Consider the following 57671-nt stretch of genomic DNA (forward strand, 5'->3'; position numbering starts at 1 on the left):
TCATACTCTGCGTATTTTTCTGCGCCAGCGTTTTGGTATTGATGTTCTTACTTTTGAACAGCATCCTGTGGCTTAATTCACATAAGGCGTATAATTAACAGATAGCTAAATAGCAAGCCTATTTTATTTTTAATAATTGAAAGCCCCAGATACCCGACTTCTCTAATAAGTCGGGTATCTTGTTTTTCCCGGTTATGAATATGGATTTAGTCTAATTATAAACTTGACGTTTTGCCAGTTTCTGCTTGTGTTGCGATCGGCTTGACATCGGTGTAACCCACTTCACCAGCTATTGTCCGAAACACCGACATTTGTTCTTCAAATTCTAATCCTTCAATTTGGGAAACCAAATCATTAATTTCTTTAGCTGGCTGGTAGCTGCTTGGCAAATCAACTACCGTATCTCCCATAGCTACCGCCCAAGCATACCAAACTAACAGTTGATTGTTTTCTTTTATCGCCCCATAAGCACGAGAATATTCTGTATCTTTGCGGTTAACTATATCCCGCATGATATCTAGTTGCTGCTCATCTGATAACTCAAAATAGTCTCCTAGCAGAAGTGGTGCTAAGTCTGGTTCAGCAGCAGCAGGAGCAGCTGGGGTGATCGAGTCACCCATTTTTTTATAAACCAAATAGAACCAGGCTAATTTTGCATCGGTATCTAAGGCATTAAACGCATCCATCAAGTTTTGAGTTTCATTGCTCTGGGCTTGAGAAATATTTTTATCGTAACTTGCAGTCATAAATTTGTTTCCAAAGAAATTTTACCCGCCAAACTAAGGCTTACCAAAGTTTGAACATCAAATTCTACTACCTATAGAAAGAGTTAAAATAATTCAAAATTGCAGCTTTAATCTACCTTTTAATAGAGGTAAAAGTCTCCCGCAAGAAGCAAGAAAGCAGCACACTACTTTGCTACAATCGCTACAGCAATAAAAAATTTACCTAAGGTTTTAATTATGCCTGATGAAGAAGTGAAGCCCAATTTAAATGAAGCTTCCACCCAGGATGCACAATTAGCTGCCGAAAGTATAGCTAGTGGTGAAGAAAAAGCGCCAACGGTGGATTTTGATAAAGATTATGCAACTGCACAACAATTCAGCGTTAGTGATGTAGATCGCACAGGTAAAGGTGCAGCAGCGGCCGAAGCAGCGACTGCACCTGAATATCAAACCTCTAAACCACAAGAGACAACGACTAAAGCGCAGTCAACTGGTAATCCTGATGATTTTCTAGAGTTAGCAAAGGAAATTGGAAATTCTCCGACTGAGAGTGTAAGCAATGTTAGTGATGATTTAGTAAAACAAGCTTTGGAAAAGGGTGAACGGAAAAATTAAGTTTTCCTGATATCTTGCTATTTTGTTGGGTGGGCAATGTCACAAATATTAAAATGTAAGTTTTCGGCATTGGTAGATATTGCCCTCTTTACTGTTTTGGTCAATCGCCAATAGTTAAGATTTTTACTATCGACTTTTGATTATTGATTAATTAGCGACTATTCATGACTTCGAGTAGTTCGCCAGGTCGCTGAATTAAATAATCTGGATTTTGCTTAGCTAGTATTTCCGGTGAGTTAAAACCCCAAGTCACTGCAATCACTTGGATATTTGCTTTTCTTGATGCTTCTATATCTCTGGTTTCATCTCCGACATAAATAACTTCTTCAGGTTTGAGTTGATTTTGCCTCAATACATTATTGATTATAGTTGTTTTGCCAAAAATTGTAATTCCTGAGTAGATAAAATCAAAGAGGTGATTTAAATCATTAATTGTCAGGAATTGCGTAACATTCTCTTTAGAATTAGAAGTTATAATGCCTAGTTTATATCCTTGATTTTTAAGTTCCATTAATGCTTCTTTAATTCCCGGAATGGGCTTTAATTCTGGGATTTTGTTTTTTAATTCCCCTTTAACTTTTTTAACTAGAAAAGGAATCTTAAATAGAGAAACTCCTGAGTACTTAATAATTTCCCTAGATGTTAAGTTTTTAAGGAGGGCTAATTGCTCTGGACTTATGTGTCTATAACCAAAGTCTATAGCTAGACGATTAGCAATACTAACAAGAGCATCTACCGTATCAGCAATAGTGCCATCAAAATCAAAAATAATTACTTTCGGGGTCATTCTTTCGCCTGGATGCGTCAAGATTAGCTAGGGCGTTGCGTCGTAACATTTCTGGCTTAATCCGCCGCAAGGCAGATGCTGGAAATCGTTTATCCCACTCATGATCTGAGATTTGGGCTAATTCTAGCAGTTGGGGAGCAATATTCCCAGGATAAGGCTGAAAGTCTTCAATATCAGTTGTGCTGGCAAAACGTTGATTCCAAGGACAAACATCTTGACAAATATCACAACCAGCAACCCAGCCTTGCAAATGAGGTGTGAGTGTCTGTGGCAATTCCTCTGCCCGATTTTCAATCGTATGATAAGCAATGCAGCGATTAGCATCCACGACAAAAGGCTGAGTAATTGCACCCGTAGGACAAGCCTGAAGACAACGAGTACAGCTACCGCAGTGTTCTGTATGCGGGCGATCGCTCTCTAATTCCAAATTTGTCAACACTTCTCCCAAAAATACCCAAGAGCCAAATTCCGGTGTAATCACATTACCATTTTTGGCAATCCAACCAATTCCGGCAAGTTGAGCCAACACTTTCTCTTGCACCGGGCCAGTGTCTGCATAATAACGAGTTCGTACACCTTGATCAAGTGATTCTAGCCACGTAGATAGCCGCTTGAGTTTTTTATGCATCACCTTGTGATAATCCCTTCCCCAACCATAACGGGAAATTTTGGCGTATTCCTCGCCTTCTCCTGACGGAGACGCTACGTGAACGGGACGTTGATGTGGTGTATAGTAATTCAGCGCCACACACACTAGTGATCGCGCTTCTGGCATGACTAAGCGGATATCCTGACGTTTTGGGTTAGCCATCCATTCCATATCGGCGTGATAACCCAATTCAATCCATGCTTGTAACCTCTGCGCTTCTGTGGCATCTACTCTATCTACAGCAGCAATTCCAACTTTGTGAAAGCCCAACTCGCTGGCTTTCCCTTTTACTACACTGCTGCTTGTTAGGGAATACTGATTCATTTTTTTATTTGGATTTTGCCTAATTAAAGGCATATAAATGATACATTACGTAGTCAGTACCTTTATATTAAGATTTGTTGCTTTATCTACACATAAATTTTATTATATCCTGGTAACTAATTATTCAAAAGATGCTATTTGAGATTTGTCTGAGCAAAACTTCTATCGTGAGAAAGATTTGTATATATTTGTATATATGGCAATCTATCTCAATAGCGGCTTTCTTTTTACCGATTTTTGTATTGAAATTAACATTTAGCTAGGATAATACAGGTAATTCTATGACCTCTGCTGAATCTATATCGCCAGCGCAGTTGAAAGAAGAATTCCAGATTGAGGGAATTACAGAAACAAGTGTACTGCGTTATTTTGAAACGTTAAATGCAGGAGAATTTGAGGCAACTGCTGCCTTATTTGCGGTAGATGGTGTGATGCGTCCACCATTTGAATCTGATATTGTGGGGACAGATGCGATCGCAGCCTATTTAAAGCAAGAAGGCCAAAACATTAAAGCTTATCCCAATACAGGAATAGTTGAGACTTTAGAAAATGGTGATATCCAAGTTCAAATAACAGGCAAAGCACAAACCTCATGGTGTAGTGTAAATGTCTTGTGGCTATTTATCCTCAATCAACAACGGCAAATTTTCTACACTAGAATCAAACTTTTAGCTTCTCCCCAAGAGTTACTTTCTTTACGTCGTGAGAATTAAAAACAAGTATAATTACTTGATAAAGTGTGCTTATACGCAAAACAAAATCTCGGCATTGAAAATTGGTAGAAATCAGATTACTTGAAAAATAGTAAGTTTTGTCTATTGGACTAATTCGGGTAAAGTAGCTTCTAACTTGAGACAGTTGGCACCATTAATCTGCAACTGATAATCTACTTTATCCATGAGACGATTCATAATTAGCCAACCATAACCACCTTCTTGTTTTTCCATAGGGTTTGGAGCGTAGTAGGTAGACATATCAAAGCCTTCGCCGTAGTCCCAAATTTCTAGGGCAAGATCCCGATCTTTGACTTCCAAACGCAATAAAATCGGTAAATTTGGTTTCTCCTTGTGGGCATGACGGACTGCATTTGAGTAGGCTTCCACCAAAGCCAGTCTCAAACGACTTGATTGCCGGGACCAATCCACAGAATCTCCTAACTGGATTTTCAAACATCCCAGCAACCAGTTTTCGACAATATTCAGAAAATTCAAGTCACTTGGTACATGAAGCTCACTTTTCATTACTTACAAAATCTCCAGCGAAAGTATAGTTTGATCGTCTTCTTGAACGTGGTTATCTGCCTGGATGCGAGCTAGTAAATGGTTAAGAGAAAGTGGTTGTTGCTCTTGTTGTAACAGTTGCCAAAGACCATCTTGATTCAGCATAGAACGATTAATTGACTCAACGCCAGACCCAGTTTCTACTGCTAAATCAAAATTATTTGATACCATTGCTTCTGTAATTCCATCGCTGGCTAGTAACAATGTGTCTCCAGCAGCGAGAACCAAGCGACCAGACTGTGCCTGCCACTTGGGCAAGATCCCTAAAGGAACACTGCGGACTTTGAGGTAATTGGGATTGTCGGCTAAAGCGCCTTGGCGTGACCATAACAGTGGATAGATATGACCGGCATTAGTGTAAACGAGTTCCTTAGTGGTAGGGGTATAACACGCTAACACAAGAGTGATGAAATAATTGTTGCTAATTAAATCTTCACTGAGAGCGTGGTTCAGGTTTTGCATAACCACATTCGGCTCGGCTGGTGCTTCTTGAGATAATTCACGGCGCAAAACTGAAATAATACTAGCCATAAATAAAGCAGCCGGAACGCCCTTGCCAGAGACATCACCCACTGCTAACCACAAATCACCTTTGGGATGAACAAAAACTTCAAAAAAATCGCCTCCTACTTCTCGCGCCGGGTAACAGCAAGCTTGCACCTTCACACCTTTGATGTCAGGTAAACTTTGACGTAGCAAGTTGTATTGAATTTTGCGAGCTACTTCCAACTCATTATGAATCTGCTGTTGCTTTTCTTGGAGACGCTGGTAGAGTTTTGCTTGAGAGAGGGCTAAGGCTGCTTGTTCGGCAACACCTGCAATCAGTTGGATGTCTTCGTCTTGCCAAAGGCGATCGCCTCCACATTGGTGGAGGGCCAGCACAGCCAACAAATGCTGCTGGTAACTAAGTGGCACAACCAGGTGGTGACACGGGTTGCCGTCGTATATTTCTTGAGCAAGTTGATAATGACGGGTTTCCAGTACTTTTTCAATTAAAGGACTGGGATCGAAGAAGGAATCTGATACACGGGATTGAGGATCGCGGTATAAGAACTGGTCTTGTGTCAGGCGATCGCCCTCTACTGGTCTGAGCAAGCAACTAGTAGCTTCAAATCTTTGTCCAATAGTTGCTACAATCTTTTGCAGCATACTGTCGTAGTCTAAAGATTCCCGAATTGCCGTTGTTACTGCATTAAACAAAGATTCTCGCCGTAGGGCCCGACGCAACTTTTGCGTGCGCTTCTTAACTAGGCGATATGTATCAGCGGCTTGCTCAACTAATGCCCTGAGTTTATCTGGATTCCAGGGTTTGGTAATGTACTTGAAGACCTGACCAGAGTTAATCGCATCCACCAAATCTTCGACATCAGTAAAACCAGTTAATAAAATCCGAATCGTGTCCGGAAAGTGCTCTACAGTGCGACTAAAAAATTCCGTACCACTCATTTCTGGCATTCTTTGGTCAGAAATAATCACCGCCATTTCGCCAAATTGATCCAAGATTTCCAGAGCACCAAAGGCATGATTGGCTTTATATACTTGATAATCTCGTCTAAAAGTGCGGTAGAGTAAATCTAAGTTATCTGGCTCATCATCTACCACCATGAGCTTAAGTTTGTCCAACCCGATCTCAGCCATATTTGACTTTAGTTTTCACATATTTGAATAGCGAGATAGTGTGATGTTTATCCCACCTGATAAATAACAGAAAATCAGAGAAGCCATTCACTTTGAAATAACTTTCTCAAAGTTGTGAGTTTCTCTTGATCATCCTCAATTGTTCCACACCAAAGTTAACTTTATCCAACTAACCCAGAACGCAAGGCGCGGACTGCTGCTTGGGTACGGTCATCGGCACATAGCTTATTCAAAATATTGCGAACGTGAGTTTTAACAGTCCCAACAGTGATGTAAAGTCTTTCCGCAATTACTGCATTACTACAACCTTCGACAATCAACTGTAACACTTCCAACTCCCTTTCTGTCAGGCTATAAGGTTGAATTCCTTCCAGATTCTCGACATCATCAGGGTTAGAGGCAATAGTTTTGATATTTACAAAAGCCGATTCCAACTTTTGAGGATTTTGCTGCGCTTGTTGTAATACAATCCGAGCGATCGCTGGATCGATCCAGGCGTTGCCATTGCAAGTTACTCGTATTGCTTCCAGCAAATTATCGAATTTGATATCTTTCATACAGTAAGAGTCTGCACCAGCTGCAAAAGCTGCCAACACAGCTTCTTTGTTATCCCGCAGTGTCAAAATTAACACCTTTGTGACTAGCTGCTGCCCATTAGCAGTAGATTTTACCTCCCGTGTCAGCTCAATGCCATCCTTATCTGGTAAACCAATATCTACAATGGCAATATCTGGTTGTACCATTTTTAACATTTTTAGTCCTTCAGCAGCATTGGCAGCTTCACCTACAACTTCAATTTCATCCTTTTGCAGTAATGCTGTCCGAATACCCACACGAGTTAGATCATGATCTTCAATCAGAACGATACGAATTTTACTCATAGCCAACTTCAGCCCGTTACACTACCTTAACCGTAAAGTCGAGTTTCGTGACATACTCCCACACTAACTGCAAGCAGTATAGTGGGGGCTTCTGTTCCCGGAACCAGAGTTGCGAGTTGAGCGTTTTATACTGAGTGAATGTTACACCTTAACAATAAAATTTGGACTGGTTCAGCCCAACTACAAGCGCCCAAAACTAATTAGTTTAATTATGCTTTCTATTGTTGCAGGGCAAGGGGGAATCTCTCCTGCCTAAGTTCTAATATAAAAAAATTTGATAAACTTAACATTCAAGGAAATCTGGTGTGAGAATTACTCAAGAATAGGCTATGTCTAACGGCAATCAAGTATTTTCAGTGTTGGGAATACCAGTTTATGTGATGGCTAACTATCCAGGCTGGTTGTTAGAATGCCTGCACGCAGGCAGAGGAACTCATGTAGTAACGCTCAATGCAGAAATGATTATGCAGGCAGAGCGAAATCATTTCTTAGCTCAAGTGATTAAAAATGCTGAATTAGTGATTCCAGATGGAGCCGGGGTTGTTCTGTATTTGCGGTGGCTGTTATGGCAAAAAGTGCAGCGTTTTCCAGGGATTGAACTAGCAGAAAAACTTTTGCAAGAACTTGGGCAACAAAAGACAGGGGCAAAGGTATTTTTCTATGGAGCAGCGCCTGGACTGGCCTCAATTGCGGCAGATTTTTGGCAGCAGCAAATTCCAGATTTGAGTATAGTAGGCACTCACTCAGGCTACCATTCCCCAGAAGAAGAAGCACAATTGCAACAAACTCTTGCTCAATTGCAGCCACAAATGATTTTTGTCGGTTTGGGAGTGCCACGTCAAGAGTTATGGATTGCCGAAAACCGCCATTTGTGTCCTCAAGCAATTTGGATTGGCGTCGGTGGCAGTTTTGATATTTGGTCGGGAACTAAAACTCGTGCTCCCGCCTGGTTAGGAAATAATAATTTGGAATGGTTGTATCGGCTTTATCAAGAACCTTGGCGCTGGCGGCGGATGTTGGCTTTGCCAGCGTTTGCTGTGAAAGCGTTTGTTTATCGTTTGACAGCAAGGGGTGCAATTAGTTGAGAGTGGTGAGTGTTATTACTTAGTTAATATTAAAGTCTTTAAAAAATTTAAAATTTTCTTTGTTGAATTTTAAATTCCCAGGCGAAACCTGGGAATCCTTATTTTGAGAGGAATGTCACATCTAAGCCGACGAACTGTTTGGTTGTGGGTATGAGGAAAATTTAACAATGCCAGTATTAACAACTCAAGTTAAAACACACAAATCCGTTCATAGAGAGGACAGTGAAACTCAACAGCACGGTAGTAATACTACTGCAAAGGTACAATTGCAATCTGTAACCAAGACTTATACTAACGGCACTCACGCCTTGTTGAATGCGAACCTTGAGGTAAAAAAGGGAGAATTTCTGTTTATCACCGGACCAAGTGGTTCAGGTAAATCAACGCTCTTGAAACTACTGTATGGCCAGGAGTTGCCCACACAGGGAGAAGTAATTGTTGACAAATGTAATGTAGCAGGTTTACGGGGCGATCGCTTGTCATTATTGCGGCGACGGATTGGCATTGTGTTTCAAGATTACAAATTGATTACCCAACGAACAGTCGCGGAAAATGTAACTTTTGTGCTGCAAGCTCAAGGGTATACCCGTAAAGAAATTCAACGACGCCTAGAACCAACCTTGAAGCTGGTGGGTTTACTGAATAAAGCTGACTGCTTTCCAGATCAACTGTCTGGGGGAGAGCAACAGCGGGTGAGTATTGCCCGTGCGATCGTTGGTACACCACCGCTGCTGTTGGCGGATGAGCCTACTGGAAATCTCGATCCAGATAATTCCTGGCAAGTGATCCAGATTCTCCAGAAGTTAAATTCCTTTGGGGCTACAGTAATTGTTACCACCCACGATGAACAGTTGGTGCGGCGATGCAATCATCGGGTAGTGCAAGTTCGCAATGGACGGCTGTCTCGAAAATAAGGATTGGGTATGGGACATTGGGCAAATAACTAATAAACGTGGTGCTTGACTTTTGCTGATACGGGTACGAAAGTTTTTGCTGTTTTGGGTGCTAGGACTTGTAGGCGATGGTCTCCGACCGACTGGAGGCGATCGCAGGCTTGTAAACTCTTAAAAGCTGCCTCTCGGATCACAACTTCCTCCTCTCGACTGAGTAGGAGTTGCAAGCATTCGACAACATCTTGCTGCACTGAAGAATAAACTCGCTTATGGCTGATGATTTTAGTTAGTTGACGTAGGGCAATCAACCGCTTCAATGGATCTTTTTCTGTTAAATTGACCAACAACTGATCGAGGTGGTCTTCTTCTCGATTTTCATAGAAGTTGACAATTTGCCATACCAATAAAATTAAAGTTAACAGGGTTCCCACGCCTTGCACAATCGCACCAGCAGCAATCCAGGGACTGTGAGAGTCAACCCAAATTGCAGCTGCCATGTAAGTGCTGACAGTAGCAAGACCACCACTGACGACTGCTAAGACTAACCGACGATTTGAACTGTTTAAGAACTTACGGATTTTAGACCAGTGCAATTGCCAGTCCCAATCCTGCATTGAGTAAACCAATACCATTATCCCAATGCCGATTAAGAGAGCCAATAGCAGTTTCCAGTTCCATAACAACATGGCAACGACGATTGTCAGAAACCCAAGAAAGCCCCCAGGCCCAGAGAAGCGCTTAAATGTTTGCTGCTTTGTAGCTCCTTTTGTCTTGAACTTTGTCAGCGACCAGTTCCATCTGGGGATCTGGTTGATCAATTGCTGCCAAGAAGACGAAGCCTGTGCCACAGTGTTTACCTACTTGATTACAAAATTACCTATTGTATAAGTTTTACTAGAGATGAAGAAAGGGTGAAGCCCCAAACTACAAGATGCCCGGTTTTCATGGACGGATAGTAGACTAGTACAGGACGGCGGAAATCAAGATAACATTTTAAATGCCTCAAAGCAAGGGCGTAAAGGCTTTTTAAATTTTGAATGCGTGAATTTTGCGAATTTAAAGACAAAAACGAAAGTTCTCAAGAGTGAATTGACCATCAAAAGCACAGAAGGTAACGCTGTAGATGTTATTCACAGTTATGGATAATCAGGTATTGGGGGAAATTGCCGAGTCTAAATTGGCAAGATTAGCGCTTGGTAGTGGAGTTTGATCGAGGAGTTGGCGAGCGCTCGTCGGCAAAAAGCACTAGTCGTTGCGAACTAGTGACAGCGTTAACCGACTTAAGGGAGTGACAAAAAATAAATTATCCAAAATTATTTGTACATTTGTAGAGGATTTTGCCCTTGCGCCCCAGAGATGGGATCTTTTTTTAACTGGAAGTCCTTAAGCAAACGCAAGAAAGTAGCTTCTAAAAATCCGCTTTTAGGCGCTCCCATTAAGACTGTTAACCCTGAATAGGTTGTAATATCAAGTTCGGGTGATTACTTATAATAAAATCTATCAATGTGGGTTGGGTTGTAGCAAGATCCCCGTAGGGGTACGCCAGTAAAACCCAACAAATTACTTCTTATTAATGTTGGTTACCCTGCGGGAAGCCCCTTTGGGTCTACGTTCCTCAAACGCCACTTGCTACCCTGCGGGAACGCCAAGGGCGAACAAGTCGGGAAACCGCAAGGGCGCAGTGGCTCCCCAACCTACAGATATTATATATGTTACTTATGCCAATAATCACTACATTCAACAAAAAATACTTATGTTCCAACCAATAGGATTTGAACAACGCTCCATAAATACCTCACTAGGTAGAATGGTATATTATACTGCCGCTGGGTCACCTTGGCAGGACAATGTAACTGCCAAAGATGATCGGGAAACTTTGGTGTTCCTGCACGGCTTTGGTGGTGGATCTTCTGCTTATGAGTGGTCAAAGGTTTATCCGGCTTTTGCCACTGAATATCGGATCATTGCGCCAGATTTGATCGGTTGGGGTAGGTCTGAGCATCCGGCACAGAGTTATAAAATTGAGAATTATTTGACCACAATTCGAGAGTTTTTCGAGCAGACTTGTACTGGACCAGTAACAGCGATCGCTTCTTCTTTGACCGCAGGATTTACAATTCGAGTAGCAGCAGCTCATCCGAATTTATTCAAGTCTTTAATTCTCACTACCCCCTCAGGACTTTCTGACTTTGGCGAAGACTACTCCAATAGTTTTTTTGCCCAGTTAGTCAGCGTTCCCCTTGTTGACCGTTTACTTTACAGCACTGGAATAGCCACCAGTGGGGGTATTCGCAGCTTCTTAGAGCAACGGCAATTCGCTCAGTCTAATCGAGTGTACCAAGAAATTGTAGATGCTTATTTACAATCCGCCCAACAACCTAATGCTGAGTATGCAGCACTGTCCTTTGTCCGTGGCGATTTATGCTTTGATTTATCCCTTTACATTCAACAGTTAATCACTCCCACCGCCATTATTTGGGGACAAAGGTCGGAATTTACAGGCCCCTCAATTGGTCGTCGCCTTGCCGAAATTAATCCCCAAGCGATCCGATTTTTTCAACAGTTGGAAGATGTGGGGTTAACACCGCAGTTAGAATTGCCAGCAGTGACAATTGGGTTAATTCGCAAATTTTTGCCTTTACTTAATTAGTGGTTTGTTCACTAGTCAAAGCCCCATCTAATTTACTAAATTTTGCCTTGTTTACTAATCTCAACCATAATTGTGTAGCTAGACTTTAGATTGTCGAGGCTTAAGAAATTAAATTAAGGGCGTTGCTGAATCATATTTTGATTTTGTAACGCCCTTAGTTTAGGCTTAAACTTACTTACAGCATATTTATGTATAATGCAAAAATATCTTACTAAAAATATAAATAATTCAGTTACTGTTAGTGCTAATAAACCAAGTCGTGGGTTATTAATTATCGGGTTATCCTAATTAGGCGATCGCACACAATAAAATCTCGGTTATCTATAATGCAACCGCGCCTGGAGGATAATCAAGTACTTAGTTAATCAAATATATTTTGTCTTAAAAAATACTACTTAAAAAGGCTTCTTGATTTTATTGTTTAATTGACCAGCTGCGATCGCTATAGCCAAGCCAATGCGTTGGGTAGCCAACACTGAACACGAGTGCGTCTTCCTTAGCAGAAGACGGGTTTCCCTTATCTGATAACTGGCGTCCGGTGCCGACTTAAAGCAACTGGCAGATGAATTCTATTCGCCAGGGCTGGGCATATTTTGACACTTATTGAGATGCTACCAGGTCAAGTTCAAGACGAATGGTTTCATTATAGTATTCAAAATCACTATACTATCCAACCTGACTTGATAAATTGCTAATTACACAAATAAATAAAATAAGGCATAGCAAACTTATACTAGCAGGTAGATTATCTGATGACTATTCCAGAGTCAATTAAAAAATTTATCACATGGATACAAGGTTTTGACCATCGAATTTTGCGAAATGAAAATGATGTAAAAGAAAAGTTAATTTTGCCAATGTTTTACTATCTCTGCTATCCAGATAAATGTCATCGTGAATACCCTTTGAAAACATCTAAGTCAGGAAAGTACAGCAAAAATCCAGAAATTGCTCATATTTATTATACAACAGATAATATTGAGCAACAAAATACAGATACCTCACTAATTTTTATTGAAGCAATAGAACCGTATAAAAATAAATTTTATGATGCTATTGAACAAGCCAAATTTTATAGTATTCATTTTAATTCACTGTTTTTTATAGTTACTAACGGATATCAAATAAAGGTTTTTAACCGTCTACGTTACCATAAGCAAGAGTCGATATTTGATATAAATATCGATATACTGAAAAATATTGATATTGCCTCAAACTTTTATAATCAACTCAATTTTGATTTTGTTAAAAATATCGATAAAAATACACCCAGTATTTTAACTTATACTAAATATAACTTAATAGAAAGATTTATCAGACGCTATCCAGATTTACAGGATGTTTTAGAACAATGTGATTTTGAGCCTTCCACTACGAGAGAAGGCTATCGCTTAATTGTTGTGAAAACAAAAGTAGCGATCGCATGTAATTTACCCAAAGCATTTGGAGAGGGTAATTGTGAAATAGAGTTCAGCAGCATCATTTTCAGAGGTTTAAAAATTTACTTAAATCATCAAGAGATTTTAGGTCAATTTATGACTGGATTGCACACCCAGCCAGATTGGGGATGCCGTCGGTTTTCTAAGCAGTTAGATAAAAATACTTTTGAGGTATATTTAGGTCAAACAACTCTAATTTTATCAGAGTTAGAAGCAGTAGATTTGTGTTTGTGTATTGATGGAGTTTGCCAAGAATATAAAAATTTAATAATTGAATTTGAAAATACTTTAGAAACATGGAATTTTGAATTCGTAAAATTTTCTGAAAATCGCGGTTTTATCCTTTTTTCTGTAAAACAAGAATTATGGGAGTTAATGCAGCAGTTTGCTGATGAATTTGATTATACTAAAGGTAAGTCAGAATGGCATCTATTTCATAGAGAATATATATCAATTCGAGTCAGTCGAGGAATTCGCGATCATACATTTATCTTACCCAAAATTGATAGAGATTTATCTTTATTGCCCAATAATCAAATTAACATAATCTATGAGCTAAATGATGTTAATTTACAATCTATTGAGACACGTAAATTAACCTTATGGCAGCAAGATATTGGAGTTTTGGGAACCTGGACAGCTAGATATACCAAACAGTGGTTATTAGAGAAATATATTCCAAAAGTTATTAATTATTACTCAGGAAAGTCTCAACTATCTGAAACTGAATTGTTAGCTAAAATAACAAATTACACAAGTGACCGTGCGCTTATTAAAGAAATTGATCATCTCAGAGATTTAGTACCTTATCTTCGCGACATCCAATCTTGGCTACATATATATGTAGAAAATATTCCTGCTTCGTTCTTGAAACCATATTACCAAGCCTATACAAATTTGGTACGTAATACTGATTCGTCTATAATAGGTATAGATTATATTATCGGAAATTTGCATAGGATTGAGTGGAAAAATACGCAAGAAGAAATTCCTCACAATTCCAGAGACTGGAAAAACTTAACTTTTAAATATGCTATGGATTACTTAGATCAGCAAGTAGCAAGAATAAATAATTGTAAATACGAGAATAGTTTAAAGGCAGATTTAATAACTCGGACATTTATTTGGATTATACAAAATGGAAAAATCTCTTTCTCGCAAGCTCAATTAAATGCTGCTAAACAGGCTTTGCTACCACTTTGGGAACAAAGTCGCTTTGAAATGCGCCATGTGTATCCTAATCGATAAAGCTACATAATCTGCTGTAAATGCAATACAAATCCAGGTAGCATATTTTCTCCTGATAAATTAGTAGGATTGTCTAATATCTCTACATCTTTACCTGGACGATAAATTTCTACTTGCTTGTTTTTCCGGTCAATTAACCAGCCTAATTGAGCGCCATTTTCGATATACTCCTGCATTTTATCCTGCAATTCTTTCAAGGAATCAGTACGAGAACGCAACTCTACTACAAAATCAGGACAAATCGGGGCAAATTTTTCTTGCTGTTCTGAGGTTAAAGCATTCCATCGCTCAATTTTCACCCAAGAAGCATCGGGAGAACGTTCAGCACCATTGGGTAGGGTGAAGCCGGTTGAAGAATCAAAAACTTCGCCTAAACTACTCTCTGAATTCCAAATATCTAATTCAGTAGTAATTTTAACATTACGTCTGCCAGTATCACTACCTGTAGGTGGCATAATTAATAATTCCCCTGATGCTGTACGCTCAAATCGATAATCGCGGTTTTTCTGACACATCTGGAAAAATTGATCATCAGTTAAGTCGATTTTCAATTTGAGTGTAGAAGGTAAAGTGGTTGTTGTGGCGTCCATAGGCTATTCTGAGCATCTTACTTCTAGTTTAGTGGTGTGTGGGGTGCGATCGCATGATCAGATGATGGCGATCGCCCTTTCCCAAAATCTCAAGTTGTGCTTCTACCCACACTTGCAAGAATCCTTCTTCCAGATAAAAGCGCTCAAAGATAGCTTCTAGACGACTCAGTTCAATATCTCGGGATGTATCTGCAATGGTAACTTTCAACGACGATCGCAGGACGAAGATACCAAAGAAGCCGTTATAAGTTTCTTTTGCTTAAGCGTGGCGAGGTGGCGATGTCTACGACACTTTTATTTTCATGTTTGGAAATAACCAGAAGACAAACTGCAATATGCCTTTTTGCTTGCCCAAAACACCAACATGAGTGCGCGATCTACCCAAATGAGAAAGCAATATGCCTTTTTGTTTGCTAAATCTACCGGAATCAGAAAGCAATCAGACATTTTAAGAAAGCAATATGTCTTTTTGCTTGCTAAATCTACCGAAATCAGAAAGCAATCAGGCATTTTGAGAAAGCAATATGCCTTTTTGCTTGCTAAATCTACCGAAATCAGAAAGCAATCAGGCATTTTGAGAAAGCATTTAGTTTAAATGCTTTCTCATTTGAGTATTTTGCTTATTGAATTCGACTTTATTTATTTTTTCGATGAAGTAACTAGTTATGGTGATCGGTTTGACGACAAGTCTGGAGTTTCGGAGTCTTCCGCTTTGCCTCTACGTCAAGCATTATGCTTCAATACTGCAAGCTAGCATCCTAAGTATTGTGGCTTTTTTGGTGCAATAGTGGCGATCGCCAAAAATGTGGCAATTAAAAGCAAGCTACGGGTTAGCAACGAAGCCAGAGATTAAAAAGATATGGGTAACGACAAAGGCTAAAGCCTGGGTGGAAATTAAGTGCAACCTCACTTCTAGTCCGTCTGCTAGCATTTGACTTGACAATGTGGCTAAAGTCACCCATTTAGGTGAAGACATACAGACATTTAATACCTATTATGAAGTAAGATTAAGCAACTATGAATCTAATTATGCGTCTAGTTGTTAGTTCACTAATTAAAGATTTAATCCAAAAATTTTAACAACTCCGCATTCCTGCACTTGTCCTTTAATTACAGGCTACTCCCATAAAGCAAGATTTATAGGCTTCTAAATATGGCTACGCACATACAAATTCCTGATTTTGGCAAACTTAAGTATCCATTCCGCTGGCTGATGGGGCTGATAGCAGGGAGTGCCTTGGTTGTTGGTATCACAACCTACACCCTGGTAAATCAAGGGACAAAAGAAGACATTGCTCAATTAACTGTGCCAGTGGCAGCGAAAAACGTCACCTTGAGGATTACAGCTAGTGGTAAAATCGTGCCAGTTCAGAGCGTAAATATTAGTCCGAAGAACCCTGGAGTGCTATCGCAATTATATGTACAACAAGGCGATCGCATTCAACAAGGGCAAATTCTCGCCCGCATGGATAGTGCCAGCATTGATGCCCAAAGAAGCCAGTACCGGGCTAACTTAGCCCAAAGTCAAGCACAACTAGCCGAAGCCGTTGCTGGTAGTCGTCCTCAAGAAATCGCTCAAGCAAAGGCGCGGTTAGCACAAGCTCAAGCCCAGCTAGCCGCAGCTCGGTCTGGTAATCGTCCCCAAGAAATTGCTCAATCTCAATCCCAAGTGGATGCGGCTCAAGCAAAAGCGAATTACACCAGTGGACAGGTAAAGCGTTATCAATACTTATACGAGCAGGGAGCAGAGAATAAACAATTACTCGATCAAGCCATCAGTGAAGACAAAAGTGCTAAAGCCAGTCTAGAAGAAGCTAAAAAACGATTCTCGTTAGTCCAAACTGGCACTCGAACTGAGGAAATCGACCAACGCCAAGCAGCTGTTACTGAAGCACGGGCAGCATTGGTACTATTGCAAGATGGCACCCGTCCTGAGGAAGTTGTCCAGCGCCAAGCAGCTGTTGCAGCTGCTGAGGCTCAATTGAAGGGTGTGCAAGTGCAGTTGGAAGATACAATTATTCGCGCTCCTCTTTCGGGAATTGTAACGCAAAAGTATTCCGATCCAGGTGCGTTTGTCACACCCACAACTTCTGCTTCTACTAGTGCGTCCGCAACTTCCAGTTCAATTGTCGCCGTAGCACGCGGTTTAGAAGTATTAGCTCAAGTTCCCGAAGCCGATCTTGGCAGAATTAAACAGGGACAGCAGGTGGAAATTGTCGCTGATGCTTATCCTGATCAAGTTTTTAAAGGTCATGTGCGCCTGATTGCTCCAGAAGCAGTGATAGAACAAGGTGTAACATCCTTCCAGGTGCGCGTTGCTCTCGATACTGGTATAGATAAACTGCGTTCTGGCTTAAATGTCGATCTGACTTTTGTAGGCGATCGCGTTAATAATGCCTTGGTATTACCAACGGTGTCAATCGTCACCGAAAAGGGTAAAACTGGCGTACTTGTACCAGATGCAAAAAAGAAACCCCAGTTCCGCGAAATTACAGTTGGGGCACAAATCCAAGACCAAACTCAGATTTTAGAGGGAGTTAAAGAAGGCGATCGCATTTTTGTCAACCCACCCAAAGATTACAAAATCGAAAAGGCCAAGGAACAAAATAATAAATAATTCCTTTAGCAAGAATATATTGTTTCAACAGGTTAAAGCATAGAAAACCTCTGATTACAAGATTTTTGAAATTTTAATTACAAATTAGTATGAACCCCTTAGAAAGCCTTAAGATGGCGGGTAAAACCCTGCTGTCAAATAAGCTGCGTAGTGCCCTCACCATGCTGGGTATAGTTATTGGCAACGCCTCAGTAATTGCCATGATTGGCATTGGCGAAGGTGGGCAAAAATACGTGAATAAACAGCTGGAGTCATTAGGGCCAAATGTGCTGTTTATCCTGCCAGGTAATCGAGAAACTCAGCGGATCTCCTTTGAAGTGCCAAAAACTCTGGTGTTGCAAGATGCCGAAGCGATCGCCTCTCAAGTACCAACAGTAGTAGGAGTTGCGCCTGAGTTAAACACAAGACAGGTAATTACATACCGCAACAGAAACACTGATGTCAACATTATTGGCACAACTTCCAGTTTTCTATCAGTGCGGGATTTTGAAACTGCTAAAGGTAGGTTTTTTAGCGAGGTAGACATCAAGCGAAGTAACCAAGTCGTTGTGCTAGGTGGAGACTTGGCAGAAAAACTATTCGGTAATAGTAACGCTATCGGTCAGCAATTGCGAGTTGGAAATACCAGCTTTCAAGTGATTGGGACGTTAATAGCTAAAGGTTCCAGCATCGGAGCAGATTATGATAATGCTGCGGTAATACCGATTACAACCTCAGCAAACCGACTTGTGGGAAAGAATTCTCCCTATGGTATTTCTTTAGATTACCTCGTCGCTGCCGCTCGTGATTCAGATAGCGTGGATGCAGCAGAATTTCAAATTACTAATTTGCTGCGCCTCCGACACAAAATTAATGGTGAAGATGACTTTACTCTTCGCTCTCAAAAAGATGCTTTGCAAACTGTCGGTCAAATCACAGGTGCATTGACAATTATGTTAGCAGCGATCGCAAGTATATCGCTGTTTGTCGGCGGCATTGGCATCATGAATATTATGCTTGTCTCCGTGACCGAACGTACTCAAGAAATCGGATTGAGAAAAGCGATCGGTGCAACTGAGCAAGATATTTTGCTACAGTTCATCATTGAGGCTGTAATAGTTTCAGCCGCTGGCGGTCTAGTTGGGACTGCGGTTGGTGTCAGTGGCATTCTATTAGTGGGAGCCTTAACTCCCTTAGAAGCAGCACTTTCTCCAACAGCGATTATTATGGCAGTTGGTGTTTCTGGTGGTATTGGTTTATTCTTTGGCGTTGTTCCTGCACGTCGCGCGGCTAAACTCGACCCGATTGTGGCGTTAAGAAGTGCTTAGTAATGGGGATTAGACATCTCCATAAATTAAGGATGCGTTACCTGAAACCCTTCTATAGACGTTACATGTAACGTTTCTACAAAAGTTTTCCCTCCTATGTCTAATGCGATCGCATTCCCCCATAACTAGCAACTTGGGTTACTAATGTAAACTAGTACATCGGAGCAAAAATTTTCCACCACAACTTCCTGTACTAGATTTTTAATCATGAAAACAAATTTCTCAAGGTCAAATGGTTTAAGTAAATATTCTTCAAACTCTACATCTGGAATTTGATCATGAGTACCTGTGGTAGATGTTGAAGTCACAATGATTGGGATATGGTTGCCATTGTCTGCTTTCATAGCATTCAACCTATTTAGCAATGTATAAATACTTTCACCGAAAAATCTAATTTCAGTTACAATGATGTTGGGCGTGAAGCAACTCAGAATTTTTAAAGCTTCTTTTACTGAACCAGCAGTAATCACATTTGCGCTCATATCTGTAAGTAATAACTCGTACAACTCTCTACTATCGCGATCGTTGTCTACAACGAGTACTTGTACACCTTTGAGTATCCCAGCTGTCAAGCAAAAGCCATTAATTAAATTCATAACAAGAACTGCAATTAGGGATTCAAGTGCAAAGTGGGCTAAAAAATCTTTAGTATTAGGTGTCAGCAGAAGGCTAGGCTCAGAGAAAACTACCAAAAGAAGGATTTTTGCAAGAAATTAACTGAAAAGTTCTCTTCTTCTAATATCACAAGGCGTTGTTTGATTTTCTGATTTATTTGATTGACTACGACACAAAACGTAACAGGAGACAAATGTGGCAACCCAACCCGATTTGAGGAATTAGCTAACTAGATTATTGCCATTCCCTGTCTTCAAGTTCCTTTATCGGCAACAATAAGGTGGCTTCAATTTCCTGTATGATAGCAGGCGTCACTTCACAATTGCTATGCAGGCAATCGAGTAGTAACTGATTGGCATCGTAGTATCGTTGCAGTACTTGCTGTTGTTCAGGGCTGAAATGCCATTGGTGGTTAATGTTGCGATAATTAATGATCGTTATGCTTAACTGTTTAGCCCAGGCTGAATAATTAGTCTGCCACCATAGCTCAAACCGTTCTTGACTTTGATAATAATTTGGAATTTGGTCAGAGAGTTGTTGCAGGGATTTATAGAGTCCAACATCCAGAACAATGCCCAGAATGACCGAGAGAGCATCTCCACAGGCGTAGATGTGGGCAAAGTCCTGGCTCCCATAAACTGCACACTCCACTAGTAGGTTATCTAAAGCCGCATCCAGAAACATCCCCTGGTCGAGGCTGGCGGCTAGGGCAAAGTGAGGAGCTACGTGAGGAGTGCGACTCAAGGCAAGGTGAAATGCTCTCACTGTTGCATCTTTTGGTTGAGTGGGAATAGTGCGGGATTTTTGGCTAGCCCACGTCAAAAACTCTTGTAAATAAGGGTCTTGGGCAACCAGTGCATCAATCTGTTGCTTCATCAACTGTACTAGAGAGTCTGCACTCCGGAGCATGGTAGCGGTTAACAAGAAGATTTCGCGCCAGTGCGGCTCGGTGATGTGACTGACTAGACCTTCCAGAGCTTGCTCTAATGCCTGTAGGTTATGGCTGGCAACGATTTTCCTCGCTGTGAAGTATTCGTGAAACGCCAGATAGGAGAAGGAAAAAATTCCCCGCGCCCGTTCTGCCAGTAGCCCATGTTGAGCCTCGATCGCTTTCAGTGCCGCTTCACTTTTTATTTGCAGTTCCTCTGCATCCATTGGCACGTTGGTCAAATTCTGAATATAGTCACTAATGTATTGCTCAACAGTGCGTTGCTCAAAAAAGTACTGACTTTTCTCAAATGTCGCTGCCGCAATATGACTCAATAACTTGAGCTTTTGTGGTAATAAAAACCCTCGGTAAACATCATCCCGTTCAATACCTCTAGCTTCATCCCATTTGCCCAATAGAAGGTCTAAACCTTGCTTATAAAAGTCAGTCCGCTTAGTCGGAAATTTTTTTTGACCGTGGAACACCCAGCAGGCAAGATGCAGAAATAGGGGTGTGATGACGAGTTGGCGAAATTGCCAGTTTTCAGGTAAGTCCAGCTTCTGAATAAACTCAACAGACTGCGCTTGACCATCTTGAGTGTTCGTCTTGCTAAAGGCCACAAACCATTTTTCAGCGAAGGCTCGGATTTTTTCTGAGGAAAATGGCGCAATCTCAACATCAGTAAAGCCTCGGAGTCTAAGTCTTTGATCTGCTGTTCGACAGGTTGCCACAAACTGATTTTTGTGATATTTATCTGAAAACCTACGAATTTCGCTTAAGACAGGATTGCTCTGTTGGTTAAGAACTTCATCTATGCCATCAAGCAACAGTAACACTCTGCCTGCATTAAGCAAGGTTTCGATGACTGACTGATCTGAAATTCCAGATGTGAGAAACTCCTGGTGGATGTATTTTAATAGGCTGAACTCGTTGGTGACTTTAGACTCTTGGGCAAAATTTATCAGTGTGATGAAGATTGGAACTTGGTTCACCACAAATGCGCCTTGGTTACACTGAATGGCGAGATGTTGCAAAAAGGTGGTTTTACCTACCCCAGGTTTGCCTAACACCCTGAGCTTGGGGTAGGTTTCCACTGCCCGTATGCCAGGTATTTGTTTTAGGTCAACCTTACCTAAGCCAAAGCGGTCAAATTCTTCTGGACTCAGGTTTTGTAGTTCTGAGATATCTAGCCACTGAAGGCTTTCAATTTCCTCCAAAATATTCACATCAATATATATGTCATCGATCGCAACGGGATGGCTGATATCCAATAACTGCAAAATACCACACTGGTCTTGAATTTTATCGAAGCGTTGCGATCGCACTTGTTGCACTAATGTATCAATATCCACGACAGAGGGCTGAGTGTATTCTTCTAGTTCCAACAATTCTGCCGACGGATTAATAGCAATCTCCCGCCAATTCAGTTCCAATACCAAAGAAATTTCAATAAAAGTATGACGTTCAACCGGACGACCACTAAAAAACCGCCAAATTGGTTGTCTAGTCTTAAGGTTGACTTCCGCTGCTAGATTGTCTTGTGTCCACCCCTTGCGGGCAAATGCTCTTTTAGCCTCTTCAATGCCGATGAGTGATGCTTGGAGCGAGCGTTTGACCATAGCACAAAACCTTGCTCGTCAAATTATCAACTTTAACTTTTACTAATATCTGGAATTTTAAGGATTTTGCTGTGAGCGTACCATTTTTACCCTTTAACATTATACAAAATACCAGCTTTACTCTAATTTGCTCCGCTTAACATGACAATTGAAATTTATACAAAAGGTCTACTATAAATAGTTTCTAATCCACACACCTTATTATACCAATTCTCTATAAGCTTGCACTAAATAATTACCTCTATCTTCCTTGGCGTTCTTGGCGTTCTTGGCGGTTCGTTTTTCAATATTAAATGCATCTTCATGGAGAATTGGTATTAGCTATCTATACGTTTGTTTACTCAGGAATCAATAATGATGTAGATGACACCGTTATCATCAGTAGCATCGGGTTTTGAGGCTGTGGGTCATAATCAACATTGAGATTATAGAAAGGGTCAATTTTTAAACTTGAACCTTCAATCGACTTTATGGGCATCACCTTGCTGGAAACAATGTGATACCTCAGGAGTTGCTGGAGCTGATCAATATTCTTAAGCAATGTCTCTACAGTACCTGCTAGAAGCTTTGCAAAAGCTTCATTTGTGGATGCAGAGGCGATAAACGAGTCAACACCTTTGAAACTGAACTGTATTGACGCTTATCTTGCAGCTTTTTAAATTCGATCAACCTCTCCCAAACTTGAACTAAAGTTTAAGTCTATCCCTCTTTGACAGGCGAGAGGGACAGTTTTCCGTAGTAAAACCTCTTAAAGGTCTTTTGATTAAGTTATTTCACTTTTTCAAAACTACATGGAAGGAATTTAAATATCCCGTAATGGTTTTAGCTAATGTCTTCTGCTGTTTTTTTGTAGTTATTGCCATTACTTGATATAGTCTTCCTTCGGCAACATACATTCTACTTTTAGTGATTTTCCCTCCAGAATTGATGTACTCAATTTCTTTGCCAGGATGATTATTGGAACTACGAATGTTTCGTTGACTAATTAAATTACTTTTCGTAGTCTTTAAAGCCATATCCCGTGCATTATTAAGTAGAGCTTGGGGGTCAGCCATTTGACCGTAACTATAAGGAAAATCATTATAAGTAACTATATATGCTACTTGCTGTTTTGGTGGTTGAGCGACAAATATTTCTAAGTTAATTTCCCCCATGTAAGTTTTTTGGGATTGGGTATTTCTGTTGGGGCTTCCCGGCATCAGAATAGAAAAGCGCCCATCTGGAGCGGTGAATAACTTCCATTGTAGCTGTGTGGGTTGAGAAACGGTTGGTTTGACAACACCCGCCAGAGATTTAAGTTGACGTGCTTCCACCAGAATAGACCCACCACAGACAAAAGTGGCGGCGATTAATGGCAACAGACTTTTAACTGTCATATTTTTGCCTTTCGAGATGCTGATATCACTGATGATGCTAGCTGTTATAACCCAGCAGCACGTAAAGCAGCACCAATTAGCCCCACTTGCGGGTTGAGAATAATATACACAGGTATCTCTTCAAGGAGACGGCGCATCCTGCCTTTTTGGGTGAAATTTAATAAGAAACTGCCGTCTTGCATTAAGGGCAGGATTTTGGGCGCAATTCCACCAGCGACGTATAAGCCACCGTAAGGTAAGAGTTTAAGGGCAAGATTTCCGGCTTCTGCACCATAAGCCTCTATAAATAATTGCAAAGTTTGCTCACAGAGGCGATCGCGTTTTTCTAGTGCAGCTGTACCAATGACAGCACCAGCATCGATTTTCTCTTCCTGTCCAGCTTGTTGTTCCCAAGTTCTGACGATTTGGGCGATGTCTGGTGATTCGTGGGCAATTTTGCGATCGCGCAAAAATTGGTAAATTGAGACAATTCCCATTCCCGAAACTACGCGTTCTACAGAAATGCGCTGGATATCATGTTTATTCAGCAGGTATTTCAACAATTGAAACTCCATCTCGTTTCGGGGAGCAAAATCAGTGTGTCCACCTTCTGAGGAAAAGACTTGATAGTAGCTTCCCTGCTTAATTAAAAATCCTTGCCCTAAGCCGGTACCAGCACCAATAATGGCAATGGGGGCTTCGGGTTGAGATTTGCCAACTTGCAATGTCAGCAAGTCTTGTTTTTGTAAACCTAAAATGCCATAGCCAACGGCAGCGAAGTCGTTAATCAAAGAAATTTGCGGGATACCCAATTCTTGTTCTAGACGTTCGGTATCCAAAAACCAGGCTAAATTGGTCAACTTGGCAGTATTTTTGACAATGGGGCCTGCGATCGCAAAACAAGCCTTTTGTGGTATAGGTGTGTTAGCTTTGACCAAAAACTTCTGCACTATAGGTACTAAATCGGGAAAATCGCCACTGTGGAAACTTTCCTGATAAATAGGATCTGAACTTGGTGAGTCTGATGTTTCAACCAATCGCAGAATAGTTTTCGTCCCGCCGATGTCTCCTGCTAGTAACAAAGTCATAGAATTTATTCGTGAATTAATTACTTTTTTTGTAGGATATACCCAACCTCGCAGAAGCCATGAACGCAAATCCCGATCAGAGATTTAAGCAAATCGAATAACTTCTTCTATGTGGGTTAAATGGGAAGTATCTCCCTTTAGTTCTAATAACCATTCTGGATCTTCGCGTACCACTTTTACCAGGGAACATAAAGAAGCTTTAACTTCTGTTATGGCAATTTCCCCCACTAGCCCCATTGCTCCCCCTAACACTGATGCACCATGTGCTATTAGCAGGATATTGTCTGGGAGGAATTCAGTAGCTAAACATCTAGCAGTTTGTCCAGAACGTTCTCGCACTTTTTCGCGAGTTTCAGGATAATTGGCGGCGATGCGCGAAGTATAGCCAACGTCTATTCTGGGGAATAACTCTGCTAATGCTGGAGTTGAGAGTCTTTCGGGTTCTTCTGTCATCCAAACTGGATTTAGCCATTCACTCAAGCCTGTTTCCAATTTGATCGGTAAGTTAAGCACTTCTGCAACCGCGTTTGCCGTTTGTACGGTTCGCAGGAAAGGAGAAGCGAAAATATGGGCAATATTTTCTCCTTTAAATCGTTTAGCTAACTGCTGTGCCTGCACCATACCATCATCAGACAAGGGTGGATCGTAGCGTCGTTCGGCGGTGAGAAACCAATCAGGGTTTACGAAGTCGAGGCGGTTAGCGTGTCTTGCTATCCAGACTATTTGACTCATGGGTTTAATTATTCCGGTGAATAGAATTCGCCGCTAAACAAATATAGATATCTGCAAGGAGGGCTATAAATATTAATATATGATAAAATTTGTAATATTTTGTAATGATATCAACTATTTGGAAAACTTATCAGTAGTGTCAGTGTAGCTTTAATTAAAGCCTTTTTAGCCAAGTCTCTAAAGCAATATCAACTAGCTCATTCAAAGTTTTTCGAGATTTAATAGCATTTTGATAATCTTGATGTCGTTTTTTGTCTTCGTTGATGTATTCCGTTTCACTCACTTCTTTGCTACCTATTTTGTACCTTATACCTCCTGAATGACTCCATAATATTTTCATTTTAACTCCCCTTTGACGCTGTTTTTCAGTTTGACTAATTGCTCTTGTACGAATTCCTTTTGGTACATGGCCTTCAATTAAAGTATGATTTTCCCAATCTGTCAAAAATTTCATCCTACCAATCTTTTTACCATCAGAATAGTTTAAAGGCAACCAGAGAAATAATACTGGCTGTCCCTTACTATCGGAACAAATTTCAGCACAAAAACAACTTGTTGCTTTTCCATATTTAATGCTTCCATGCACAGAAATTTCTTGCATACGTCTATCAAATATAAGAATTTTATGCCGGATATTTATTAACTGTTCTTGTTGCTGAGGATTACAAACAATCAAAATTTTATCAAGTACTTTTGGTTGCTGAGGAAGATCCTCAATAGAAATATTGTTTTCTTTTTTATAATGAATTTCTACCTCTGAAATTTTTTGATTATTAATATCTCTTAAATATAGATAAAATCTTTCATCATCTGTCAAAACTTCAAAACGTAAAAACTCAATTGAAAGACAGTTATACTTTCTATCTGTAAAATTATCTCTATGAAATCTGGCTGTAATCGCTATTAAACCAATGGGTTGTCCATAATCAACCTCTTCCTGAAAGGGTTTATTCTCAAGTAAAGCTTCATAATATCGAGTTAGTTGCTGAACAATATATCTGTCTTCACCGTTTTTCAATTCCAGGACTACTAACTGTCTCTTATCATTCAAGGCTAAAATATCGCAAATTTGATCTTTAACATAATATTGTCGCTTTAGCGGAATTAATTTGAAAAGTTCCTTTAAATTCGCCCAGACAAAATCTTCTAAATCAGCTTCAGTCGCAAATTTCCAACTATTACCCGTTTTTATTAAATTCACGAAATCCATTATCTCACTCTGACTTCAGTAAATTACTACCTTTAGTATTCCCAAAGCTAGATATGAATCTTATATTCTGAGCTAGGCTTTGTTTCTGGTAATTTCAAAAAATCTTCTAAAGTTAGGGGTTTAATTGGTGATTTTACCATACACTTGTACCTTACAATTTTTAATTTAATCACCCTAAATAAGCTTTTTTAACTCGTTCATCACTAATTAATTCTGATGCTGCGCCTGTTAAAGTGATAGAACCAGCTTCCAAAACGTAACCGCGATCGGCAATTTGTAGGGCAAGATTAGCGTTTTGTTCAACTAACAGAATAGTCACCCCTGTAGCCCGGAGATTTTCAATAATAGAGAAGATTTCCCGGACGATCGCAGGTGCTAAACCTAAGCTAGGCTCGTCTAAAAGTAAAAGTTGTGGTTTACTCATTACAGCCCGAGCGATCGCTAACATTTGTTGTTCACCACCGCTGAGGGTTCCTGCTAGTTGATCACGTCTTTGTGACAATCGCGGAAATAGCTCAAACTGGTGTTGAATATCTACTTTTATCTCTGTTTTATTAGAGCGAATATAAGCACCCAAAAGTAAGTTATCAAACACTGTTTGCCGTGCTAATACTCTGCGTCCTTCTGGACAGTGAGCAATACCAAGTTGTACAACTTCGTGAGTTTGTCGGCGGGTAATATTATGTCCATTATAGATAATCACACCACTCTTAGGATTAACTATTTTCGATATGGTGCGGAGTGTAGTAGTTTTCCCAGCACCATTAGCACCAATTAGAGTCACCACCTCACCCTTATTAATAATAAAATTAATCTTTTTTAGAGCTTGAATACCGCCATAATTAACATCAAGTTCTTGAACTTCTAAAATTGTATAATTAGGTCTAATATCGGTGTTCATTGGCGGTTTATATCCAGAAATGTTGATTCAAAACCTAACATACATTAATCATACATTTCCTAAAACAGGGCGACGCCGATAGCGAACGCAAGAGCGTCTCCAAAAGTTGCGTAAAGCCTGCGGCATAGCAACTCTTAGAGAGGCTGCGCTAACGCTTAGAGCGAGTCTTGTCTGCGACATGCTCTTGCGTTCGAGCATCATAGCCTGTTGTAGTCGGGAGCATCTCACCTTTGCAAATATACCTGGCGATTAGAAATCGCAGCTACACAAACTTTCGTCCGCTTACGCAAACTTAAGGAATTTGAAACCCATACAGGTAGGTAAAGTTTCATATAGCCAAGCCAGTGCGCCCTTGCGGTTCTCCGACCTGTACCCTTACAGAGAAGCAAGCTAGCAACGTCTTCCTTAGGAGAAGCAACTGGCTGGCGAATTCCATTCGCCAGGACAGGCGTGTTTTTCGACTCATTGAAATGCTCCCGTTACAGTCATTGCTTCAACTTAAAAAATAATGCCAGAATACTGCAATCATTGTGATATACCATTAATTATTGATAAGCATATCAAGCGTCCTGTGACAAAAGCAGCAGATATTGGTAGCAAGCGACTAATTAATTTAGCTCCTGATGCATGGGTACAGTGGGTGACACAGCGTCCTGAAGTTGTGGCAAAAGAAATTCTCGGTTCTGAATTTCAGTGGATTAACCGCGAAACAGATGTGTTGGTGAAGGCATACAGCACTACCCACGGGGATTTTTTAGTACTTAACGAACTACAATTACGTTACACAGCCCATATGCCTCTACGCATGAGAGCCTATGCGGCCTTAGCACAAGAGCGCTACCGACTACCAACTTACCCAGTACTGATCAACATTTTGCCGCCTCCATCCACCTTAACTATTGTCAATAGCTACGAGCAGGAATTTTTGGGATTACGTGCCATCCAAGATTATCACGTGATTAATTTGTGGGAAATCGATGTTGAGATAGTATTTCAGCAACCACTACCATCGTTGTTACCCTTCGTGCCAATTCTGCGAGGAGGAGGAGAGATATCAGTTGTGCAACGCGCACTACAGGTGCTACGAGCAGATGCACAGTTGAACCAGTTAGAATCCCTGCTGGCATTTTTTGCTAGCTTTGTGTTAGACACGCCTTTAGTGGAACAAATCATGAGGTGGGATATGGTAGAATTGCGAGAATCGCCTTGGTATCATGAAATTGAGCAAAGAGGTATTCGAGAGGGTGCGCGACGGCAGCTAATCCGGGTATTGCAACAACGCTTTGGCGAAATTCCCCATGAGGCGGAAGTAAGGCTTGAGGGCCAGAGCGCGGAAAAATTAGAAAATTTAATGGATAGTGCCATCGCTGTGAGTTCTTTAGAAGAATTTCTCACAATCATATCTGCCTAAATTATTCAAATTTTCAAGGGAATTGGACGTGCGATATTTCCGGTAAGCTGCGCTAACACTCAATCCAAAGACTGATTACCCTTTAGCGGGACTTAAAACTGTACTGAAACTGTTCCCAAAACTATAATAAGCATCTGCCGTCAACTGAAGCTGGGCAAACCAACCGGACTTCACGTTTGCGCGATCGCAAACCTGCTCTAATAAAATTACGTAGCCGTAATATACACTTGCTAACTGAATTTTTATTGAGTTTATGTTGCAATTACATAAAATTATGTTACATTACTTTACATGCAGTTATAACTGTTACAACATAAAAGCTCAGAGTGTTATTTATGGCAAACGTTAAGAAGACTACGCCTTCGGTTTCAGAAGATCCTAATGCTTTGCGCTGGGGCTTCACTCCTCAAAGCGAAAACTGGAACGGTCGTTTTGCAATGATTGGTTTTCTATCTGCCGTTTTACTTGAAGTGTTTTCTGGTCAAGGGATTTTACACTTCTGGGGCATTCTATAGATTTAAACGTTTTTGCCTTCATTAAATAATCAGGCAAGGCAGCGATTTGTAAAATCGTCTGCCTTTGCTTTATGAGAGAATTCTGTTACCGTGATGAGCGAAATATTACACGACCTGGGGATTCTTCCTGATTAATTCGCGCATATACTCGAAGACAAGTTAATACTTCGCCAGGAACACCGCCACAGTCTAGTTGTAAGTCATCCTTGGATGAAGCACAGACATCCGCATAAAGTCCCGATAATTGGCGAATCCGCACTTCATAACCTGCTTTAATTGTTTCATCAGCGACTTTCTTTAGGATGCGTCGTGATTCATGTTGTAGCTTTCCCCACCAAGAATAGCGTTCAGCTGGAGGTACAAATACTAGGGAATGTATGGCCTCGTCCACGTCAATCCAAGTACGGAGAATTGACAGGGGATCAGTGTTTTCCTCTGCTTTTTGGGTGCGTTGAAAGCGATCGCTTAAAGCATCAATATATTGATGGCGCTGTTCTGATTTAGAATGTAAGGAAATGACATCGAAGCTAAAAACGCTCTTTAAAGCATGATGTAAATCGGGGTCGATTTCGATAAAATTTATATATAAAAATAGGAATGCCGCTGGTAAATCAGATATATTACCTGGGGAAATTTTAGAGTTTAAAAGTATTTGTTGAGATAAGCCCAATCCCTGAGTCTGAACAGTACCACTAAGTCCAGGGTAGATAATTTCATCACGGATAAAGGGAAGTTGATAGAGATTAGAATTATCTGCGATCGCACCAACTTTTTGAGCTAAATCCAAGGTGCGCGATCGCCAAGTTGCAGCCAAATCCTCTGGGACTCGCAGCAGCTTGCGTTGAATTTCATTCCACAAATCAGAGTCCGTTGTACTTTGCAGTTGGGAATTACCCAGATAATAACTAAGTTCTGAGTCAGAATCGAAAGCTTCGCGGAGGTGACTTAGTTTTAAATCATCTGATTTTGGGGGTGTAGGTTGCAAGAGGTGATGAAGTTCTTGCAGCACTTCATCGCATATTTTTGATCCTGGATCTAGCGGAAATTCTGTGCGGGCCTGATTTAAACTAGCCTCTAGTCCATACAAACTAAACCGCAGTAACTGGGCTAATTCTGAGTTTTGGATCTCTAATAATTGACGCAAGTGCTGCATGAATATCACCTCCAAATATTTTTGTAGCGAATTAAATTTGGCAAAACTCTGCGTTCCTTTGCGTTTAAAAACATTAATTTTTAAACGCAAAGGAGCATAGAGGTTTAATGCATTTGCATGAGACTATCATTACTCCAGTTAAGGGATTTACCAGAAATAAATTATTCAAACAAACGAACGTAGACGCGTAGCGGGTTGCCACAGGCTACCACTCCAGACGCAGAGAATACACAGAGAGGATTTTTGCATCAGTTCTGGGATATTTGTATTATTTTGAAGTCCCTAATGTATACCGCAAAATGGATCGCGTTCTTTATCAACTTCATTGGGCTGCAATTCTAATTCAGCAAGATAAACACATCCTTCTTCCTTTAGACATTCCTGACTTTTTGATGTCCAGTAAGGCACTTCACCGGCGTGCATCCGCAGAATGCCTTGCTCATCGAGAGTTACACGATATTGGCAAGGATAATCTGTTGTCACATCTGGTTTGCTGAGTGCGCCAATTCGTATCCATTTTTTGCTGTTGGTTTGGGCGTCTGTTTGATAAACATAGAAAGTGTGCTGGCCAGTTTGTGGGAAGGGAGGTAAGGGATTACTAATTAACCCAATTCCTGGTTGCGTCACACCATCGCGCAGATAGTGAAATTTTTGGAACAATTTACTACCATCATTTCCTACTTCAAATACAAGATGATAGGCATCTGGTTGATCAACAGTTGCTGACTCAATAACATTGACGGCAATATCACCATCATTTAAATCTTTACTGAAGCGTTGGACAGCAATATTCCAGTTCAATTTTCCATCAGCAAATAGCGGCGAAGTTTCTGAAACTACCGATTCCAAATTAATGCCAGGAATATCAATTAAATAATGGGGATTTCCCTGACAAAGCAATACTCTAAATTCAAGGGTTTGGTCAATTTCAAACTGGATTTTAATTTTTTTCAGAAACTCTGCTTCTTGTATTCCCAGTTTATTCATGAGGTTTTTGCCGTCGAAGCTACCCCATAGTCGTAAATCTCCATCCTCGTAGTCTTGACGGTAGATAATGTTAGTTAATTGGATTCCTTGCCATGCAGTACGAACCTTGGCAACAGTTTCCCAAGGTGCAAGTTGATAGAGTTCTTGTCCAGCCTTGAATATCGTAAGCAAATCGTTACTTTGGGTTTTGCGTTTGAAGTTGCAGGGCAAATAATAAAACAAGTTTTTGACATCGATTTCTAATTGGTTGGCTCCCTTACACAGCAAGCTTTTAGACTCTTCTGGATCGAACCTTAATCTTCGCAGTTTCTCAGCATAGCAAGCACCAGCGGAGGTGGCTAATTTGGTAAATTCCAGCACAAAAGTAATTCGCTCTGGATTCCACACAAAATATGGAGACTTACTAAATTCTTGGTAGATTTGGCGCTGCACTATGTCTAAATTACAAGTTTTTCCAGACAGAATTAACCAATCAACTTTTTGGGAATTCCAAGAATCTTTAGTGATATCATCGGGACGCAAGCGACTTTCCATTAATCCTTTGGCAATGCCGATCGCTTCTTTAATTCCGGAAGTGGCGGCTCGTTCAAATTGTTGGTTATCTAGGGTGATACAGATGTTATTTGGATCATTGACTTGCAATTTAACGGCGCTTTGGGTAAGCAGTTCAGAAATTTGTTGTTCAGAAAGTGTGAAGGTCAATAGAGAATTATCTGTTAGTGGTTTTTGCCCAAGTTTAAGTTTAGCTGCTTCTGCATGATCCCAGAGAATATAAAAGGATTGTAGACGTTGGGGTGCTTGTTGCCAACGGGTGGGTAGTACTTTCTCGGCAGTATCTAGGGCATCTTTGTAAGCAAGATCACCTTCTGGATTCTCTTTATCTAGACATTTTAAAATACTGCCAGTTTTAAATTTCCCTTGTTCTAAGAAGCGCTCATTTAACTCAGAGTTAATTAAATCTTCTAGCTTTTCGCTTTCTAGATAACCTATTGTTACGGCTGTCAATAAAAAGTCTGCGATCGCAACTTTTAATAATCTAAAAATTCGCAGTGTAATTAATTCCCCACCTAACTGTAAATGACCGGATGAACCTAATAGTTTGGGGGTGAGTTTATAGTAACGTCCTCCTAAACCTCGGTCTTCATAATTGGCAAAAGTAGGAGTTTTATCTTCTAAAGTCAGTTCAATTAAAGCTAAGTCTGTAGTTCCCCCGCCGATATCCAAGACGAGAACATTTTGTGACCATTTGTTTCCTACTTGATGACAACGAGTTTTAAATGATTCAATCCCAATGTTGAGATTACCGCCAAATTCTCGCCACAAAAAGAATATTGCTACAGAAACAGCTTCATCATAAGCAGTTTGGACATCATCGATCCCCAACTGCTCAACTAATTCCTTAACTTCCTTGCGAACAACTGGTGGGGCGACAGTGGGGTAAGTAACAACTGCTGTCAAAAAAGTCCCTTCTGAAAATCTGCGTTGTGCGCGTTGGCGGTAATCTTCAGTTAACTCGATTAAATGCGCCCAAGCGGATTGGATCAGTTGGTTAGCGGTAATTATTTCTTCTTCACCATCCAAAATAACTGAAAATGATCGCTCCTGACCAAAATAGCGTTTGGGTGAATGGTGAAACCTGCTAATAATTTCCTTTAAAGAACTGCTTGTACCTTGGGCGATCGCTTTTTTGCGGTTATCTCTAGCTTCCCTACCCATCTGCAATTTTAAGTCCATTAACTGCGAAATTTCCGACTCGCTAGGAATTTCCGTGTCACGGCGATCAATATCCAGCACAACTGGGATCAGATTTTGCGACTCTAGGGTAGGAACGCGGAACACCTCATGATAGATTTGGTAAAGTTTTTTGCTGACAGCCCGACGGAATCTCTCGCTGTTTCCTAAAGAAAGTTCAATTTGGCGAATTGCTTCCAAAAATCGCTCTTTATTATCAGTTTCAAATACCTCACTCAACTTTCTTGGATCTATCTCCAGATTTTTGCTAATTTCTGTGATAAACTTTGCCCAATCATCATCGCTGACATCTGGTAAAGCCACTGAGGCGGGAGAACTCAGCCATTGTGATAAGCGATCGCGCAGCCGCACTTCTTGTTCTTTTGGTAGAATTTCTGCGATCGGCACTTCAATGGGATCGAAGAGTGTAACTGTAGAGTTCGACGTGCCAAAATCTAAAGCAAACCATCCTGGAAATCTTTTTTGTTGTTTCTCGCTTGGTTGTTGATCAGTATAGTTGTTCAATTGGAAAGGGTTCATTAGAGTATAACTTTCTGTTGTTTGTTTTATAGCTGGCTAAAAAGCTCTAAAGCAATAGTAAACTGCATCAAACTGATAGCATCACGTCTCACAAATACATCCTCAGATCCGTATCCGATCGCAATCAGTTATTTTATGAGTTAGCTCATCTCAAATCATCTAAGTGAGAAACAGCAGCTAGTTCTGAAATAATCTCCAACCAAGTAGGAATTTTTATCTCAGATGGCAATTCCCCGGCTGCCAAATATCTCAGCAAAGTTTCTTTTTTTGAAAGGTTTTGCAGACTAGGAATAATTTGATCCAAAATGCCTTCTAGTTCTGAATTAATTTGCTGATTAACTTCGCTAACATACTGCACAAGATGAAGGCTGGCACTAGCAGTGATTTCATCTCGCAGCCGCAGTACTAAAAGTTGGTGATTGCTCGATCTGGGTAAACCTTGGCTTTTCTCTGGTGCCCAGTCAAAGATTTGACCAACGTTATGTTTGTCGTCTTGACGCGCTAGAGGAAAAATGATTTCGGGTGCAACGGTTTTGTCTTTGCTACTAATTTCGGAGATGATTGCTTCTTTCCATTCATTAGGATCGCATCCTAGTAATAATTTGTAAAAGAGATCAGCATCTTCAAAACCAAATTGTTCTTCGATTTCTTGCTCCATTTTTTGATGGAAAATTGCCTGCAATTGTTCGCGTTCTGGGGCTACATAATTTGACAATTGGTTCAACAAATCTACCACTGCTTGATGAATGCGATCGCGGGCAAAATCTTCTACTTCCTTAACGGTTTTTTCAAATACTGGATAAAAATCATCGCTTTTGGTTGGAAGGGAACTATTTACACGGTTTCCTCGGTCAAATAATTTCCCGGCTGCACCTTTAGATTCTGCCAGAGTGATCGCTCCATTGTTGGCTTTGTTGAAGAGTAAAGTCCACTGGTTCCAATTGAGGATTCTAAAGGTGAGTTCGTCTTTCACTACATCGCTGACGACAACACCGCGCCGGTCTTTGAGTGGTTCTTTCCCTAAATCTTTTTGAAAATTTCTGTAGATTTTATCCAAGCTTTCGACCACAAAGCGCAACTCGATAAATGCCGGACTGTCTCCTGTAGGAATACCTTGCTCGTGAATTTCATCTATGATGTCCTTCAAGTGATCTTGTTGCTGACTCACTACATTAGCAGCTCTTTGAGTATCTTCATACAGTTGCTTCAAACCATGAGTCGCCACGTGGATTTGAATCAATTCCCGCAGCTTACCAAGACCCCCATCTTGACTAAAGTAACCTAGCTGTCTGCCTAAATAATTGCAGGGATCAGAGTCTAACAGCCGTTCACTTAAGTGCTGCCATTTGTCTTGTAGCCGTTTAGACCTATCTAAGTAATCAGGATAGTCCAAGTTAGCCAAAAAGTCTGTTGATCCTGCTTTGACTGTACTAGAACGTTTTGCTAATTCCGCTAGTCCCAACAGTGGCGATAGCAAAACGATCCGGTCTTTTTGGGTAGTAAACGCTTCTGCACCATCAATGGTAGTTTGCAGAACTTTGAGTTTTTGGAAAACGGTTTCCTCTTGTAAATGGCTATTGGCTGGGCTATCTTCAATCAGTTGGTCAAGTTCTCTTTCGCCACCCTCACTATCTAAAGGCAGTTGATCGAAGCGACCTACACCTACGAGAATTAAATCTTTCAGGTCTTGTCCCGGTCGCTGCTGCTGCATCATGGTAAAGATTTTATTGGCGCGATCGCTACCGGGAGATTTACCATTTAGCAGTACTAAAATTGTCTGTACTTCTGCTAATTCCCGCAGTGACAAAAAGGTATCCCTAGCCCCCGAATTAGCAGCCCCCAATCCCGGAAAGTCGATGAGAATAAATTTGGCTGCGTCTGCAAAATCCCAAATTTCCCGTGAGATTTTTACATCGATATTTACGCGGCGGATGAGTGGGAAACTGTTTTGCAATAACTTTGTTGGTAGCCTTTGAGGTGGACTCGGTAATCGGATATGCGCTGGAGGTAGATCCTCAAAGTTCAGAGTTTGGATTGCCATTGGCTGTTCGACCAGCTGTAGCCCCTCACGGGCAGTGATAGCATCAATCTGGTAGCGGCCACCACACATAACTTCCCCATAGGCTTGATAAGCCCGTAGGAATAACACTAACTCCCGGAGTAAATAACGTAGCTCTAAATTGTTACTACTATTCCATCCTTCTTCACACCAGCTAATAATATCTTTGCCAGAGTTGAGTTTCGATACTGGTATAGGAGGAAGCCCTGCTGCTGTTGTCCGTTTATTGGCTTCCCCTAACATGAAGCGTAGACACTCATGTACTCCTTCATGAGAAAGATACTCTACAGTAAAATTACTTACTTGAGTCGTCGCAAACTCTTCTTGCGGGATGATATGTATGGCAGTAACATTACCTGTAGTGGGGTTTTCACTGACTGGCAAAGCATCTGCATATCCAATCAGACCGCCTAAAAGTAAGGTTTTCCCACTACTGAATTCCCCCATCACCCCAATTTTGACAGGTGAAGTTGCAAGGTCTACAGTTTTCTGGGCAGCTGACCGCAGACGCAGGAGACAGTCATCAAGACTAGCTGGAACCCAATCTTCTTGTTTTGAAGGGTGTTGGGGCACAGAATCTATCTTTCGGACGATGAATTCGCCGTACTCCTTAAAACGGCCTAGTTTGTCTGGTTCCATAGAATAGTTTCCGCCTAACATTAATTTCTGTGAGCTTTATAACATATAAAATGCGATCGCTAGCCATTGTTGCAATGTCTTGATATCACATTTAGCATTTCTCTCATTTAATTTGCGATTTTGGTATTAGGCGTTTTGAACGGTAAAGACAATTTTGAAAAGTCGGGTTTCATTGAGAAAAATAAAAAACAATACATTTGTCAGAATATAGGATTTTGAATACAAAAGTGGGTTTTTATACTATATATTTCCTGGATACTGCTTAGGATAGATATGGGTATTAAACCCTTTTCTAGCGGTTCTTGCATGGGTAAAGTGCAGAAAAAACAATTAACCACAGATGAACACAGATACAAGGTAGCACACTGCATTGCTGTGTCCCTACCTGTGTACTTCATTCAAATGAGAATCGCTATATACCTCTTATTTTAAGCAAGCTACATCGATTAACCGGACTTTAATTCATGCTGAATTCTTCTTGATAAAAAATCAATATTTATTTGATATGAAATTCTTGATTATTGTGAATTTATTATAAAGACGTAAAAGGATGCTTGGAAAGTCAACAAGTATACTTGAAACCTCACTTCTATTTCTCTGTCCTGCTCTTGAGATGCTTTGAAACCCCTATTTTCACACTTCGTGCCGCAACTATTAGAGAATGTCTGAAAAGTGTACCAAAGGTATAATTTGTCATTCTGAGCATCACAAAGTGGAGCGAAGAATCGCAATTTCCTGTGTTGATGAGATGCAATCCACTCTACTGTTACTTAATTCCAATTAGCTGGAATTTACTGGAGTATGTCTAACAACAGGCACCTCTGCATCGGCGCGAGAAGAGGAGATTGGCAATATCTGGACTTATAGCGTCCATCCAGAAGATAAATATGTAAAAATATATACTTAAAAGCATTTACAACGCATGATTCCTTTTAGTGGCAATATCGTCTGCGTCGGGCTGATGGTGAATATCGCTGGATTTTAGATACAGCCGCGCCACGATTCTCAGTAGATGGCAACTTTGTCGGTTACATTAGTTATTGTGTGGATATAATAGAAGTGCGATATACTATGAGAGAAAGTTGCTCGACATCTACAAATTCCTCTTATTGTCTGCATGAAATTACAGAACAAAAACAGGCGGCAGAATTAACAAAGGCACTAGAGCAACTACAAGCCGAAACTGCAAAACGCCAAGCAGCTGAAGCACAATTACGCCAAAAAACATCAGAAATTGCAGCGATTTTGCAAGTGCTTCCTGATTTATACTTTCGTCTCGATGCTGATGGAAGTATTCTGGATTATAAGCAAGGATTGATGGAGAATCCGTATATTCCAACAGGAAATTGTCAGGGCAAGAGTTTGCGAGAATATCTACCAACTGCTGTAGGCGATCGCTTCGGTCAAGCAATAACTCAAGTACTTGAAACTCAATCTTCAGTCAGTTTTGAATATACCTTACTTCTACCGAAAGGGAACAAGAATTTTGAAGCTAAGTTATTACCATTACCAGACCAACAAATCATAGTTCTTGTCCGCGACACCAGCGACAACATCCAAGCAGCATTAATAGAAAGCAATGCCAAGTTTCGCAGCATGGTCGAAAACGCCCATGACATTATTTTTGCAGTGACCCTTGAAGGGATATTGTCTTACGTTTCTCCTAATTTGACTGATCTTTTAGGGTATGAAGTTGCAGAAATTGAAGGTAAATCTTTTATTCCCCTTATACATCCTGACGATGTGTCTATTTGTGCCGATTATTTCCAAAGACTTTTGACAACAAGCGACAAACAAGACGCAATTGAATATCGAGTAAAACACAAAAATGGTAGTTGGCGATGGCATACAAGCAACTCATCTGTTATTAAAGACGTTAATGGTAATTTTTTAAACTTCCTTGGTATTTGCTATGACACCACTGACCGAAAACTTGCAGAGGAAGCTCTAGCAGAGCGAGCGCGTTTAGCAAATTTTCGTGCTGATGTAGACGCGGCCCTTACTCAGAGTGACAGCTTACAGAAGATGATGCACCGCTGCACTGAGGCTCTAGTTGAACATCTTGATGCAGCCTTTGCTCGCATCTGGACGCTGAATAAAAAAGACAACGTATTGGAGTTGCAAGTCAGTTCTGGGATGTATACCCACATTAATGGAACCCATAAATATGTGCCAGTTGGTCAATTCAAAATTGGTTTGATTGCCGAAGAGGGCAAACCCCACCTAACTAACTCTGTGCAGACAGACCCCCGCGTGGCTAACAAAGAGTGGGCACAGCAAGAAGGTATGGTCGCTTTCGCTGGCTATCCCCTGATTATTGAAGATGAAACTGTAGGGGTGATAGCCATGTTTGCCCGCCAAACGGTGACAGAATCAACTTTCACAGCACTGGAATTTGCCGCCCAGGAGATTGCTATTGGCATCAAGCGCAAACAAGTAGAAGTTGCACTCAGAGAAAGCGTCCAGCGGGAAGCACTACTCAATCGTCTTTCTAACCAGATTCGAGCTTCTCTGGATCTTAATTACATTGTGGAAACCGCAGTGCAGGAGATTCGCAACTTATTCCAGATTGATCGCTGTGCCTTCTTTTGGTATAGGCAAGACGCTGAGGTTCCCTACTGGGAGAGTGTATATGAGGCAAAAAGTTCCTCTTTACCCTGTCTGATTGATGACCAAGCAACTAATGCAGAAATTGAACTAATCGCAGCTAAAACCTTGAATAGAGAAATTATCCGCATTGATGATATTAAGACTGTGGGTGATTCCATAGCACAGCTGTTTTTTCAGGATTTCGGTTTCACTGCCTTTATGTCGCTCCCCGTACACACCCAATCTGGCGAAATAGGTGCATTTAGCTGTGGTTCTTGTAGTGGCTTTCGACCTTGGCTAGACAATGAAGTAGAATTACTACAAGCAGTTACAGTTCAACTAGCGATCGCTATTGACCAAGCCAAACTTTACACCCAAAGTCGCATCGCTGCCCAAACTGCCCAAGACAAAGCCCAGCAACTAGAAGCGGCGCTATTAGAACTTCAACAAACCCAAGCGCAACTGATTCAAACTGAAAAAATGTCCAGTTTAGGACAGTTAGTTGCAGGTATTGCCCATGAAATTAATAATCCCGTCAATTTTATTTACGGCAATATTAGCCACGCCCGTGAATATACTAAGGATTTGCTGCACTTGATAGAACTTTACCAACAGAACGATTGCCCACCAACATCAGAGATTCACCAACAAATCTACGCCATTGATTTAGACTTTCTCAGGCAAGATTTGCCCAAAATCCTAGATTCTATGAACATGGGAGCCGAACGCATTCGGCAGATTGTCCTATCTTTACGCAATTTTTCTCGCCTTGATGAAGACGGCACTAAAGCAGTGGATATTCATGAAGGTATTGATAGCACCTTACTGCTGTTGCAAAATCGCCTGAAAGCCAAACCAGGACATCACGAAATCCAAGTAATCCGAGACTACGGCAACCTACCAGCGGTAGGGTGTCACGCTGGACAGATGAATCAAGTATTTATGAATCTGTTGACAAATGCGATCGATGCTTTAGAAGAGGGAATGGGGAGTAGGGAGTGGAGACTACGGGTACAGGGGAGGCAGGGAGAGAATGCTCAATGCCCAATGCCCACAATTCGCATTCGCACCCTCATCCAAGAAGACCGTCTAATCATTGGCATTGCTGACAATGGCCCAGGCATGACTGAGGAAGTACGTAAACGCCTATTTGACCCCTTCTTCACTACGAAACCCGTCGGTAAAGGTACGGGCATGGGTTTATCAATTGGCTACCAAATTATTGTTAAAGAACACGGTGGGCAAATCAAGTGTATTTCAGCACTAGGAGAAGGTGCCGAGTTTATCATTGCGATTCCACTACAGGAGCAACCCTCTACGTAGATATTACCAAGCTTAACCTAAGCTTAATTAAAAATTAACCTAGTGGTTGTTAACTAAGATTAATTCACTTTTTGCTGCAACATTTGAACCCCCCAATAACCTAAAATTTACAGGAATTGGGGGGATTATTTATCCCAGTATAGGGAATTAAGAGTAGAAATATTGCAGTTAAATTGATTCAAAAACGTTGTAATGGTAGTGGTATCTTTGCGACGCCGAATAGCCCAACCTAGGCAATGTCTAAGACGGGCTGTGACGCTCGTTCCGACGCTCGTTCCGACGCTCGTTCCTCGCTACCGCTGCGCTATCGCTACCGCTGCGCTATCGCTACCGCTGCGCTATCGGCGTCGCACCTTTGAAAAAAATCCCTGAGTACAAATAAAATAGAAGGCTGGGATGATACAACCCCAAAGTCAAAATAGTATCACCTACACACACGTTATCCACCTAAGTCATGTAATTGACATAGATATTCCCCAATGGTCTGGCGACCCTACAGTAGAATTTGAAACTGTGGCTGAACTGAATAATGATGGCTATTACCTGCGGCGTTTCGCCTTGGGAGAACATAGCGCTACCCATATTAACGCCCCTAACAGCTTTCATAGCTATAGTATGGGAATTGACCAATACCCCGCCCAATCTTTGGTTGTACCTGCGGTAGTCATAGATATTCGCCAAGCCACAGCGGTTAATTCTGATTATGCCCTAACTATTGCTGATGTTGTGGCTTGGGAAGAACAATACGGTGAAATTTCTGCTGGCTGCGTAGTTATACTGAATACTGGTTGGCAGAACAAGTGGTCGGATAAAAGTGCATTCCTAAATCATGATGCTCAAGGAATTGCCCACTTTCCGGGCTTTGGCAGTGATGCGACTCAATTTTTACTGAATGAACGGCAAATTGCAGGGGTAGGAATTGATACTCATGGTGTAGATCCTGGACAAGATAACAGTTTTGCTACCAATCGCCTGATTTTAGAACAACCGCGGATTGTGTTGGAGAATCTCACCAATTTGGATCAGTTGCCACCAAAAGGTACTACTCTAGCGATCGGGATTCTGAGGTTGCGTGGTGGTTCTGGTTCTCCTGTGGGTGTGTTGGCGTTAGTGCCTTAATTTTTATATCGATATTTCTATCTCACGCCAATTTTTCAGACTAGCGGATAACCTAGAAAGCAAGCAAACTTAATACACAAGTTCCAGTGGATCATCAGCCGGAGATTTTCAAGATGACAACTCCGCTATCTTGCCGCAATTACATAGACGGTCAATGGTTGAGTGCTGTAGGGGAAGCAACTTTAGAAAGTCGCAACCCTGCTGACAAAACCGAAGTCGTTGCCACATTCCCCCGTTCCCAAGTTAATGATGTAGATACAGCGGTAGCCGCCGCCCGGAAAGCCTACCACAGTTGGCGTAAAGTCCCGGCCCCAGCTAGGGCAGAATACATCTTTCGCGTTGGGGAAATATTACTCCAAAATAAAGAAGAACTTGCCCAGTTAATCAGTCGGGAAATGGGTAAACCCTTGACAGAAGCTAGGGGAGATGTGCAAGAAGGTATTGACTGTGCCTTTTACAGTGCTGGGGAAGGGCGGCGACTATTCGGGCAAACCACACCATCGGAAATGTCCAATAAATTCGCCATGACTGTGCGAATGCCCATAGGAGTTTGTGCCTTAATTACTCCCTGGAATTTCCCAGTGGCAATTCCTTGCTGGAAAGCTATGCCAGCCTTGGTATGTGGCAATACAGTCATCCTCAAACCTGCCGAGGATACCTCCGCCTGTGCAACTAAATTGATTGAAATTTTCCACCAAGCAGGTTTACCACCAGGAGTGATTAACTTGGTGCATGGTGTAGGAGAAGAGGCGGGGAAAGCTTTAGTTGAGCATCCCAATCTAGATTTGGTATCGTTTACTGGTTCTTCAGAAACGGGTGCCTTTGTTGGCGCTACTTGCGGACGCACTCACAAGCGTGTCTGTCTGGAAATGGGTGGTAAAAATGCCCAAGTAGTGATGGAAGATGCCGATTTGGAACTTGCTCTCGATGGTGCAGTGTGGGGTGCTTTTGGGACAACCGGTCAACGGTGTACGGCTACTAGTCGCCTGATTTTGCATCGTGATATCAAAGAAAAATTTACCGCTATGCTTTATGAGCGTACCAGTAAGTTACGCTTGGGTGCTGGCACTGACCCCAATACAGATATTGGCCCGATTGTCAATGAAAAGCAACTCCAACAGGTGAGCAAGTATTTGGATATAGCCCGTGAGGAAGGAGCAAAGGTTTTAATTGGTGGAGAAATTGCCAGTGAAGGCGAATTAAAAAACGGTTATTTCTTTCAACCAACTATTTTGGATGATGTAACTCCTGATATGCGAGTTGCCCGTGAAGAGATATTTGGGCCAGTAGTGGCATTAATCGAAGTTAGCTCCTTTGAGGAAGCGATCGCAATTCTCAACGATAGCAATTATGGTCTTTCTTCTTCAGTTTACACCCGCGATATCAACCGGGCTTTTACTGCCATGCGCGACATTGAAGCAGGTATCACCTATATTAACGGCCCTACTATTGGTGCAGAGGTACACTTGCCCTTTGGTGGTGTCAAACAAACCGGTAACGGACACCGCGAGGCTGGAACTACTGCAATGGATGTTTTCACAGAATGGAAAAGTGTTTATGTTGACTTTTCTGGAAGTTTGCAACGCGCTCAGATAGATAACCGCAGTTAATTTCGCAATAAGCGCGATTTTCAACTCAGTAGACTATTAAAAAAACCTAACAAGAACAGCCCCTTCCCTTGCAGGGAAGGGGAGTAAGCTCTCTTGTTTTAAAAAAGAGGATCTAATTGACACGCATTGAAATGCGAAATTTGTAGTATCCCCTTGACATTATGTAACTTTTGTAATATTTACGTAGTACGTAAATAAAAGCCTCCTCAAAAGGCAAAACTAAAACCTCTTATAACCTTGACAATTGTATAGATACCACTTTTTGGGGATTAGCTTAGTAACTTCCTTCGGCAGTGCCCACTTTTGGGGTCGCGATTGGTGTTCAACTGGTGCGAAACCAACAAACGGACGGGGTTGCAGGATTCGGGTACCCTTTGCTACGCAACGCTAGCGCGAACGGGAAGGCAAAGCCTACAATTCCCGACGGCTCCTATATGGTGAGAAGTACACATATCTAGGACTTAATTTTATATTATTAACTTTTTTTGTACCTATTAAAAAGAGTTGAAATAAATACAAAAATCTATAAAAAAGATGCTCTGGAGTTCTGGCATTTGGACTTTCAAAGGCAACCTGTATCTATTTTGTGCCGATTAGTTGCAGTGGCAATAGTTATATTTAGTCATGCATACCGAGTGCGATCGCCCAGATGAAGGATGCTTCCGTACCATTGCCCTTACGCATGGCAGGTGTAAATCAGCGTTCGCTGATCCAGTTGATAATTCAATCATCTTCATCTAGCTTTATCTCTTGTGTTGTAATCCGGAAAGTAGCAATTTATTGTAGTACATTGTATTATAATAATATCCTGCTTGCCCCAACTCGTGAAGCCTACATACTAGTACGAGAGGAACGGTAACACTGTCAATTACAGTGGGGTGTGTGAACGGGGAGTGCGAAGAACCTGGTAGGTAGGCTTAAAAGTAGCCATCCTTGAAAGAGTGTGTAACAACTCACCAGTGGAGTCCCTCTAGTAACTGAAAACACGCAATGCTCCACCAACTTGCACGCAGAATTATATTAATTTGTAATTCGTAATTCGTAATGAAGAAAGTCAAATTTTATCTAGATTTCTAGGGTTGCATCTGTAGCCTTGTTTTGAAAAATTGGTATTATTTATGGCTGATATCCGTAAGCTAATCAACCAAATTGCGATCGCAGAAGCACAGTTGTCTGCTACCCAATTCCTTGCACCTTGTGTTGAAGGTGGACGAGTTCGCACAAGGGTAGCCGGAATGGTTTACACTTTCACGCCAAAGCCTAGTAAATTTGAAGGTTGGGGTATTTTTCAGGCTGTGGATGAGAAGACAGCAACCGTTATAGAAGAAGCAGACTTCCCCCAAATTGCGGAATACCTGCAAAACTTTCCCCAAATACGGCTGCGGTTAGCACACCAACTCCGGAAACAAACTTGGTTGGCATACCCTGTAAATGAAGCACATGTGCGTCAACGCTTAAAGGTGGTTAAGCCGATCGCAGTGCATCTTTTGTAAATTGCGTAGACGCTCTTAGCGGCTTGTCGCAGACATAGCCCATCAGAATTTACGAAATTCTCAAGGTTTAAGTAAAGAGCAACTAACAAGCGGCAAGTTTTGTGGCCAGGTATAAATCTCCGTTACAAAACTTAATTACTCTCTTCTCTACGATACGCTACGCGCAGCGTCTCGTAGAGAGCGTGATTACGAATTATGAATTAACTAGCTAGATAGTTGTGTGTCTTATCCTTCTGTTTTCGTAGACTACCCAAAGCTTGTTGCTCTATCTGTCTTACTCGTTCTCGACTAATACCCATACGTTGACCAATCTCTGCCAAAGAAAGTTCCTTTTCATTTGTTAAACCAAAACGCAAAGTTAATATTTCTCGTTGCTGGGGAGTCAATGTTGACAATAAAATTTGAATATTTTGTTTGAGAAACTTTTGGTCAGTGTATAATTCTGGGGAGAGTCCATCATCCTCCAACACATCTTGTAATTCTGTATCTTTTTCTGAGCCAACTCGCAATTCTAAAGAAACAGGTTGACGTGCTAAGAGGAAATAATCTCGAATTTGTTTAGGATCTAAAGATAGTTCTTCGGCGATATCAACTGCGGTAGGAGTTCGACCTAATTTTTGAGTTAGTTCACGTTGAATACGCTTGATTTTGTTCAGTTTTTCTGTAATATGAATAGGCAAGCGGATAGTACGTCCTTGTTCGGCGATCGCTCGTGTAATTGCCTGACGAATCCACCAATAGCCATAAGTTGAAAACTTGTACCCTTTAGTAGGGTCAAATTTCTCAACTCCTCGCTCTAAACCTAAACTTCCTTCTTGAACTAAGTCGAGGAAATCTAGGTTATGTCTTTGATACTTCTTAGCAACAGACACCACAAGTCGCAGGTTAGCCTGAATCATTTTCTGCTTGGCTTGATGTCCCTGATGTAACTGTTGCAGCAATGATTTTTCACCGATATTTATATTTTCAACCCACTCTTGTTGTGTTGGTTGACGTTTTAATTGAATAGCTAATTTTTCTTTTGCAGCAAGTAAAGCTATCATTTTTTGAACTTGCTTGGCGAAATTAATCTCTTGCTCATTAGTTAATAAAGGTATACGTCCAATTTCACGAAGATAAGTACGCACTGGATCAACAGTAGATAAATATTTATCATTTTTATTGTTTACTTCTAGAGACTGGAAAGATAGATTATTCATAGTTATTTGAACCTTCAGAAATACTTGTTGGTTTAGAGGTAAATAAATTTCAATCCCAGAGAATTAGTGTAACATTCAGAAATCAACTTATAATGAAATTATTAATTTTGGATGATTAAATTACTGAGGTGACTTGTAACTGAAATCAGTTTTTAGCTTGATTTTAAAAGGTGAAATTCAAAAATTGGTCAAGATTTTCTCGTTGTGATCACAGATAATTATTTCGCCAAAACTAATATGTTTTAAATTAAGAGCTTGATGTTACAGGAGCTTGTCAAAGAAATGAAAAGGTTATGTCTGTCCAAATTCCAGTTCGTTATGAAGCAGTAGAAATACCTCTATAAACAGCTTCTGCAATGTGTTTTCCGGCACTGGATACAATGGGTTATGCCTTGATTACGCAATTGCTTTGGCAGGGTAACCTACTTGTTTTTATATATTAAAAGACGCGATCGCTCTTGAGTAAAGTTATGTCTTTTCTAATCCTTCTCAGATTTTGACCTTTTCCTACCAAACAAACTAGTCATACTTAATCCAGTAACTAACAATCCCAATAGTCCTAGTCCGTTCAAAATCGGGTAGATTCCCTGTAAACCAAAGATTTCACCACGATGAATCGAAAGCAGTAGACTACGCCCAACTCCAAGGTTAGCTGACCACTCACCTACCAGCGTAGCTGCAATACCAGTTAACAATGTTACAGCAAGCGGTAAAGCCAAAATAATCGCTAGAGTCCGGTGGTACTTGCGAAATGAACGCATTATCCAAAATCTCCAGTGGAAACTATAGCAGTTTGCAAGTTGATCAGGTACAGAACTATTTATCTCCAAGCCAGATAAAAAGCTTGTTCTTCTAATGTCTCCTGTCTTTTGACTGAATTCTAGATTTTAAATTTTGGATAATGGAATTCAAAGGTTCAAAATTCAAAATTTAAAAAGGTCTGTGCCTTGCACGTCTTGTAAGAGTTGACCCCGAATTGAAACGCGAAAACAATTCTATTATCCAAAATCTAAAATTATTTATTCAGAACAACTACCTGGAAACATAGGGTCAATCTAAAATCTAAAATCGTTCGACTGAGCATAGCCGTTCGCGTAGCGTTCCGCAGGAAAGTCCAAAATCCAAAATTGCTTAACTCCTGCTCTATGTTAGTTTTCCCTCACCCTTTAGAAACAGTGGCGATATTTGTGTCAAGTGTTTGTAACCCCTTAAGAGCTTTCGCTTTATCTTTTGCTTTCAGCGCACCCTTCACCTGGGTCGCAGTATCTTCGATTACATTATAGGTTTTTGAAGATTTAGTTTTGACACCATCCTCAACCTTAGACCAAGAGTTTTCAAACTTATCAAATTCCTGTTGAGCTTTGTCAAAATTTCCGGCTTGCACCGCAGTTTTTGTATTTGAAACTACACTGACCAAAGGATTAAAACCTCCCTGCGTAGTACTAGGAGTTTTCGATGCTGTTGTCCCCCCAGTGGTTTGAGTGGTAGCAGAAGTCTGGGTAGGAGATTTTTGATCACTGTTGCATCCTCCCAATGTCAGTAAGCCAATTGCAGTAACGGGGATGATATAGATTAAGCGTTTCATAAAACCTCTTGAATAATCATAAATCGCCAAGTACTGACGGTATCAGTTACTATATCAGCAAACCTGTCATCTAAAGTTGCTGGAGACGTAGGAAGATTTTATGCAGGTTTTACTTAAGTAATTAATGCAACAATCTATACTTCATCTATTTATGCGGCTGTATCAAGGCTGTTTTTGCATCTTAATTGCGGGTTTATGCCCGATCATTTTTGATGTGTAATAAGGTCTAATTTGTTACTTTGTTTCTGATTAAAAAGTCTTGAATGCAGTTGACAAATTCTTTTAACTCTAAAATTAAGTTAGTAGTATCTTTAGGCTCTTGATGGTAAGCCAATTGTTCTAGTTTGTCGGCTGCTAGGTACATAGCTGTGGCTCCAATATTGGCAGTAGCACCTTTAAGATGATGAGCTTCTCGCAAAATTTGCCTAAAGTCATGAGATGCGATCGCTGCAATAATTATTTCTAAACGGGGTTTAATATCTTCAAGGCATATTCGCAATAGATTTAATTCAAATTCTGTGTCATTTCCCGATATCCGATGCAAGTGTTCCCAATCAATTGCTAGGTCAGTGGAAACTGTCTGTTCATAGATAACCGCCTTTTCTTGTGAGAAGATCACGCCTGTCCAATGCTCTAGAGTCGCAGCCAATTTTTCTTTAAACACTGGCTTAGTCAGATAGTCGTCCATTCCGGCATTTAGACACATTTGTTCGTCTTCTTTCATCGCATTAGCTGTCATCGCAATCACCACAGGACGACGACGCAGGGCAAAAGCGTCCTCTTGCCAACGATGAATTTCTTTTGTGGTTTCCAAACCGTCGAGAATTGGCATTTGGCAATCCATTAGAATCAAATCGTAAGGAATTTTTTCTAATAGCTGCAAAACTTCCTTTCCATTAGCAACGACATCGGCTTTGTAGCCCAAACTCTGGAGTTGCTTCAAGGCTACTTTCTGATTCACCAAATTATCTTCGGCTAGCAGAATTCTTAACTTGGATTTAGTAAAGGGGTTAGGGGAAGAGGAAGTAAGAATGCCTAAAGTTTCTGTACTCTGGATTTCTTCAGTGGCCTCAAGCCTTGAGCCTCTGGCCCCTTGTTCTAATTCTGGCACAGTTTCTAAAATAGTCATGATGGTATCATGCAGTCGTGATGGCTTAATGGGTTTGACCAAATAAGCAGCAAATCCGATTTGGAGCGCCTTCTGCACTTGATCTCGTTGATTAGTAGAGATGATCATAATCAAAGGGATCTCAGCAATTGCAGAATTGGCTTTAATTTGTTCTCCTAAAGTCATGCCATTTGTTTGGGGTATTTGCATATTAACCAAGGCGACATCATAGGATTTTCCTTGCTCACAAGCTTTCTGAATAACTTTGAGGGCCGCAGGAATACTGTCAGCTTGATCTACCTGCATTCCCCAATGAATAGCTTGATGGTAGATAATTTTGCAATTAGTAGCGTTGTTATCCACCACTAACAAGCGGCGATTATGTAAAAGTCCGCGTTCGCATTTTGGCAAAACAGGCTCAACAAGCTTTGTAAAAAGCACCTCAAACCAAAACTTAGATCCTTTCTCCATCTGACTTTCTACCCCAATCACTCCTCCCATCAAGGTCACCAGTTGTTTACAGATGGCTAATCCCAAACCGGTACCACCATACTTGCGAGTCGTAGAAGCATCCACTTGGGTAAATGGCGTAAAGAGTTTGCGTTGGTCTTCAGGGCTAATGCCAAGACCTGTATCTGTGATGGCAAAATGGATGGTGGCTGTAGTGGAGGAAAGCGAACGCAATTCGGCTTGCACTAATACTTCGCCAGCGCTAGTGAACTTGATTGCGTTGCTGATTAAGTTCATAAGAATTTGCCGCAGTCTACCACTATCTCCTTTGAGGTGGCTGGGGACGTTGTGCTCAATCATGGCGGCAATTTCTAATCCCTTGTTATGAGCTGAGGGAGCCAATAATTCCACTACTTCTTCCACACAAGTGAATAGGTCAAAATCTAGAGTTTCAAGAGCCATCTCTCCAGCCTCAAGTTTGGAAAGATCCAAAATCTCGTTGATTAAACTTAAAAGGGCGCCTCCACTACTCCGAATTGTTTCAATAAAATCTCTCTGTTCTGCATCTAAGGGAGTATCTAATACCAAACTGGTCATTCCCAATACAGCATTCATCGGAGTCCGAATTTCATGACTTATATTTGCCAAAAAGGCACTTTTAGTCTGAGAAGCTAATTCGGCTTGGCGACGGGCAATTTCAAGTTCTTGTCGCTGACGAGTTTCTGCTGCTAATAGTTGGGCTTGGGCTAAGGCAATACCTACTTGGTCGGCTATTTGCCGTAAAAGATCAGTTTCAAAGTTAGACCAGTGGCGGGAATCATCACACTGATGAACTATGAGCAAACCGCGAAGTTCTTCTTTGACAAGAATAGGCACAACCAAATTGACTTTGACCCCAAACTGTTGCATTAATTCCAGATGGCTTTGTTCGACTTTCAGCAGATCCAAATTAGCCAGCCCTAAAACGTGTCCTTGACGGTACTGCTGTAGATAGTATTGTTGTAGATATTCTGCTTGGAAGTAGGGGGGAGTGATGCTTTGCTCTTTGATTGCTGGTAAGCCAGAAACTACTGCTTCAATGACGGTGGGTGCAGACTCATCTGGCAAAAGCTGATAGATCAAAACTCGGTCGGTCTGGAGAATCTTTTGCACCTCCTCGACAGTGATTTGGAGAATTTCTTCGATTTGTAAAGACTGGCGAATCTTGAGGGTGATTTCGGTAAATAGTTGCGATCGCAAGTTTTGGCGTTGTACTTCTTCTTCAGCCTGTTTACGCTGAATAAACTGCCCCACTTGCTCGCCAATCGAATTCATCGTTTTTGCTAAATCTTGGTCAGGTGGCTGGATTTCACGGTTGAAGCAGGTAATGACACCAAGGATTTTGTGACCGCTGCGAATTGGAAAACCAAAAGCTGCTTGTAATTCTACTTGAGCGTTAATTTTGAAGCGGGAGAAACTGAGTTCTTTAACAACATCAGCAATCCAAACAGGTTCAGAACTAGCCCAAACCCGACCAGGTAGTCCAATTCCTGGTGGAAACGTGGTTTGCCGATTCAGTGCTTCAAACTCTTGCACCTCAAGGGATGTTTTATGCCACATATCGAGAAAACGCAGCACATTTGCTTGCTGATCTACCATCCAAATTTCACCCAAATCCCATCCCAAACTCTCGCAGATCCCTTGCAGTATTTGGTGAGTAGCTTCGCCCGTCGTGGCGGACTCCGCTAAAACGCGGGTTGCAGCATATTGTGCAGTCAGATGCTGTTGAGATCGTTTGCGATCAGTGATGTCAATGCCAGTGCTAACAATGTGTTCCACTGATCCTTCATAGTCTTTTAAGAAGGTATTCGACCAGGAAATCAGCCGCCGACTGCCATCCTTCATTACCCAATAGTTTTCGTACTCTAGGAAGCCTCCACCAGTTAGCAATTGTTCAAAAACTGCTTTGACTGACTCCACCTCTTCAGGAATTAGGAACAAGCTCCAGAAATACCTACCCCTTACCTCATCGAAGGAGTAACCTGTTATTTGCTCACAAGCTTGATTGAAGCGAACGATTTTCCCTTGAGAGTCAAAAACTATTACTAAAGCGCTGGCTGTATCAAGGACTGCTGAGATAAAGTTGCGTTCTTGATTTAAGGTTTCTTCTTTCTTTTGGCGCTCAATCACCTGACGATAGATGAGGTAGTAGACTACAGCAAGAACGATAAAACTTACACAGATGGCGATCGCAAATGTCAGAATTGTGTTGCGACTCGTGTGTTGGAGTTGTCCCCCTTCCTCGTTTTCCATCTCATTGATCACCTTGCGGCTATCATCCATGAGATTTTGTTGATTATTTCTCACTACTACTTGCAATGCCGCCTCTAATCCCTTGTTTTGGCGCAAGTCGATAGTCTGTTTAAGTTCAGTGAGTTTAGCCGTTATCAGAGATTCAACCAGTGTGATCTGCTGTCGTTGGTTCGGTTGATCTGTTGTTATCTTCAGTTTAACAATTTCTTGATCGACGTTAGCAAGTGCTGTCTGATAAGGTTTGAGATAAATTTGTTTTCCAGTGAGGATATAACCATTTTGCCCAGTCTCCACATCCTTGATCTGGGACAGTAGTTCTTCTAAACTGTTAATTTTTTTAGAAGTATTTTTTCCTATACTGCCATTATTAGTATAGGATTTTGTATTTTGATCGGAAACCACACCAATCAAAACTAAAATTGCCGACGCCAAACTGAAACCTGCCGCAATCCTTTTGAAAAATTGCTTGCGTACTCTCTGCGTCTGTTTGCCTTTGTTGGTCACAAGTACCAAACTTGCTAAATTTCGGCGCAATTCTAGTTGCTTAATGACTTGACGACCTAAGGTTCGTAATGCCTCTATCTGATCTGGAGTAAGTTCTCGTGGTACGTAGTCAATCACGCAAAGTGTTCCTAGTGCATATTCCTCAGGATTAATCAGAGGTACACCAGCATAAAACCGAATATTTGGGTCAGAAGTGACCAGTGGGTTTGCGGCGAACCGTTCGTCATTTGTTGCATCAGGCACAATCAAAACATCAGGCTGTAGAATAGCATGGGCACAGAATGCCAAATCTCGATGTATTTCTTGGGCTTCCATTCCGACTTTTGACTTGAACCACTGACGGTCTGTATCAATTAAGCTAATTAAAGCAATAGGAGTCTGACAAATATACGAGGCTAAACGGGTGACCTCTTCAAAAACGCCTTCAGATGGCGTATCGAAGATTTTATACTGCAAAAGCGTCTCGATTCTCTGTACTTCGTTATCAGGTAATGGTGCTTTCATCCTTGAGCCTTATCTACATTCTGGGAAGAAGCAGAGGGGCAGGGGGGTAGGGCAACCAACATTTAGTGCCCAATATTTTAATTTACTCAATATAAATACTAATGCCCAATGCCCAATGCCCAATGCCCAGTTCAACAAACTTACTTCAATTAATGACAATAGTTTAGTTAAAAGCGTTAGGGTAATTTCACTGAGTTCGACCTGATTAAAAAATCAGTTAAATGATTAAGTCCTTGCTGTATTTTTTGTGGGCTGGTTTATTTGAAATCGGGGGCGGCTACCTAGTCTGGTTGTGGTTGCGTGAAGGTAAGCCGTTCTGGTGGGGCATATTGGGTGGAATTGCTTTAGCTTTCTATGGGGTTATTGCAACTCTCCAATCGACAAATTTTGGCAGAGTGTATGCGGCTTATGGTGGCGTGTTTATTGCAATGGCAACGCTTTGGGGTTGGAAGGTAGACGGGGTAACTCCAGACCGCTACGACCTAATAGGAGCAAGTTTCGCTTTAGTGGGTGTTTTAATTATCATGTTTGCACCCAGAACTTAATTGACACTCTCAGTCCTTTTAGGGCTGATATTTGGGCAAATTCTCTGATAATTTACAATAATTATCAATTCTCACAAGGATCTTGATTTGTATTTGTAACAGTAGGTAACTAAGAATTTGGAATTTTGTAACGGTTGAATAAAATGTTATTCTTCAAAAACAAAAAAAAAGATGCAATGATTGCATGTGTATACCCTTATTTAAATCTTGGCAACTACAATCAGAATTATATTTTTGTTAACATTTGCAGAAAATTAAGGTTAGGTATCTTTCAAGACAAAAATGTCTAACTAAAAGTAATCAAATGTAGTGAAGTATACAAATAATTGGTGCTTAGGAAGAAAAACAAGTGTTGAAGAAAGTTGTAATGATTGGGGCTATGACCCTACTGATTTTGGGAGTACCGCTGATGGGCAATGCTTTTGCCCAAACACCAGCTGCTGCGCCGCCTGCTGCTGATACTGGAGATACGGCATTTATGCTGATTTCAGCAGCACTCGTGCTGCTAATGACACCAGGATTAGCGTTTTTCTATGGGGGATTTGTGCGATCGCGCAATATCTTAAACACATTGATGATGAGCTTTGTGTTGATGGCGATCGTGGGAGTTACCTGGATTTTGTGGGGCTATAGTCTTGCCTTCGCGCCAGGTTTACCGTTCATCGGTGGATTGCAATGGTTGGGGTTGAATGGTGTCGGTTTAGAGATTCAAGGCTACTTGCCGCATCTGCCATACGAAGATGCGCTCAAAGCAGCAGACTCCAAATATGCTGATGTTGTCTCCTACGCTGGAACGATTCCCCACCAGGCGTTCATGATTTATCAAGCGATGTTTGCCATTATTACCCCAGCCTTAATTTCTGGGGCGATCGTTGAACGGATGAGTTTCCGCGCCTATTCGCTGTTTGTGCTACTGTGGTCAACCTTTGTTTACGCCCCCCTGGCCCACATGGTATGGGCGAAAGGTGGATTTTTAGGTTTGTACGGTGGTTTGGGTGCCCTCGACTTTGCAGGTGGCACAGTAGTTCATATTAGTTCTGGCGTTTCAGCCCTGGTAGCTGCGAGCGTCCTTGGCGCTCGGAATACCCATCCCGATCGTCTTAGCCCTCCGCACAACGTTCCGTTTATTTTGCTGGGTGCTGGCTTGCTGTGGTTTGGTTGGTTCGGTTTCAACGCTGGGAGTGCCTTATCTGTTGCTGGTGGAACTTCTGGGAACTTAGTCACAAATGTGGCAACATCAGCCTTTGTTGCCACCAATACGGCGGCGGCAGCGGGGGCTTTAATGTTGCTAATTTTGGAAGGGGTTTTACGGGGTAAACCAACCGCTGTGGGAGCAGCTACAGGAGCCGTTGCTGGTTTAGTGGGCATCACTCCCGCCGCCGGATTTGTGACACCGCTATCAGCAATTTTAATTGGTTTCGTCACTGCCTTTGTTTGCTTCTATTCGATAAGTTACAAGCACAAGCTAAAAATTGACGATGCTTTAGATAGCTATTTTGTGCATGGTGTTGGTGGTACAGTGGGGGCAATTTTAACGGGCATCTTTGCTACGACTGAAATCAACGGAGGAGGTAAAGACGGAGTGCTACATGGTAATTTTGGTGAATTGGGAGTTCAACTAGCAGCAATTGCCGTTGCCTATGCGATCGCAGGTGTTGGTACATGGATTATTCTCAAGGTTATTGATGCTACAGTCGGTCTGCGAGTCAAGGAGGAAGCTGAATTGCAAGGTTTGGATATTAACGAACACGGTGAAGAAGGTTACAACTCCGAGTTTGGCGATCGTCCCATTTAGTAAAGAGTGCTGTTAGCGGATAGCTATGGTTTAGCCGATGCTGAGTTAAGAGTTTGGATGGAAGAACTTTCTGTTTGCTTCCCCAGTCCCCAGCTGTAAGATTGTGTAATTTGCGATCGCTAGCGTTAAAATTTGATTCTAATAATTGGTAAATTTCGCTAGTCGTGTCTACTTCAGCAAAAACCTTTCCTATCTGGGCATTTTTCTCGCTGTTAACCAACGGCATCCTCATGTTGGCGGTCATCCTGCTAATTTGGCAACAGCAGAGATTGGCCGCTTTTTTTGGGGGGGTAATAACATCCCCAGAGCCAATCAACCAGAACAACTCACCCCAAGTTGTTACACCTGATTTAGGTCGCCGTCACCAACTCACTTACCAGGAGTGGGTAAACATCCTTAAGCAAGAAGCCAAGGTAGCTGCTGACCAACGGACTCCGCATTTAAGCATCCTGGCGGGAGATTCTTTGAGTCTGTGGTTTCCCCCAGAATTATTACCCGAAGGTAAAAATTGGCTCAATCAAGGAATTTCTGGCGAAACCAGCAATGGACTTTTGAAAAGATTGAAGATATTTGACCGCACCCAGCCAGAGTTAATTTTTGTGATGATTGGCATTAATGACCTAATTGGGGGGATGAGCGACGGGGTAATTTTAGATAATCAGGGGCAAATTATCAGTTACCTACAAAAGGCGCATCCCACAGCCCAAATTATTGTCCAATCGATTTTGCCACACGGGGCAGAGGAAGCAACCTGGAAAGGACGAAAGAAACTCCAGACTATTGCCAATAGTCGCATTCGCCAGTTGAATCAGCAACTGCAAGGCGTTTCTACCAAAAAAGGTGTCAAATATCTCGATTTATATCCCCTGTTTACCAACAAGCAAGGTAATCTCCGCCGCGAATTTACTACTGATGGCTTACATTTAAGCCCTGAAGGCTATATAGTTTGGCGTTCTGCATTGCAGATTTATAGCGAAATCGAATTAAAACCCCAGCGTTAACGTCCTTCGAGGGAAAAAGGGTAAAGCACAAAAAGAAGTAATATCTTTGAAGACAACTGTGTATAAATCGCCTCTTAGCGCGAGAAAATAAAAAATAGTGGTTTAAGTAGACAAATCAAATGGATACAAAAGCTTTTAAGCGCACGCTCCAACATTCAGAAAATTACAATCGTAAGGGCTTTGGTCATAAAGCAGAAGTTGCCACCCAGTTGCAATCTGAGTATCAGAGTAACTTGATTCAAGAAATTCGCGATCGCAATTACACCCTACAACGAGGTGATGTGACGATCCGACTAGCACAAGCCTTTGGCTTTTGCTGGGGTGTAGAACGAGCTGTGGCCATGGCCTACGAAACCCGTCAACACTTCCCCACAGAACACATTTGGATTACTAACGAGATTATCCACAATCCTTCTGTGAATCAGCGGATGCAAGAGATGGAGGTAGAATTCATCCCCATTAAAGGAAAGAATAAAGACTTTTCTGTTGTTGGCACTGGTGATGTAGTCATATTACCTGCTTTTGGGGCTAGCGTTCAAGAAATGCAGATACTTCACGATAAAGGCTGCAAAATTGTTGATACAACTTGTCCTTGGGTATCTAAAGTTTGGAATACAGTAGAAAAACACAAAAGAGTCGATTATACTTCCATTATTCATGGTAAATATAAGCACGAAGAAACAGTCGCTACTAGTTCCTTTGCTGGCAAGTATTTAATAGTGTTGAATTTGCCAGAAGCAGAATATGTTGCTGACTATATTAGCAATGGTGGGAACCGTGAAGAATTTCTAACAAAATTTGCTAAAGCTTGTTCAGCAGGATTTGATCCCGATCAGGATTTAGAAAGAGTTGGCATTGCCAACCAAACTACGATGCTTAAAGGCGAAACTGACCAAATTGGCAAGCTTTTTGAGCGGACTATGTTGCAAAAGTATGGCCCCACTGAGTTAAATCAGCATTTTCAAAGCTTCAACACTATTTGTGACGCTACCCAAGAACGGCAAGATGCAATGTTAGAGCTAGTGGAACATAATTTAGATTTGATGGTAGTAATTGGCGGGTTTAATTCCTCGAATACTACTCAATTACAACAAATTGCTTTTGAGCGGGGAATTCCTTCCTATCATATTGATACTGTTGAACGGATTAAATCAGGAGATTCGATAGAACATCGGCAATTAAATGGGCAGTTAATAACTACAGAAAACTGGCTACCAGATGGAGAAATTGTTGTGGGAATTACTTCTGGTGCTTCTACGCCAGATAAAGTGGTAGAAGATGTGATTAAGAAAATTTTTACTGTGAAAGCAACAGCAATACTAGTTTAACAGTGATCAGTTATTGATTTATCTTTTAGTGAAACACTACATTAATAATAGTTATCAGTAACTAGTGAACATTAGTTATTGATAACTTTTGACTGTTCACTATATTTAAAAAGTTGTGAGAAATTCAATAAATGGCTATTTATGAGCAAATTGGTAAAGGCTATGATTTGACTCGTCGCGCTGACCTTGAAATTTCTGCCCAATTAGCTGTTCACCTTCAGCTAAAATCAGATTACTCATATCTAGATGTAGCGTGTGGAACTGGAAATTACACACTAGCTTTAGCAAAACATGGTGGTGTTTGGTATGGAGTAGACCAGTCAAAACAGATGATTGATACTGCTACGAATAAGAGTAATGCTGTAGCTTGGCAAATTGCAGAAGCTGAGGCGTTACCTTATGCTGATGAAACTTTCTCTGGTGTATTATGCACACTAGCAATACATCATTTTGCTGCATTAACTCCTGCTTTTCGGGAGATTTACCGTGTCTTGTCTGCTGGTTGTTTTGTATTATTTACTGCCACACCTGAGCAAATAAATAAATATTGGTTAGTCGAATATTTTCCAGAGGCTATATATAAATCTGCTGAACAGATGCCAAGTTTAGAAAAGGTCAAATATGCTCTCAATGAGGCAGGTTTTAAATCAATACATATCAAACCCTATTATATTTCTGAAAACTTAGAAGACCTATTTTTCTATAGTGGAAAACATCGTCCAGAAATATATTTAGACGAGAATGTGCGTTCTGGAATTTCTACCTTTGCTTTGCTAGCTTCTGCGGATGAAATCGCAGCAGGGTGTAAAAGGCTAGCAGCAGATATTAACACAGGACGCATCACAGAGATTGTCAATAAATATGAAAACAATCAAGGAGATTACTTGTTTGTAATTGCCGAGAAAGTATGAATCATGAATTAGCATGACACAGAAATGGCTTTCTATCGTCGGTATTGGAGAAGATGGATTACAGGGGTTAAGCGCGATCGCTCTTTCCCTAATCACTCAAGCTA

The 57671-nt window shown here is 41.2% G+C and carries 46 protein-coding genes and 2 pseudogenes (1 of these 48 running past the window's edge); 22 read left to right on the plus strand and 26 right to left on the minus strand.

The window, feature by feature from the left end:
- Positions 1-215 precede the first annotated feature (215 nt).
- A complete protein-coding gene (locus tag V7K21_RS00915) occupies positions 216-746 on the minus strand; it encodes an orange carotenoid protein N-terminal domain-containing protein (RefSeq protein ID WP_335170958.1) in 531 nt (176 codons plus the stop codon).
- A 216-nt stretch (positions 747-962) separates the two neighbouring features.
- Between V7K21_RS00915 and V7K21_RS00920 the strand changes: the two genes are divergently transcribed.
- On the plus strand, positions 963-1340 hold the full coding sequence (locus V7K21_RS00920) for a hypothetical protein (RefSeq protein WP_335170959.1): 378 nt from the start codon (positions 963-965) through the stop codon (positions 1338-1340).
- Positions 1341-1491: 151 nt separating this feature from the next.
- Here the strand turns inward: V7K21_RS00920 and V7K21_RS00925 are convergent, their stop codons facing one another.
- Positions 1492-2127 carry an HAD-IA family hydrolase gene (locus V7K21_RS00925; RefSeq protein WP_335170960.1) on the minus strand — a complete coding sequence of 212 codons (636 nt, stop codon included), beginning with the start codon at positions 2125-2127 and terminating at the stop codon, positions 1492-1494.
- Positions 2102-3100 carry a tRNA epoxyqueuosine(34) reductase QueG gene (gene queG / locus V7K21_RS00930; protein WP_335170961.1) on the minus strand — a complete coding sequence of 333 codons (999 nt, stop codon included), beginning with the start codon at positions 3098-3100 and terminating at the stop codon, positions 2102-2104. Before queG ends, V7K21_RS00925 begins: the two co-directional genes overlap by 26 nt.
- A gap of 281 nt (positions 3101-3381) precedes the next feature.
- Here queG and V7K21_RS00935 point away from each other — a divergent pair, with 281 nt between their 5' ends.
- Complete coding sequence (locus V7K21_RS00935; protein WP_335170962.1) at positions 3382-3813, plus strand: ketosteroid isomerase family protein; 432 nt, start codon at positions 3382-3384, stop codon at positions 3811-3813.
- Positions 3814-3915: 102 nt separating this feature from the next.
- On the opposite strand, the gene V7K21_RS00940 is transcribed toward V7K21_RS00935, so the two are convergent.
- From V7K21_RS00940 to V7K21_RS00950, 3 genes are all read right to left on the minus strand, one after another.
- A complete protein-coding gene (locus V7K21_RS00940; RefSeq protein WP_335170963.1) occupies positions 3916-4341 on the minus strand; it encodes an ATP-binding protein in 426 nt (141 codons plus the stop codon).
- A 3-nt stretch (positions 4342-4344) separates the two neighbouring features.
- Positions 4345-6018: a SpoIIE family protein phosphatase gene (locus V7K21_RS00945; protein WP_335170964.1), complete on the minus strand. Its 1674-nt coding sequence runs from the start codon at positions 6016-6018 to the stop codon at positions 4345-4347.
- A 161-nt stretch (positions 6019-6179) separates the two neighbouring features.
- Positions 6180-6899, minus strand: a complete 720-nt coding sequence (locus V7K21_RS00950) for a response regulator transcription factor (protein ID WP_335170965.1) — start codon at positions 6897-6899, stop codon at positions 6180-6182.
- Positions 6900-7228: 329 nt separating this feature from the next.
- Here V7K21_RS00950 and V7K21_RS00955 point away from each other — a divergent pair, with 329 nt between their 5' ends.
- Both V7K21_RS00955 and ftsE read left to right on the plus strand, forming a co-directional pair.
- A complete protein-coding gene (locus V7K21_RS00955) occupies positions 7229-7984 on the plus strand; it encodes a WecB/TagA/CpsF family glycosyltransferase (RefSeq protein WP_335170966.1) in 756 nt (251 codons plus the stop codon).
- A gap of 167 nt (positions 7985-8151) precedes the next feature.
- On the plus strand, positions 8152-8898 hold the full coding sequence (ftsE, locus tag V7K21_RS00960; RefSeq protein ID WP_335170967.1) for a cell division ATP-binding protein FtsE: 747 nt from the start codon (positions 8152-8154) through the stop codon (positions 8896-8898).
- Positions 8899-8927: 29 nt separating this feature from the next.
- On the opposite strand, the gene V7K21_RS00965 is transcribed toward ftsE, so the two are convergent.
- Positions 8928-9725, minus strand: coding sequence for an armadillo-type fold-containing protein (locus V7K21_RS00965; RefSeq protein ID WP_335170968.1), 798 nt, complete (start codon positions 9723-9725; stop codon positions 8928-8930).
- Positions 9726-9933: 208 nt separating this feature from the next.
- Positions 9934-10337 (minus strand): annotated as a pseudogene (locus tag V7K21_RS00970) (hypothetical protein); the annotation flags it as partial.
- A gap of 293 nt (positions 10338-10630) precedes the next feature.
- Here V7K21_RS00970 and V7K21_RS00975 point away from each other — a divergent pair.
- Both V7K21_RS00975 and V7K21_RS00980 read left to right on the plus strand, forming a co-directional pair.
- Positions 10631-11527: an alpha/beta fold hydrolase gene (locus V7K21_RS00975; protein WP_335171000.1), complete on the plus strand. Its 897-nt coding sequence runs from the start codon at positions 10631-10633 to the stop codon at positions 11525-11527.
- A gap of 752 nt (positions 11528-12279) precedes the next feature.
- Complete coding sequence (locus V7K21_RS00980; protein ID WP_335170969.1) at positions 12280-14214, plus strand: hypothetical protein; 1935 nt, start codon at positions 12280-12282, stop codon at positions 14212-14214.
- A gap of 2 nt (positions 14215-14216) precedes the next feature.
- Here the strand turns inward: V7K21_RS00980 and V7K21_RS00985 are convergent, their stop codons facing one another.
- Both V7K21_RS00985 and V7K21_RS00990 read right to left on the minus strand, forming a co-directional pair.
- Positions 14217-14804 carry a Uma2 family endonuclease gene (locus V7K21_RS00985; protein WP_335170970.1) on the minus strand — a complete coding sequence of 196 codons (588 nt, stop codon included), beginning with the start codon at positions 14802-14804 and terminating at the stop codon, positions 14217-14219.
- Positions 14805-14832: 28 nt separating this feature from the next.
- Positions 14833-15012 carry a hypothetical protein gene (locus V7K21_RS00990; protein ID WP_335170971.1) on the minus strand — a complete coding sequence of 60 codons (180 nt, stop codon included), beginning with the start codon at positions 15010-15012 and terminating at the stop codon, positions 14833-14835.
- Between the two features lie 177 nt (positions 15013-15189).
- Between V7K21_RS00990 and V7K21_RS00995 the strand changes: the two genes are divergently transcribed.
- Positions 15190-15399, plus strand: a complete 210-nt coding sequence (locus V7K21_RS00995; RefSeq protein WP_335170972.1) for a hypothetical protein — start codon at positions 15190-15192, stop codon at positions 15397-15399.
- Between the two features lie 228 nt (positions 15400-15627).
- Here V7K21_RS00995 and V7K21_RS01000 read toward each other — a convergent pair whose 3' ends face one another.
- Entirely contained in the window at positions 15628-15780 is a 153-nt protein-coding gene (locus tag V7K21_RS01000) for a hypothetical protein (RefSeq protein ID WP_335170973.1), read from the minus strand.
- A 177-nt stretch (positions 15781-15957) separates the two neighbouring features.
- Between V7K21_RS01000 and V7K21_RS01005 the strand changes: the two genes are divergently transcribed.
- Both V7K21_RS01005 and V7K21_RS01010 read left to right on the plus strand, forming a co-directional pair.
- Complete coding sequence (locus tag V7K21_RS01005) at positions 15958-17421, plus strand: efflux RND transporter periplasmic adaptor subunit (RefSeq protein ID WP_335170974.1); 1464 nt, start codon at positions 15958-15960, stop codon at positions 17419-17421.
- A gap of 89 nt (positions 17422-17510) precedes the next feature.
- A complete protein-coding gene (locus V7K21_RS01010; protein WP_335170975.1) occupies positions 17511-18728 on the plus strand; it encodes an ABC transporter permease in 1218 nt (405 codons plus the stop codon).
- A 125-nt stretch (positions 18729-18853) separates the two neighbouring features.
- Here V7K21_RS01010 and V7K21_RS01015 read toward each other — a convergent pair whose 3' ends face one another.
- The 8 genes from V7K21_RS01015 to V7K21_RS01045 form a co-directional block, all read right to left on the minus strand.
- Complete coding sequence (locus V7K21_RS01015; RefSeq protein WP_335170976.1) at positions 18854-19324, minus strand: response regulator; 471 nt, start codon at positions 19322-19324, stop codon at positions 18854-18856.
- 253 nt (positions 19325-19577) lie between these two features.
- Positions 19578-21890, minus strand: coding sequence for an NACHT domain-containing protein (locus V7K21_RS01020; protein WP_335170977.1), 2313 nt, complete (start codon positions 21888-21890; stop codon positions 19578-19580).
- A gap of 337 nt (positions 21891-22227) precedes the next feature.
- Complete coding sequence (locus tag V7K21_RS30530; protein WP_442948837.1) at positions 22228-22524, minus strand: fasciclin domain-containing protein; 297 nt, start codon at positions 22522-22524, stop codon at positions 22228-22230.
- A gap of 139 nt (positions 22525-22663) precedes the next feature.
- Entirely contained in the window at positions 22664-23266 is a 603-nt protein-coding gene (locus tag V7K21_RS01025) for a hypothetical protein (protein WP_335170978.1), read from the minus strand.
- A gap of 44 nt (positions 23267-23310) precedes the next feature.
- Positions 23311-24333 carry a glucokinase gene (locus tag V7K21_RS01030; protein ID WP_335170979.1) on the minus strand — a complete coding sequence of 341 codons (1023 nt, stop codon included), beginning with the start codon at positions 24331-24333 and terminating at the stop codon, positions 23311-23313.
- Positions 24334-24417: 84 nt separating this feature from the next.
- Entirely contained in the window at positions 24418-25065 is a 648-nt protein-coding gene (locus V7K21_RS01035) for a histidine phosphatase family protein (protein WP_335170980.1), read from the minus strand.
- Between the two features lie 154 nt (positions 25066-25219).
- Complete coding sequence (locus V7K21_RS01040) at positions 25220-26266, minus strand: endonuclease NucS domain-containing protein (RefSeq protein WP_335170981.1); 1047 nt, start codon at positions 26264-26266, stop codon at positions 25220-25222.
- Positions 26267-26444: 178 nt separating this feature from the next.
- Positions 26445-27176, minus strand: a complete 732-nt coding sequence (locus tag V7K21_RS01045; protein ID WP_335170982.1) for an ABC transporter ATP-binding protein — start codon at positions 27174-27176, stop codon at positions 26445-26447.
- Between the two features lie 571 nt (positions 27177-27747).
- Between V7K21_RS01045 and V7K21_RS01050 the strand changes: the two genes are divergently transcribed.
- Positions 27748-28587 carry a DUF4351 domain-containing protein gene (locus V7K21_RS01050; RefSeq protein ID WP_335171001.1) on the plus strand — a complete coding sequence of 280 codons (840 nt, stop codon included), beginning with the start codon at positions 27748-27750 and terminating at the stop codon, positions 28585-28587.
- Positions 28588-28922: 335 nt separating this feature from the next.
- The gene (locus V7K21_RS01055) at positions 28923-29102 is read left to right on the plus strand and encodes a high light inducible protein (protein ID WP_273763134.1); all 180 of its coding nucleotides are present in this window, start codon (positions 28923-28925) and stop codon (positions 29100-29102) included.
- A gap of 85 nt (positions 29103-29187) precedes the next feature.
- Here V7K21_RS01055 and V7K21_RS01060 read toward each other — a convergent pair whose 3' ends face one another.
- The 3 genes from V7K21_RS01060 to V7K21_RS01070 all read right to left on the minus strand — a co-directional run bounded on the left by V7K21_RS01060 (position 29188) and on the right by V7K21_RS01070 (position 36211).
- Positions 29188-30255 carry a hypothetical protein gene (locus tag V7K21_RS01060; protein ID WP_335170983.1) on the minus strand — a complete coding sequence of 356 codons (1068 nt, stop codon included), beginning with the start codon at positions 30253-30255 and terminating at the stop codon, positions 29188-29190.
- A 282-nt stretch (positions 30256-30537) separates the two neighbouring features.
- Positions 30538-33513 (minus strand): molecular chaperone, encoded by a 2976-nt coding sequence (locus V7K21_RS01065; RefSeq protein WP_335170984.1) that lies wholly within the window; start codon positions 33511-33513, stop codon positions 30538-30540.
- A 145-nt stretch (positions 33514-33658) separates the two neighbouring features.
- The gene (locus V7K21_RS01070; RefSeq protein ID WP_335170985.1) at positions 33659-36211 is read right to left on the minus strand and encodes a proteasome protein; all 2553 of its coding nucleotides are present in this window, start codon (positions 36209-36211) and stop codon (positions 33659-33661) included.
- Between the two features lie 1071 nt (positions 36212-37282).
- On the opposite strand from V7K21_RS01070, the gene V7K21_RS01075 reads away from it, so the two are divergent.
- From V7K21_RS01075 to V7K21_RS01095, 5 genes and pseudogenes are all read left to right on the plus strand, one after another.
- Positions 37283-40123 carry a GAF domain-containing protein gene (locus V7K21_RS01075; RefSeq protein WP_335170986.1) on the plus strand — a complete coding sequence of 947 codons (2841 nt, stop codon included), beginning with the start codon at positions 37283-37285 and terminating at the stop codon, positions 40121-40123.
- Between the two features lie 192 nt (positions 40124-40315).
- Entirely contained in the window at positions 40316-40495 is a 180-nt protein-coding gene (locus V7K21_RS01080; protein ID WP_335170988.1) for a hypothetical protein, read from the plus strand.
- Positions 40496-40519: 24 nt separating this feature from the next.
- Complete coding sequence (locus V7K21_RS01085; protein ID WP_335170989.1) at positions 40520-41242, plus strand: cyclase family protein; 723 nt, start codon at positions 40520-40522, stop codon at positions 41240-41242.
- 113 nt (positions 41243-41355) lie between these two features.
- Entirely contained in the window at positions 41356-42852 is a 1497-nt protein-coding gene (locus V7K21_RS01090; protein WP_335170990.1) for an aldehyde dehydrogenase family protein, read from the plus strand.
- Between the two features lie 1118 nt (positions 42853-43970).
- Positions 43971-44342, plus strand: a pseudogene (locus V7K21_RS01095) (hypothetical protein); the annotation flags it as partial.
- A gap of 203 nt (positions 44343-44545) precedes the next feature.
- Here V7K21_RS01095 and V7K21_RS01100 read toward each other — a convergent pair.
- The 4 genes from V7K21_RS01100 to V7K21_RS01115 form a co-directional block, all read right to left on the minus strand.
- Positions 44546-45544 (minus strand): RNA polymerase sigma factor, RpoD/SigA family, encoded by a 999-nt coding sequence (locus V7K21_RS01100; protein ID WP_335170991.1) that lies wholly within the window; start codon positions 45542-45544, stop codon positions 44546-44548.
- A 479-nt stretch (positions 45545-46023) separates the two neighbouring features.
- Positions 46024-46305, minus strand: a complete 282-nt coding sequence (locus tag V7K21_RS01105; RefSeq protein ID WP_273763151.1) for a peptidase — start codon at positions 46303-46305, stop codon at positions 46024-46026.
- A 398-nt stretch (positions 46306-46703) separates the two neighbouring features.
- On the minus strand, positions 46704-47129 hold the full coding sequence (locus tag V7K21_RS01110) for a DUF4363 family protein (protein ID WP_335170992.1): 426 nt from the start codon (positions 47127-47129) through the stop codon (positions 46704-46706).
- Positions 47130-47355: 226 nt separating this feature from the next.
- Positions 47356-51987, minus strand: coding sequence for a GAF domain-containing protein (locus V7K21_RS01115; RefSeq protein WP_335170993.1), 4632 nt, complete (start codon positions 51985-51987; stop codon positions 47356-47358).
- 221 nt (positions 51988-52208) lie between these two features.
- Between V7K21_RS01115 and V7K21_RS01120 the strand changes: the two genes are divergently transcribed.
- The 6 genes from V7K21_RS01120 to cbiE form a co-directional block, all read left to right on the plus strand.
- Positions 52209-52532 (plus strand): YnfA family protein, encoded by a 324-nt coding sequence (locus V7K21_RS01120; protein ID WP_335170994.1) that lies wholly within the window; start codon positions 52209-52211, stop codon positions 52530-52532.
- A gap of 367 nt (positions 52533-52899) precedes the next feature.
- On the plus strand, positions 52900-54327 hold the full coding sequence (locus V7K21_RS01125) for an ammonium transporter (RefSeq protein WP_442948838.1): 1428 nt from the start codon (positions 52900-52902) through the stop codon (positions 54325-54327).
- 164 nt (positions 54328-54491) lie between these two features.
- Positions 54492-55328 carry an SGNH/GDSL hydrolase family protein gene (locus V7K21_RS01130; RefSeq protein WP_335170996.1) on the plus strand — a complete coding sequence of 279 codons (837 nt, stop codon included), beginning with the start codon at positions 54492-54494 and terminating at the stop codon, positions 55326-55328.
- A 119-nt stretch (positions 55329-55447) separates the two neighbouring features.
- A complete protein-coding gene (locus tag V7K21_RS01135) occupies positions 55448-56656 on the plus strand; it encodes a 4-hydroxy-3-methylbut-2-enyl diphosphate reductase (RefSeq protein ID WP_335170997.1) in 1209 nt (402 codons plus the stop codon).
- 131 nt (positions 56657-56787) lie between these two features.
- Complete coding sequence (locus tag V7K21_RS01140) at positions 56788-57567, plus strand: class I SAM-dependent methyltransferase (protein ID WP_335170998.1); 780 nt, start codon at positions 56788-56790, stop codon at positions 57565-57567.
- Between the two features lie 13 nt (positions 57568-57580).
- Positions 57581-57671, plus strand: the beginning of a protein-coding gene (gene cbiE, locus V7K21_RS01145) for a precorrin-6y C5,15-methyltransferase (decarboxylating) subunit CbiE (RefSeq protein WP_335170999.1). Its footprint extends 1118 nt past the window's final position; only the first 91 of its 1209 coding nucleotides appear in the window; it begins with the start codon at positions 57581-57583; the stop codon falls past the right edge of the window.

The sequence above is a fragment of the Nostoc sp. genome (assembly GCF_036919595.1).
Classification (GTDB): domain Bacteria; phylum Cyanobacteriota; class Cyanobacteriia; order Cyanobacteriales; family Nostocaceae; genus Nostoc.

Excerpts from the sequence above, each read along its gene's own strand:
- V7K21_RS00915 (WP_335170958.1), bottom strand. The coding sequence starts at position 746 with ATGACTGCAAGTTACGATAAAAATATTTCTCAAGCCCAGAGCAATGAA.
- V7K21_RS00920 (WP_335170959.1), top strand. The coding sequence starts at position 963 with ATGCCTGATGAAGAAGTGAAGCCCAATTTAAATGAAGCTTCCACCCAG.
- V7K21_RS00925 (WP_335170960.1), bottom strand. The coding sequence starts at position 2,127 with ATGACCCCGAAAGTAATTATTTTTGATTTTGATGGCACTATTGCTGAT.
- queG (WP_335170961.1), bottom strand. The coding sequence starts at position 3,100 with ATGAATCAGTATTCCCTAACAAGCAGCAGTGTAGTAAAAGGGAAAGCC.
- V7K21_RS00935 (WP_335170962.1), top strand. The coding sequence starts at position 3,382 with ATGACCTCTGCTGAATCTATATCGCCAGCGCAGTTGAAAGAAGAATTC.
- V7K21_RS00940 (WP_335170963.1), bottom strand. The coding sequence starts at position 4,341 with ATGAAAAGTGAGCTTCATGTACCAAGTGACTTGAATTTTCTGAATATT.
- V7K21_RS00945 (WP_335170964.1), bottom strand. The coding sequence starts at position 6,018 with ATGGCTGAGATCGGGTTGGACAAACTTAAGCTCATGGTGGTAGATGAT.
- V7K21_RS00950 (WP_335170965.1), bottom strand. The coding sequence starts at position 6,899 with ATGAGTAAAATTCGTATCGTTCTGATTGAAGATCATGATCTAACTCGT.
- V7K21_RS00955 (WP_335170966.1), top strand. The coding sequence starts at position 7,229 with ATGTCTAACGGCAATCAAGTATTTTCAGTGTTGGGAATACCAGTTTAT.
- ftsE (WP_335170967.1), top strand. The coding sequence starts at position 8,152 with ATGCCAGTATTAACAACTCAAGTTAAAACACACAAATCCGTTCATAGA.
- V7K21_RS00975 (WP_335171000.1), top strand. The coding sequence starts at position 10,631 with ATGTTCCAACCAATAGGATTTGAACAACGCTCCATAAATACCTCACTA.
- V7K21_RS00980 (WP_335170969.1), top strand. The coding sequence starts at position 12,280 with ATGACTATTCCAGAGTCAATTAAAAAATTTATCACATGGATACAAGGT.
- V7K21_RS00985 (WP_335170970.1), bottom strand. The coding sequence starts at position 14,804 with ATGGACGCCACAACAACCACTTTACCTTCTACACTCAAATTGAAAATC.
- V7K21_RS00995 (WP_335170972.1), top strand. The coding sequence starts at position 15,190 with ATGAGAAAGCAATATGCCTTTTTGTTTGCTAAATCTACCGGAATCAGA.
- V7K21_RS01000 (WP_335170973.1), bottom strand. The coding sequence starts at position 15,780 with ATGTCTTCACCTAAATGGGTGACTTTAGCCACATTGTCAAGTCAAATG.
- V7K21_RS01005 (WP_335170974.1), top strand. The coding sequence starts at position 15,958 with ATGGCTACGCACATACAAATTCCTGATTTTGGCAAACTTAAGTATCCA.
- V7K21_RS01010 (WP_335170975.1), top strand. The coding sequence starts at position 17,511 with ATGAACCCCTTAGAAAGCCTTAAGATGGCGGGTAAAACCCTGCTGTCA.
- V7K21_RS01015 (WP_335170976.1), bottom strand. The coding sequence starts at position 19,324 with ATGAATTTAATTAATGGCTTTTGCTTGACAGCTGGGATACTCAAAGGT.
- V7K21_RS01020 (WP_335170977.1), bottom strand. The coding sequence starts at position 21,890 with ATGGTCAAACGCTCGCTCCAAGCATCACTCATCGGCATTGAAGAGGCT.
- V7K21_RS01025 (WP_335170978.1), bottom strand. The coding sequence starts at position 23,266 with ATGACAGTTAAAAGTCTGTTGCCATTAATCGCCGCCACTTTTGTCTGT.
- V7K21_RS01030 (WP_335170979.1), bottom strand. The coding sequence starts at position 24,333 with ATGACTTTGTTACTAGCAGGAGACATCGGCGGGACGAAAACTATTCTG.
- V7K21_RS01035 (WP_335170980.1), bottom strand. The coding sequence starts at position 25,065 with ATGAGTCAAATAGTCTGGATAGCAAGACACGCTAACCGCCTCGACTTC.
- V7K21_RS01045 (WP_335170982.1), bottom strand. The coding sequence starts at position 27,176 with ATGAACACCGATATTAGACCTAATTATACAATTTTAGAAGTTCAAGAA.
- V7K21_RS01055 (WP_273763134.1), top strand. The coding sequence starts at position 28,923 with ATGGCAAACGTTAAGAAGACTACGCCTTCGGTTTCAGAAGATCCTAAT.
- V7K21_RS01060 (WP_335170983.1), bottom strand. The coding sequence starts at position 30,255 with ATGCAGCACTTGCGTCAATTATTAGAGATCCAAAACTCAGAATTAGCC.
- V7K21_RS01065 (WP_335170984.1), bottom strand. The coding sequence starts at position 33,513 with ATGAACCCTTTCCAATTGAACAACTATACTGATCAACAACCAAGCGAG.
- V7K21_RS01070 (WP_335170985.1), bottom strand. The coding sequence starts at position 36,211 with ATGGAACCAGACAAACTAGGCCGTTTTAAGGAGTACGGCGAATTCATC.
- V7K21_RS01075 (WP_335170986.1), top strand. The coding sequence starts at position 37,283 with ATGAGAGAAAGTTGCTCGACATCTACAAATTCCTCTTATTGTCTGCAT.
- V7K21_RS01080 (WP_335170988.1), top strand. The coding sequence starts at position 40,316 with ATGGTAGTGGTATCTTTGCGACGCCGAATAGCCCAACCTAGGCAATGT.
- V7K21_RS01085 (WP_335170989.1), top strand. The coding sequence starts at position 40,520 with ATGATACAACCCCAAAGTCAAAATAGTATCACCTACACACACGTTATC.
- V7K21_RS01090 (WP_335170990.1), top strand. The coding sequence starts at position 41,356 with ATGACAACTCCGCTATCTTGCCGCAATTACATAGACGGTCAATGGTTG.
- V7K21_RS01100 (WP_335170991.1), bottom strand. The coding sequence starts at position 45,544 with ATGAATAATCTATCTTTCCAGTCTCTAGAAGTAAACAATAAAAATGAT.
- V7K21_RS01105 (WP_273763151.1), bottom strand. The coding sequence starts at position 46,305 with ATGCGTTCATTTCGCAAGTACCACCGGACTCTAGCGATTATTTTGGCT.
- V7K21_RS01110 (WP_335170992.1), bottom strand. The coding sequence starts at position 47,129 with ATGAAACGCTTAATCTATATCATCCCCGTTACTGCAATTGGCTTACTG.
- V7K21_RS01115 (WP_335170993.1), bottom strand. The coding sequence starts at position 51,987 with ATGAAAGCACCATTACCTGATAACGAAGTACAGAGAATCGAGACGCTT.
- V7K21_RS01120 (WP_335170994.1), top strand. The coding sequence starts at position 52,209 with ATGATTAAGTCCTTGCTGTATTTTTTGTGGGCTGGTTTATTTGAAATC.
- V7K21_RS01125 (WP_442948838.1), top strand. The coding sequence starts at position 52,900 with ATGATTGGGGCTATGACCCTACTGATTTTGGGAGTACCGCTGATGGGC.
- V7K21_RS01135 (WP_335170997.1), top strand. The coding sequence starts at position 55,448 with ATGGATACAAAAGCTTTTAAGCGCACGCTCCAACATTCAGAAAATTAC.
- V7K21_RS01140 (WP_335170998.1), top strand. The coding sequence starts at position 56,788 with ATGGCTATTTATGAGCAAATTGGTAAAGGCTATGATTTGACTCGTCGC.